Here is a 57671-nt window from a genome sequence, read left to right on the forward strand (position 1 = left end):
AGCGGTTATATTTCCTGAAGGAGTGCTGAACATGACTCAGTTGACTTTGGTGCTGCCTGCACCAACGGTGGAAAACGAAACCAATGGGCACCTGGACCCTGCGGCTATTCCCAATACGGGTGTGAAGATCACGACACCGGTGTATGGGGGGATCGAAGCGGGCCAATGGGTAGGGTTGGAATGGACGGCGGTGGATCCAGCAGGGTCCCTGGTGTTGCCCGCTCGGCGACTGACGACAGCGCAGCCCCTGGAGTTCACGGTGCCCAAGGCGGTGGCGGAGCTGAGCCAGGACAAGGCTGTGTCAGTGGCGTACACGGTTGCACGCGTCGAGAATGGGCTTGTGAAAACGTCCGAGGCTGTGCCGTTTGAGTTGGCAAAAATCAAGGCGGTCACTCCGCCAGGGACTGAAGGGTTTGATAACGTTCCAGTAGGTCCTATTGCATGGCCGTTGCGGTTAAGTAAATTCCATATGGATGTTGAGATACAGATGCAGGCAGAAATCGTTCAGGATCCACCTGTAGCCCTTGAACCTTTCATTTCAGGCAATGCTTTGAAATATACTATTCTACGGGATACGGCTACATTCATAAGGATAGATTTAACGCCTTTTTGTACCGCTCTACAGTTCGGCCTAAGTCTAGGCGGTGCTAGTGGTGCTGATCGTCCTCTCATTGTTGAGTATGAGGGAGGGCAGATACGGACTATGGTTGTTAATTCAGGGTGGGTGAGGATAGACGTGAAAGACAATCCTACAAGGCGGATTTCGGTGTTGTATATTTACGCAATACCTAACGTAAACTGCTATATAGATAATTTTTCCTTCGAGTACGATCCGATACTTTAGCCGTTATTCGAATAGTTAGATAGTTGATACGGGTCGTCGCAATTTAGAGTGGGTCGCGTTAGTAAAAAAACAGAGCCAGTAGGTTGCCCTGTTTGAGCTAAAATATAGGCGGAGCCTGTAGTCGGCCTGAAATATCTACGTTGTTGCAGCTAGTATTTCGAAACAAAGGCAGAGTTTGGTTTCAACTATCAAAATTGTGCGTTGGTAATACATGCTTCTTAAAAGCCGAAATCTTCTCGCTGCACATGCAGTCATGACGAACTGCTTGGCCTCACCCGGTCGCTGGATGTTCAGCGACCGATTTTTTCATCCAACACGGAAATCTTGGCCCCCATAGCGCTTTGACTAGAATTTCCGGACCTTCATTATTGCCTGGGGGGATCCAACGCTCGCTGCGCCTCAATCACTGCTAGCGCTTGCCGTTTCAATCATACGTGTTTGACCTTTCCTAAGGAAAAACCAGAGATCTTCGATTTTTGTCTGTGACTGAACGGATCGCTCGCCACAGCACCACCGCCACAGGGGTGTTGGTTGAGCCATCGCTTATTACGCTATAATCCCCGCCTTTCGCCGCCCGCCGTGCCCGATCACCGCGCGCGCACCCATTCCGCTCAAAGAGGCTAGACCCTTGGCATTGACGATTCTTGGCCTGTCCGGCGCCCTTAGCCATGACCCTTCCGCGGCGCTGTACATCGACGGCAAGCTGGTTGCCGCCGCCGAAGAAGAGCGCTTCGTGCGCGACAAACATGCAAAGAACCGCATGCCCTATGAATCGGCCAAGTTCTGCCTGGAGCAAGCTGGCATTAAGCCGTCGGACGTTGACGTGGTGGCGATTCCGTTCGCGCCCATCAGTCTGTTCGGCAGGGCCCGTTGGCACTACGCCAAGCGCTACTGGTATGCCCCGGACCGCGCCCTCGATGCGCTGCTGATGGGCAACCGTCGCTACAAGCGCTACCGCAACAAGATCGTCTTCTGCCTGGAACAGTTGGGCTTCGACGCGAAGAAGATCAAGATCGAACCGGTCGAGCATCACCTGGCGCATGCCTCAAGTGCCTACCACTGCTCGGGCTTCCAGGAAAAAACCGCGATCCTCGGCATCGACGGCAAGGGTGAGTACGCCACTACGTTTTTCGGCTACGGCGAGAACGGCAAGATCCACAAGATCAAGGAGTTCTTCGACCCGGATTCGCTGGGCGGCCTGTATGGCGCGATCACCGAATTCCTCGGTTTCGAAATGCTCGACGGCGAGTTCAAGGTCATGGGCATGGCGCCCTATGGCGACGCCAGCAAGTACGACTTCTCGCGCCTGGCTTCGTTCGAGAACGGCGAACTGGTGATCAACACCGACTACGCCAACGTCATCGGCCTGCGCCGCTATAAAGAGAAGGGCAAGGGTTTCTACTTCTCGCCCAAGCTGATCGAATGGTTGGGCCCCAAGCGCGAAGGCGACATCGCCGACGAGCCGTACATCCACTACGCGGCCAGCATGCAGGCGTTGTTCGAAAAACTCGCCCTGCAGATGATCGACCACTACCTGGGCGACGTGCTCAAGCAGACCGGCAAGCTGGCCTTCGCCGGTGGCTGCGCGCTGAACGTCAAGCTGAACCAGAAGATCATCGCCCGCCCGGACGTAAAGGAGCTGTTCGTGCAGCCGGCTTCCGGCGACGCCGGTACCGCGGTCGGGGCGGCGGCCTACGTGTCCCATGCCCGCGGCGTGCCGGTGGAGAAGATGGAGCACGTGTACCTGGGCCCGTCCTACACCAACGAAGACGTGATCGCTGCCTGCGCGCGTCATCCGAACAAGCCCAAGGGGCGCATGCTGGGCAACATGCCCAAGCAGATCGCGCAGATCATGGTCGACGGCAACCCGGTGGCCTGGTTCCAGGGACGCATGGAGTTCGGCCCGCGGGCGCTGGGTGGTCGGTCGATCATCGGTTGCCCGAGCGTGCCGGGCGTGGCCGACCGCATCAACCACCAGATCAAGTTCCGCGAGCGCTGGAGGCCTTTCTGCCCATCGATGCTCGACACCGTCGCGCCGCAGATGATCAAGATCGACCACCCGGCGCCGTTCATGACGTTCACCTTCGAGGTGGCCGAGGAATGGAAGACCCGCGTGCCGGAAGTGGTCCACGAAGACGGCACCTCGCGCGCCCAGGTGCTCAAGCGCAAGTACAACCCGCGCTACTACGACATGATGAAGGCCCTCGAAGAGCTGACCGGCAATGGCGTGTCGCTGAACACCTCGCTCAACCGCCGTGGCGAGCCGATGATCTGCTCGCCCACCGATGCGTTGAACATGTTCTACGGCTCGGACCTCGAGTACCTGGTCATGGAAGACATTCTGGTGGTCAAAGAGGGTGCTCAAGCCTATGACGCGCTCGACTGAGCGTCATGTGCTGCAGTTCTGCCACGGCTATGACGGGCCGTTCCTCGACTGTGCCCGTCAGTACGCCAGCCTGTTCGTGGGCCGTGGCTACCGGGTGACCACCGTGTTCCTGACCGGCGCGGCCGATGCTCAGGTGGCCGCTGGCTGCGAGAGCGACGAAGTGCTGTTCATGGAGTTCAGTTCCAAGGATATCCGTGGCTTGAAGCTGGGTGCCATTCGCGAGCTGCGCAAGATCACTGCTGCGCGCACATTCGCCTTCTGCATCGCGCACCGGTTCAAGCCTATCTATGTTGCCCTGCTAGGCACTTCGCTGCCGGTGATCGGCGTGCACCATGCGTTCGGTGACTATCAGCGTCGTTCGCGCCGGGTGTTTGCGCAGTTGTTCCGCAAACGCTTGAGCCTGCTGGGCGTGTCCGATGCGGTGCGCGACGACATGCGCCGCTGCCTGCCCGGTTGGGCGCCCGAGCGCATCGCCACGCTGTACAACCGTTTGAACACCTTTACCTTGCAGCAACAATTGCTGCCTGCGGCCGAAGCCCGCCAGGCGTTGGGGTTGGCGCCCGATGCCTGGATCGTCGGCAACGTCGGTCGCCTGCACCCGGATAAGGACCAGGCCACCTTGCTGCGCGGCTTTGCTTTGGCCTGGGCAAAACTGCCTCAGGAAGCGCTGCTGGTGATCATCGGTTCTGGGCGCCTGGAACAGAATCTCAAGGACCTGGCCGTGGAGCTGGGCATTGCCGAGCGGGTGCGGTTTCTTGGCCAGGTGGCCCAGGCGCGGCTGTATTTCAAGGCGTTCGACGTGTTCGCCCTGAGCTCCGACCATGAGCCGTTCGGCATGGTCCTGCTTGAAGCGATGGCGGCCAATGTGCCGCTGCTGGCCACGGCCTGCGGTGGCGCACCGGAGATCGTCGAGGGCGTCGGTATCCTGTTTCCGCTGGGTGACGCCGAGCGCCTGGCACAGGGCCTGGAACACATGGCCGGGATGGATCGCTACCAGCGCGCGCAGTGCGAAGCGCACATGGCCGAACGCCTCGAGACGCGCTTCTGCGACCGCGCGGTGCGCAAGGCTTTCTGGCAACTGCCGATGGTCACCGCACTGACGGCGGCCACATGATGCTCAACCGATTGCAGAGCGTGCGCGAACGGGGCTGGCAAACTGTGGACGCGGCCACCTATGCCCAGGCCTGGACGCAGTTCGGCGGCAGTGTGGCGACGCACCCGCTGGTGGTCGAGCGGTTGGCTGCGCTGGCCGGCATTCCGGTGCGCTACCTGGGGTGGGAGCAGGCGGGCAAACTGGTCGCAGTGATACCCACCTGGGGGCGCTACCTGGCGCTGTCCAAGGACGTGCTCAAGCAGGCCGGCAAGAAGGGCCTGTACGATCTGGGCAACGCCGAGTTGATTTTGCCGGCGGCTGCTGATGCCCAGGCACCGCTGCGCCACCATGGGCGTTATCTGTCGGAGCTGAACCAGGGGCGTTTCAGCGGCTTGAAAGCGCAGGCCGAGAGCCTGGCCATGGCCCGCACGCCCGAAGACCTGTCGAAGAAATTTCGCTACAACCAGCGCCGCGAACTGCGTCTGCTGGAAGAAGCCGGCGGCGTGGCCAAGCCCGTCAGTGAATTCACCAGCGCCGAGCTGGCAGCGATCTACTGTGACCTGTTCCAGCGCCGCTGGGGCTTTCCCGCGACCGGCGCCGAGCGCATGGCCGAGGTCATCGAGCTGCTGCGCGAGCTGATGATCGGCTCGGTGCTGCTGCTGGGCGATGCGCCCGTTGCCATTCAACTGGTGTACCGCGTCGAGGCGCCAGACTGGGTCAGCGTGGAATACATCAATGGCGGCGTGGATCCGGAGAACCGCGCGTTCAGCCCCGGCAGCGTGCTCAGTTTTCTCAATACCCAGAGCGCCTGGGAGCAGGCCCGCGCGGTGAACAAACCCCTGCGCTTCTCGTTCGGCCGCGCCGACCGCGAGTACAAGGACCGCTGGTGCAACCCCGTTCCGGTGTTTCAGGCATGAGCCGCAAACAGGCGTTGCTCGCCCGGCACCGGCGCAACAAGCGTCGCGTGCTGCTGGCCGGGCTGGTGGTGATGCTGCTGGCGGGTGTGCTGGTTGCCTGGTGGTTGCCGCTGCCCCTGTTGTTGCTGGCCTGGGTGGCCCATGAGGCGTGGTTTGCCGACCATCTGTTCTATTCGCCGGGCGATGATTACGCCTACAGCTTCGACAGCGAAGCGGAGCTGGCCAAGGTCAGCCTGAACGGCGAGGTGCTGCAGGTTGCAGAGCGCGTCGAGGCGGCGGATACCTTGATCCTGGCGCTGGATGTGAAGGCGTCCTGGCTGGGGCGACTGTTCGATCCGTATGTGCAGTTGCTCGGAAGTGAGCTGAGCGACCGGCAGACGTTCGAGCGCGGTGTCGATGGCCTGCGCTACCTGAATCTGAGTGGCTTTGCCGATGAGCTCAATCACGGGCGCCTGCGCTTGCGCGGGCGGTTCTGCCGCATCGTTGGCGAGCCGCGCTTGTGGCGCTTTCAGCATCCGGATTTCACCCGGCACACGGTCATGGTCATTGCGCCCCATGCCGACGATGCCGAGCTGGCGGCCTATGGTTTGTACAGCCGGGCGGCGAGCAGTTGGATCGTGACCTTGACGGCAGGCGAGATCGAAGCCGAGCACTATCAGGCGATGGGCCTGGCGCCGGCCGACGCCGCTCGCTTGAAGGGGCGCCTGCGGGCCTGGGACAGCCTGGCCGTACCGCGCTGGGCCGGGGTGCCGGCCGAGCAGTGCGTGCAGTTGGGGTATTTCTGCCTGCAACTGCCAGCGATGCAGGCGGCACCCGAGCAGCCGTGTGGCTCGCGCGAGGCGGACATGACTGACATCCGCCCGTTCCGTCAGCTCAACCCCTTCGCCTTGCCGGCCGATGCCGATGGCGCGCCGACCTGGAACAATCTGCTCGCCGACCTGCGCGAACTGCTGCAACGGGCGCAGCCGGATGTGCTGGTGATGCCCCACGCGAGCATCGACCCTCACCCGGACCACATCTGCGCGCAGGCAGCGGTGCTGCAGGCGTTGCAAGGGGTGGCGCACCAGCCACGCTACCTGCTGGGCTATGCCAACCATTTGCATGACAACGACCGTTGGCCTATGGGCCGTGCTGGCGAAGGCGTGGCCCTGCCACCGTTTTTCGATGCCCGTGAACGGCTGCTGCCGTGCAGCCTGCCGGTGGGTGCGGCTGTGCAGATGGACAAGGCCATGGCGCTAGGCATGATGCACGACCTGCAACCGCCGGCGCCGTTCAAGCGTCGCGTGCGGCGTTGGCTGCAATGGTTGCTGGCCGGTCGACGTTGGCCGGCGACGGGTGAAAACGAATTTTTCCGCAAGGCGGTGCGCCGCCACGAACTGTTCTGGCGCAAAGACTTATAAGGTGCCGTTAGCACAATGATGAAAGTACTGTTTCTGGTGCAGAAAGAGCAGCGCGCCATTCTCGATCGTCTCTATGAGGGGATCGCCGCGCATTGCGAGTGTGATCTGCGCTGGTTGGACAGTGCGCAGCAGCGCGATCTGAAAGGGTATTTCAAGCGGGAAGTGGACGTCGCCCGGTACGACCGCATTCTGTTCTTCCTGCGTTTCAAGCAGGAGGTTCGCCAGGTGGCGTTCATTCGTTCGGTGCCCAATCTGGTCATCCTGGAACATGACGCCTACCAGAACTACATCGCGTGCAAGTACACCGGCAAGTTCAGCGCGCACTACCAGCAGTTGCCGTGGGTGCGGGTGATCAGTTCGGGGTTCATGGTCAGCGAACGCTTGCGCGCCGAGGGCTTCGATGCCCATTTCGTGCCCAAGGGCTATGACCAGGCCCTGCTGACGCCGCAGACCCGCGAGCGCGATATCGAGCTGGCTTTCGTGGGCAGCACCAAGAGCGTGGCCTACAGTGGCCGCAAGCAGATGCTCGATGCGATCGGCCAGGTGGAGCCGTTGCTGGTGACGCGGACCAACAGCGGCCAGGAGTATGGCGATACGCTGAACCGCATCCGTTTTTTCGTCAGTGCCGATGTGGGCATGGGCGAGTACATGATCAAGAATTTCGAAGCCATGGCGTGTGGGTGTGTGCTGTTCACCTTCGATCAGGGCGAGGCGGAAAACCGCGCGCTGGGGTTCCAGGACATGCGCACGGTGGTGTTGTACGACAGCGTGGCGAGCTTGCAGGCCAAGCTGGCGCAGCTGCGCCGCGAGCCGGCGCTGGCCGAGCGCATCGCTGCGGCGGGGCAGGCGCTGGTGCTGGGGGAATACGGTTTCGACCGGATCGGTGAGCGTATCGTGCAAGCGATGCAGCCGGCACTTCGCCCGCATCCGCCGTTGACGGTGTGGCAACGCCTGCGGTTGGCCTTGTCCTAGTAACCGCGCCGCGCCCTTCGCGGCCACTGGCCGCTCCTACAGGGGATTGCGCTGTACTTGTGGGAGCGGGCTCTGCCCGCGAAACAGGCGCTGCGGTGTGTCAAGCCGAACCGCGGTGCGGCTTTCGCGGCCACTGGCCGCTCCTACAGGGGATTGCGGTGTACCCGTAGGAGCGGTCATCGGCCGCGAAACAGGCGCTGCGGTGTGTCAGGCCGAACCGCGGTGCACCCTTCGCGGCCACTGGCCGCTCCTACGGGGGATTGTGGTGTACCCGTAGGAGCGGTCATCGGCCGCGAAACAGGCGCTGCGGTGTGTCAGGCCGAACCGCGGTGCGGCTTTCGCGGCCACTGGCCGCTCCTACAGGGGACGGGCCATGGTGCTACTTGAGCAGGGCTTTGTTGAGCTCGGCCAAGGGGAAGCAGGCGGTCAACTGTTCACGCTCCAGATACCGGGAGAAATGCTCGAGGTTGCGCTTGATCAAGCGCTTCGACAAAGGCCCGCGGGTGAAGCTCATGTCGGCCATGTCGATCAGGCCCAGCTCTCCTTCGGGCGTGACGATCACATTGCCCAGGTGCAGCGAGCGGAAATACACCCCTGAGCGATGCAACCGGCGAATCATGGCGATCAGCGGCTCCAGGCTGTGTTGCCAGGTGAAGTCGGCGGTGTCCATCAACTGACGCAGGTTCCTGCCTGGCAGGGGCTCGTACAGCACGGCGGTCATGCCAGGCTTGTCCAGACGATAGTGCTGCAGCACCTTCAAGGTCGGCACGCCCAGTTGCTGCAGGCGTTGGGCGTTGGCGATGAAACGCGCCGAATACGGGCGCAGCAGGGCTGAGGAAAACAGCCGTTTGCGGCGGAAAAGTTTCAGGATCTTGCCGTCTGCGAGCAGGTACACTTTCGCGCCATGGCTGTCGGCTTCCAACACCTTGGCGCCGGTGATCAGCGTGTCAAAAGCGGCCAGAGGAAGGCGGGTGCATTGCATCGTGATAAGGCCTTGATTGAAGAGGGCGGGTGGCATGATGCCCAAAAGCGCCAGCATGTTCTACCGCCAGGCCGAACTGCGGCGCGGCTTTCGCGGCCACGGACCGCTCCTACGGGGGATTGCTTTGCCCGCGAAGGGCGCGACTCGGTCTGGCTGCAGCACCGCGATCCCCGATCGGCCCCCTGTGATAAAATTCCCGTTCTACGCCAACAGTGAGTTAGACGATGAGTGATTCACCGCGCCCAGCGGAACAGGATTCAAGCCTGAAAATCTATTTGCGACTGCTCAGCTACGTTCGCCCCTACGTGGGCATGTTCCTGATCAGTATCATAGGTTTCGTGATCTTCGCCTCGACCCAGCCCATGCTGGCCGGCATCCTCAAGTATTTCGTCGACGGCCTGAGCAATCCCGAAGCGGTACTGTTCCCCAATGTGCCCTACCTGCGCGACCTGCAACTGCTGCAGGCGGTACCCATACTGATCGTGCTGATCGCCGCCTGGCAGGGCCTGGGCTCCTACCTGGGCAATTACTTCCTGGCCAAGGTATCGCTGGGCCTGGTCCACGACCTGCGCGTGGAGCTGTTCAACAAGCTGCTGGTACTGCCCAACCGCTACTTCGACACGCACAACTCCGGCCACCTGATTTCGCGCATCACCTTCAACGTGACCATGGTGACCGGCGCTGCGACCGATGCCATCAAGGTGGTGATCCGCGAAGGCCTGACGGTGGTATTCCTGTTCATCTATCTGATCTGGATGAACTGGCAACTGACCCTGGTCATGCTGGCCATTCTGCCGCTGATCGCCGTCATGGTCGGCAGCACCAGCAAGAAATTCCGCAAGCAGAGCAAGAAGATTCAGGTTGCCATGGGCGATGTGACCCACGTGGCATCCGAGACCATCCAGGGCTATCGGGTGGTGCGCAGCTTCGGCGGTGAAGGCTACGAGCAGAACCGCTTTGCCAAAGCCAGCCAGGGCAACACCGACAAGCAACTGCGCATGACCAAGACCGGCGCGATCTACACGCCGATGTTGCAGCTGGTGATCTACACCGCCATGGCTGTGCTGATGTTCCTGGTGCTGTACATGCGTGGCGATGCCACGGCCGGTGATCTGGTGGCCTACATCACCGCAGCCGGTTTGCTGCCCAAGCCGATCCGCCAGCTGTCGGAAGTCAGCTCCACGGTGCAGAAGGGCGTGGCCGGTGCCGAAAGCATCTTCGAGCAGCTGGACGTCCCTCCCGAGCTGGACACCGGCACAGTGGAGCGCGAGCGCGTTGGCGGTTCGCTGGAAGTGCGCAACCTGAACTTCACCTACCCCGGCACCGATCGCCAAGTGCTCAGTGACATCAACTTCACCGCCAAGCCGGGGCAGATGATTGCGCTGGTGGGGCGTTCGGGCAGTGGCAAGTCGACCCTGGCCGGGTTGATCCCGCGCTTCTATCACCACAATCAAGGTGAAGTGTTGCTCGATGGCGTGGAGATTGCCGACTACCAGCTGCGCAACCTGCGCCGGCATATCGCGCTGGTGACCCAGAGCGTGACACTGTTCAACGACAGCGTGGCCAACAACATTGCCTACGGTGACCTCGCCGGTGCGCCGCGCGAAGATGTGGTGGCGGCGGCGGCCGATGCCTATGCCAAGGAATTCATCGACCGTCTGCCCGAGGGTTTCGACACGCAGGTGGGCGAGAACGGTGTGCTGTTGTCCGGTGGCCAGCGCCAGCGCCTGGCGATTGCCCGGGCGTTGCTCAAGAATGCCCCCGTGCTGATTCTGGATGAAGCGACCTCGGCGCTGGATACCGAATCGGAGCGACATATCCAGGCTGCGCTGGACCATGTGATGAAAGGGCGGACCACCTTGGTGATCGCTCACCGACTGTCGACTATCGAAAAGGCCGACCAGATTCTGGTGATGGACCAGGGCCGCATCGTCGAGCGCGGCACGCACGCGCAGTTGCTGGCGCAGAACGGCTATTACGCCAGGTTACACGCCATGGGCCTGGACGAACCTGCGAAAACCGACATCACCTGAGCCCTACAGGACTGCGATTTCCCTATGGCATTACGCTATTGCGCGTGATTGCGGTCCCCTTGCAGGAGCGGTCATCGGCCGCGAATCGGACGGCTCGGTGTGTCAGGTGATACGCGGCGTTCCCTTCGCGGCCACTGGCCGCTCCTACGGGGATCACTGCTCGCACATGGTAATCCGCGGCGTGCCCTTCGCGGCCACTGGCCGCTCCTACGGGGATTACCGCTCCCGAGGTGGGGTGGGGGCCTATCGGGTGCTTGCGTGTTAATATCGCCGCCCTGTTCATTTTGTATGTGGGTTGCCCATGAAGTTATCCATGCCGCGATTCGAGTCGGCCCCTGTATTGGTGGTCGGCGATGTCATGCTCGACCGTTACTGGCATGGCGGTACTTCGCGCATCTCCCCGGAAGCACCGGTGCCGGTGGTCAAGGTCGAACAGATCGAGGATCGGCCTGGTGGTGCCGCCAACGTTGCGTTGAACATCGCCGCACTGGGTGCGCCGGCTTCCCTGGTGGGTGTGACCGGTACCGACGAGGCCGCCGACAGCCTGGGCAACAGCTTGAAGGCTGCCGGCGTCACAGCGGTGTTCCAGCGCATTGCCCACCAGCCGACCATCGTCAAGTTGCGGGTCATGAGCCGCCATCAACAACTGTTGCGCATCGACTTCGAAGAAGCGTTTGCCACTGACCCGGTAGCGCTGGGCAACGAAGTCGAAGCGTTGCTCGAAGGCGTCAAGGTGCTGGTGCTGTCGGACTATGGCAAGGGCGCGCTGAAAAACCATCAGGCGCTGATTCAGGCGGCGCGCGCGCGCAACATTCCCGTGCTGGCCGACCCCAAGGGCAAGGATTTCTCGATCTATCGAGGCGCCAGCCTGATCACGCCCAACCTCAGCGAATTCGAAACCATCGTCGGCGGTTGCGCCGATGAGGCAGAACTGGTGGCCAAAGGCGCCGCGCTGATGAGCGAGCTGGATCTGGGCGCACTGCTGGTGACCCGTGGCGAGCACGGCATGACCCTGTTGCGCCCTGATCATCCGGCCCTGCACTTACCCGCGCGGGCCCGTGAAGTGTTCGACGTGACTGGTGCCGGCGATACCGTAATCTCCACCCTGGCAGCGGCCATCGCCGCAGGCGAAGAGTTGCCCCATGCGGTGGCCCTGGCCAATCTGGCGGCGGGCATCGTGGTCGGCAAGCTGGGTACGGCGGCGATCAGCGCACCTGAACTGCGCCGTGCCATCCAGCGCGAGGAAGGTTCGGAACGCGGCGTGTTGAGCCTCGAGCAGTTGCTGCTGGCGATCGACGATGCGCGGGCGCACAACGAGCGCATCGTGTTCACCAATGGCTGCTTCGATATCCTCCATGCGGGCCACGTGACGTATCTGGAACAGGCCCGCGCTCAGGGTGACCGGCTGATCGTGGCGGTCAACGATGACGCTTCGGTAAGCCGTCTGAAAGGGCCGGGTCGGCCGATCAACAGCGTCGACCGGCGCATGGCGGTGTTGGCCGGGCTCGGGGCGGTGGACTGGGTGATCAGTTTTGCCGAAGGTACACCGGAAAACCTGCTGACCCATGTACGCCCGGATGTGCTGGTGAAGGGAGGGGATTATTCGATGGAGCAAGTGGTAGGTGCCGATATCGTGGCCGCCTATGGCGGCACGGTAAAGGTACTGGGGCTGGTGGAAAACAGCTCGACCACCGCCATCGTCGAGAAAATCCGCAGCCGTTGAAGCGTCAGGTTCTACCACGTTCCCGCAAATGCACCGTGTCCACCGCCGACGCGGCTTGCGCCGCTGCTACAGGGACCGCGTCCACCGCCGACGCGGCTTGCGCCGACGCGGCTTGCGCCGCTGCTACAGGGACTGCGTCCACCGCCCCCCCCCCCCTGTAGCAGCGGCGCAAGCCGCGTCCGGCCGCACCGCGGTGTTCCAGGCACACCGCATGACGGTATTCGGTAGGGGCAATGGGGTTACTTGTGCAGACCGCTGCGCACCTTGCGCACCAATACCCGCGCCTTGACCTTGAATTTTTGCAGGCTGGTACGCGGCTTCTTCGGGATGGCCAGGCCTTTTTCCGCCACCCAGTCGCGCCAGCGCACACGTTCGTCGCGGACCAACCAACCTTCTTGCGCAGCGAAACTCTCGGCCAGGTAAACGCCCCGTGTGCCTGCGGCGTGCAGCTTGTCCTTCTTCAAGGTGTACAGCTCGGCGACCGGCTGACCGTCCTTCAGCGGTATCAGGTACAGGTCGGGCCTGCTCCGGCTCAGGCGGGTGATCAGCTCACCTTTTTCCAGGCGCTCCTCCACATGGAACAGGCTGAGCCCCTTGGCCTGGGGCGGCACCTCCAGGCGCAGGTCGTAGACCAATTGCAACGAAGCCGTCGGCACGTGCACGTAGGCCCGGGGCCGCTCGATCAGGTTCAGGCTGCCACAGCGGACCGGGCGCGCCGCGCCGGAACGGGTGCTCAAGCGAAAGGGCAGGGGCTCGTGATAGCGCAGCACCTGGTCATACGGCGTCGGCAGCCAGGTGTCGTTGAAACGCCCGCCCAGCCAGCCTTCCGAAGTCTCCAGCAGACACTCCTCGGCGATTTCCTGAATGGCCGTGTGCAGCGGCAGGTTCACCTCATGGGCCGGCACATAGCCGGAGATCAGCTTGAGCACCACATCGCCGCGGTCTTCGCGGCGTTGACGCACCAGCACCCAGTAGTCGCGGCCACGCCAGTTCAAGGTCAGCCGGACCGACACGCCGAGGTTGGCCAGCTCCACGCGAAAGCGTTCGCTGTCACTCACCTCGACCGGTTTGCGCCGTTCCAGGGTCTGAGCGAAATTCAGGGGCATGCCCACGGCTTCGTAACTCAGGGCTTCGGGCGTGGCTTCGACGGCAAGGGGCAGGGTCTTGAAATTGCCAGGGTTCTTTCGTGTCAGGGTACGCGGCATTACGGCTCCTTCTTGCGTCGGGGTCGGCCGCGTCGGCGGCGTCAATTCCTGAGTAGCACGGCAGCGGCTGTCGCTACGTTGTGGGACAGGTGCAGCGGATTTATCGTTCCGACAATAGCACTGGCGACCCCAGGGTGGGCGAACAGCAGCTCGAAGCTGGCGCGCACCGGATCGACCCCCGGTGCCAGGCAGGCATGACCGCTGGCCAAGGCCTTTTTCACCAGGATGGCCTTGCCGTGGGCAGCTGCGTAGTCGAGCACCGGGCGCTCGGACTGCTCGCTCAGGTTGTAGGTGACCATGGCGCAGTCCCCGGTTTCCAAGGCTTTCAGCCCGCCCTGAACGGTCTTGCCGGAAAAGCCGAAGCCACGAATCTTGCCTTCGGCTTTCAGCGCCGCCAACGTCTGGTACACCTCACTGCCCTCGAGAATCTCCAGATCGTTGCCGTCCGAATGCACCAGCAACAGATCAATGAAGTCTGTTTCCAGGCGTTTCAGGCTGCGCTCCACCGAGAACCGCGTGTGCTCGGCGCTGAAATCGAAGCGTGACTGGCCGGCCTCGAACTCTTCACCGACCTTGCTGACGATAACCCACTCCTGACGCTGGCCACGCAGCAATGGGCCTAGGCGCTCTTCGCTGATGCCATAGGCCGGCGCGGTGTCGATCAGGTTGATGCCCAGCTGGCGCGCCTGGTCGAGCAACATGCGCGCCACACTGTCGTCGGGAATGGTGAAGCCGCTGGGGTATTTCACCCCTTGGTCGCGGCCCAGCTTCACCGTGCCCAGGCCCAGGGGGGAGACCCGCAGGCCGGTGTCACCCAGCGGGCGGTGCAGATCGTGCAGGGTCGGCAGGCTCATGGCAGCAGTTCATCCCAGACAGGTGTGGCCAGGGCCGGCTTGGGCAGTTCGGGCAGGGGCGCATGCGCGAGGGGCGAAATGCCGTCGCGCTGCAAGGCGCCGATGACCCGGTCGGCGAAGTCGGGCGCCAGCGCCAGCTTGGTCGGCCAGCCCACCAGCAAACCGGGCTGATCGGCCAGAAAGGCGTTGTCCGGGCGCACCAGCCCCGACTGCGCAGGCTCGGCGCGATTGACCCTCAAGGTGGCCCAGCGCATCTGGCTTTGATCGACCCACGGCAACAGGTGCGCGATTTCCTTCTGCGCGGCGGCGATCTGCTGCGCCGGTTCGCGGGCCACGCCGTCGGCCTCGGCGATCTCTCCACCCAGGTACCAGACCCATTGGCCGTCGGCCCCCGGGTGGGTGGTGACGGTGATGCGCGGCTTCGGCCCACCGCCCAGGCAATGGGCATACAACGGTTTCAGGTTGGCGCCCTTGGCCAGCACCATGTGCAGTGGCCGACGCTGCATGGTGGGTTGTTCGACGCCCAGCGCGGTCAACAGGGCCTGGGTGCCTTCGCCGGCACTGAGCACCACGCGCTGGGCACGAATCACCCGGCCATCGACGATCAGCCCAGCCAGCCGGCCCTGGTCATACAAAGGCTCGATGCGCTCGCCGGCCAGCAGCCCATCACCGGCCAGCTCGGCCAGCCGTGCGACCAGGCTGGGCACGTCGACCACCAGCTCGGCCAGGCGGTAGACCTTGCCCTTGAAGGCGCGGTCCTGCAACGCCGGTGGCAACTGCTCGCCCTTGACTTGATCGACCCGACCGCGCACGGCCTTGCTGGCGAAAAAGCTGGTGAGGTTGCCCGCCAGGGTGCCCGGCGACCACAGGTAGTGCGCCTCGGACAGCAGCCGCACACCGGAAAGATCGAGTTCGCCATCACCGGCCAGCGCCTCACGCCAGCGCCGCGGCATGTCGGCAATCGCTTCGGACGCCCCGGTCAGCGCGCCGTGCAGGGCGTATTTGGCGCCGCCGTGAATGATCCCCTGGGCCTTGAACGTCTGCCCGCCGCCCAGGCGCGCGTTCTCCACCAGCACCGTCGAATAGCCCAGGGCGCGCAGCCGCGCGTTGAGCCAGAGCCCGGCGACACCGGCGCCGACGATGACGATATCAGTGGACAGTTCAGACGGCATTGCAGACCTCGCAGGCTTGGACAGGCGGGGGAGTATACAGCCTCAGTGCCCGGTGGTTTTCGAGAACAGCTGGATCACCACCACGCCCAGCACGATCAGCGCCATGCCGAGCATGGCCGGCAGGTCGAGCTTCTGCCCGTAGATGAACAGCGCGGCGACGCTGACCAGCACGATGCCCATGCCGGCCCAGATGGCGTAGGCGATGCCCACCGGCACGGTGCGCACTACCAGGGTCAGCATCCAGAAGGCGATGCCATAGCCGACCACCACCAGGATCAGCGGCAGTGGCGTGCTCAGGCCCTTGACTGCCTTCATGGACACGGTGGCGATCACTTCGGCGCAGATGGCGATGGCAAGAAAAACATAGGCGTTCATGGTGGAGCTCCTTTTCGATGCAGGCATTCTAGGCGATGCACGGCCACTGGGGGCTGGTCCCTTTCGAACCGTCAGCGGGCAATCGGTTCGTGCGGTGTCTGCCGGTGCTTGGTCAAGCACGGCGACCTGAGTAAACTTCGCCGCCATGAACAGAACTCTCTACACCTTGCTGTTTCACCTGGGGCTGCCGTTGCTGGCCGTGCGTCTATGGCTGCGCGCGCGCAAGGCACCGGCCTACGGGCAGCGCCTCGGCGAGCGTTTCGCCTACCGGCTGCCGGCGATGCAGCCGGGCGGCATCTGGGTGCACGCGGTGTCGGTGGGCGAGAGCATTGCCGCAGCGCCGATGATCCGCCAGTTGCTGCTGCGCCACCCCGAGCTGCCGATCACCGTCACCTGCATGACCCCGACCGGGTCGGAGCGCATCCAGGCACTGTTCGCCGGCGAGCCCCGCATCCAGCACTGCTACCTGCCGTACGATCTGCCCTGGGCGTCCGGCCGCTTTCTCGACCACGTGCGGCCGCGCCTGGCAGTGATCATGGAAACCGAACTGTGGCCCAATCATATTCACCAGTGCGCCCGCCGCGGCATCCCGGTGGCGTTGGCCAATGGGCGGCTTTCCGCGCGTTCGGCCAAGGGCTATGCCCGCTTCAAAGGCCTGACCGCGCCGATGCTGGCCGAGATGAGTTTGCTGGCGGTGCAGACCGCAACCGAGGCGCAACGCTTTCTGGACTTGGGCGCACGCCCGGAATGCGTGCAGGTGACGGGCTCGATCAAGTTCGACCTCAGCGTCGACCCGGCCGTGCCCGTGCGCGCAGCCCGGTTGCGCGAGCAGTGGCAGGCACAGGAACGTCCGGTCTGGATCGCTGCCAGCACCCACGAAGGTGAGGATGCGGTGATATTGGCCGCCCACCGGCAACTGCTGGCCAGCCATGCCGATGCCTTGCTGATTCTGGTTCCGCGGCACCAGGAGCGTTTCGCTTCGGTCCACGGGCTGTGCCAGGCGCAAGGGTTCAGTACGGTGCAGCGTTCGCTCGAGCAAGCAGTTACGGCGACCACCCAGGTGTTGCTGGGCGATACCATGGGCGAGCTGCTGTTCCTCTATGCACTGGCAGACGTTGCCTTCGTTGGCGGCAGCCTGGTGGAGAACGGTGGGCACAACCCGCTGGAACCGGCAGCACTGGCCAAGCCGGTGTTGAGTGGGCCGCACATGTTCAACTTTCTCGAAATAGGCGCGATGCTGCGCGAGGCCGGGGCGCTGGTCGAAGTCGACGACGCGCAAGGCTTGGCAACGGCGCTGCGGCGGTGGCTGGAGCTGCCCCGCGAAGCGGTGCGCAGCGGGCAGGCTGGGCTGGACGTGATGCGAGCCAACCAGGGTGCATTGAAGCGGCTGCTCGATGGTCTCGACGCCCAGCTCTAGGGCTTGGGTGATACAGCCGCGTGCGGAACGCCGGGGATTGCCCGAGGTCTGTTATGCATCGACCTCAAGGAGCTGCGCCATGGACATCATTCGTATCATTTTCGCCATTCTTCTGCCGCCAGTCGGCGTGTTCATGCAAGTCGGATTCGCCGGCGCGTTCTGGCTGAACATCCTGCTGACCCTGCTGGGCTACATTCCTGGCATCATCCACGCGGTGTACATCATCGCCAGCAGAAGGTGATGCCGCTGCCGGTGCGCTCGTCTGCCTGACGACCGCACCGGTACCCGTTCAAAGCAGATCGGACAGCCCGCGGTCGTCCTCGCGCATGACCTTCAGGTAGAAGCGCCATTCATGCTCCAGGGCATGAGCCAGGTTGGCTGCATTGCGAAAGCCGTGCCGTTCCTCGTCATAGTAGTGCGCTTCCACCGGCACACCTCCCGCCTGCAACGCGGCGACCATGTCACGAGTCTGCTGCGGCACCACCACTACATCCAACTCTCCCTGAAAGAAAATCACCGGGGCCGTGATTCGATCGGCGTGCAGGAGCGGTGTGCGCTCTTCGTAGCGCTGTCGGTCGCTGTCCGGGTCGCCGATCAGCCAGTCCAGGTAGTCGTTTTCGAACTTGTGGGTGACGCGCCCCAACGCGGCCGGATCGCTCACGCCGTACAGGCTGGCACCGGCCCTGAACACCTTGGCGAATGCCAGTGCACACAACACCGTATAGCCGCCCGCGCTGCCACCGCGTACGAACGCGCGCTGCGCATCGATGCGGCCTTGCGTGGCCAGGTAGTCGACCACAGCGCAGGCGTCCTGCACGTCGGTTTCGCCCCAGCGCAGGTGCAGGGCATGGCGGTAGGCGCGACCATGGTTGCTGCTGCCGCGATAGTTGAGGTCGGCCACGGCGAAACCGCGCTGGGTCCAGTATTGGATGCGCGGGTCGAAGACCGGGTAGCACGCCGACGTCGGCCCGCCGTGGATGAATACCACCAGTGGCGGATGGCGCTCGTCACCCTGCGCGGCATAGAAGAAGCCGTGAGCCTGCTCACCGCCGCTGGGGTAGCTCAGCGGCTGCGGCAGGCTGACCTGCTCGGCCGGCAGCGGCGAATACCCGCCCGCCAGGATGCGCAGGCTGTGATCACGCCGGTCGACGGCAATCACCGCCGAAGGCTGCAACGGTGAACCGGCGATGGCATAGAGGTGGTCGGCATCCATGGCCAACGCGCGAAACCGCGTGAAATCGCCACTGTAGTCCAGGCAATGGCCCTGCCCATCGCACAGCCCCAGGCGGCCGAAACCGTCGTCGAACCAACTCGCCAGATAGCCCTGATCGGCAGCCGGGAGCCAGGTGCAAGCACCTAGTTGCCAAGGCGCTGCGGCATGGTCGGCCGACGCCGCGGGCAGAGGCGCCCATTTGCCGTCGACTTCTGCCCACGGTTGCCAGAAGCCGTTCGCATCGGACAGGCAATACAACCGCCCTTGTTCATCGAAGCGCGGCTGCTGCAGGCTGAAACCGCTGGCCACGCATTCCGCCACGGCCGCCAGTTCGCTGCACATCAGCCGCGTCTGGGTCCATGGCTGGTGCGGGCGGTCCCACTCGATCCAGGCCAGACGGGTGCCGTCCGGGCTCAACACCGGCGAGGCGTAGAAGTCGGCACCTTCGGCCAGCACGCGGTGACGCTCGCTGGCCAGGTCGATGGCCACCAGGCGATGAATGTCGCCGTCTTCCTCCACCGCCAGCACTTGGCCTGCGGCATATTCCAGCCCCCCGTAGCGCTTCTGGCCGAAGCTCAACGGTTGCGGCAGGCCGCCGGTCACCGGCTGACGGTAGAGCTGCTGGTCGGCCTCGTTGACGAACACCAGTTCGTCGTTCGCCAGGCAGAACGACCCACCGCCGTATTCGTAGACCCGGCTGCGCGCGCTGTAACCGTCGGGCGTCAGGCAAACCGCCACACCGTCCTGCTCGGTCCACAGGCGGCAGGCGCCATCCTGGGGACGGAACTCGTTCCAGAACACGCCAGCAGGGCCGACCCGAAGTTCGGCGAAATCGGTCCCGGCAGCTACGGCCTGGGAAGCGCTGAAGCGGTCATGCTTTGGCGATGAGGCGTGAGTTTCGGTCATTGCGAAAGGCCAATTGTTCGATCGTCTGGGTAGCGTGTTCCGCTTCTTCACGAGCCCGCAGGATCACGCCATGGTGGGGCGACTTGCTGCACACCGGATCGGCATTGGCAGCATCGCCGGTCAGCATGAAAGCCTGGCAGCGACAGCCACCGAAGTCCTTCTCTTTCTCGTCGCACGAGCGGCACGGCTCGGGCATCCAGGCATAGCCGCGGAAGCGATTGAAGCCAAAAGAGTCGTACCAGATGTGTTGCAGGCTGTGATCGCGCACGTTGGGAAACTCCACCGGCAGCTGACGCGCGCCGTGGCACGGCAGCGCGGTGCCATCGGGCGTTACGGTGAGGAAAATGCTGCCCCAGCCGTTCATGCAGCCCTTGGGGCGTTCTTCGTAGTAGTCGGGCGTGACGAAAATCAGCTTGCAGGCGCTGCCGGCCGCTTCCAGCTTGGCGCGGTATTCATTGGTAACGCGTTCGGCACGCACCAGTTGTTCACGGGTGGGCAATAGGCCGGCACGGTTGAGCTCGGCCCAGCCGTAGAACTGGCACGTGGCGAGTTCGACGAAGTCAGCCTCGAGCGCCACGCACAGCTCGATGATGCGGTCGATCTTGTCGATGTTATGCCGGTGGGTAACGAAGTTCAGCACCATCGGATAGCCGTGGGCCTTCACCGCTCGGGCCATTTCCAGCTTCTGCGCGAAGGCTTTTTTCGAGCCGGCCAGCAGGTTGTTGACCTGCTCGTCGCTGGCTTGAAAGCTGATCTGGATATGATCCAGGCCGGCGATCTTGAAGTCGGCGATCTTCTGTTCGGTCAGGCCGATGCCCGAGGTGATCAGGTTGGTGTAGAACCCCAGGCGCCGGGCCTCGCCGATCAGCTGCGCGAGGTCCTGGCGCACCAGCGGCTCGCCACCGGAGAAACCGATCTGCGCGGCGCCCATTTCGCGGGCTTCGGCCATCACCTTGAACCACTGCTCGGTGCTCAGTTCCTTGCCTTGGGCGGCGAAGTCCAGGGGGTTGGAGCAGTACGGGCATTGCAGCGGGCAGCGGTAGGTCAGTTCCGCAAGCAGCCACAGCGGCAGTCCGACTTCAGGCGTGGGTGGCAGGCTGGGCAAGTTCGATCCAGTGCTGTGCACGGGCGACCTCCATGAATTGCTCGATATCGATGGCCAACTCGGGCACACCGGGGAACTGCGCGTCGAGCTCGGCGATGATCGCGGCCACGCTGCGCTGGCCATCGATCAGGCCGCCAATGGCACTGGCACTTTCGTTGAGCTTGATCATGCCCTCGGGGTACAGCAGCACGTGGCCTTTCTGCGCCGGCTCGTACTGGAACCGGTAGCCCTGGCGCCAGCGCGGGGTTTGTAGACGATCGAAGCTCATAGGGCGATCCCCTTGTGCCAGACACGCTGGTCGGTAACGCTGTGATAGGGCGGACGGTTCAGCTCGTAGGCCATGCTCATGGCGTCGAGCATGCTCCACAGGATGTCGAGCTTGAACTGCAGGATTTCCAGCATACGCTGCTGGCCCGCAACCGTGGTGTAGTGCTGCAGGGTGATATGCAGCCCATGTTCCACGTCGCGCCGGGCCTGGCCCAGGCGGGTGCGGAAGTATTCGTAGCCGGCCGGGTCGATCCACGGGTAGTGGGCTGGCCAGCTGTCGAGGCGCGACTGATGGATCTGCGGCGCGAACAGCTCGGTCAGCGAACTGCTCGCCGCTTCCTGCCAGTTGGCCCGGCGGGCGAAATTGACGTAGGCGTCTACCGCAAAACGTACGCCGGGCAACACCAGCTCCTGAGAGCGCAACTGGTCGGGATCCAGGCCCACGGCCTGGCCCAGGCGCAGCCAGGCTTCGATGCCGCCGTCTTCGCCGGGAGCACCGTCGTGGTCGAGCAGGCGCTGGATCCACTCGCGACGGATCTCGCGGTCCGGGCAGTTGGCCAGGATGGCGGCATCCTTGAGCGGGATGTTGACCTGGTAGTAGAAGCGGTTGGCCACCCAGCCCTGGATCTGCTCGCGGCTGGCGCGGCCTTCGTACATGGCCACATGATAGGGGTGGTGGATGTGGTAATACGCACCCTTGGCACGCAAGGCCTGCTCGAATTCGGCGGGGGTCATGGGGGTGTCGGACATTGCGGTTCTCCTGGGGAATGGGGCGCCACTACAACTCGATGCTCATCCCATCGAACGCCACTTCGACACCGCGCTTGGCCAGTTCGGCGCGCTGTGGCGAGTCTTCGTCCAGGATCGGGTTGGTGTTGTTGATGTGGATCAGCACCTTGCGCTGGCGCGGCAGGCCTTCCAGCACTTCCAGCATGCCGCCGGGGCCGCTCTGCGCCAGGTGACCCATCTCACGTCCGGTCCGGGTGCCAACGCCACGTCGCTGCATTTCATCGTCGTCCCACAGGGTGCCGTCTACCAACAGACAATCCGCGCCGGCCATGCGTTCGAGCAACGCGTCGTCGACCTGGCCCAGGCCCGGCGCATAGAACAGCGTGCCACCGGTACGCGTGTCTTCCACGATCAAGCCCAGGTTGTCGCCCGGATGCGGGTCGAAGCGGTGGGGCGAGTAGGGCGGGGCGGCACTGCGCAGCGGCAGCGGGGTGAAACGCAGGTGCGGGCACGCCGGAATCACGAAGCTGCCTTCAAGCTCGATGCGCTGCCAGTCCAGCCCGCCATTCCAGTGGCTGAGCATGTTGAACAACGGAAAGCCGGTGCTCAGGTCCTGATGCACCATGTCGGTACACCAGACTTGATGCGGGCAGCCTTCGCGCAGGCTGAGCAGCCCGGTGGTGTGGTCGATCTGGCTGTCGAGCAGCACGATGGCCTGGATCCCGGTATCGCGCAGGGCTCGGCCTGGCTGCATCGGCGCAAAACCTTGCAGTTGTGCGCGAATGTCCGGCGAGGCATTGCACAGCACCCAGTTGACCCCATCGTCGGACAGGGCAATGGACGACTGCGTGCGCGCATGGGCGCGCAGGCTGCCGTCGCGAAAGCCACTGCAATTGGCGCAATTGCAGTTCCACTGGGGAAAGCCACCGCCGGCGGCGGAGCCAAGAATCTGGATATACATGGAGAACTCGCAGCATCAAGCCTGGAAATGAAAACGCCCCGGTCAGTGACTGGCCGAGGCGTTGCGTTGCAACTGAAGCTTAGCGGCTTGCGAAGTACATGGTGACTTCGAAGCCGATGCGCAGATCAGTGTAAGCAGGTTTGGTCCACATAAGAGATCTCCTTCTAGGTTGATGGGCTTGTAGCATTAGTCCGCCCCGACCGTAGGACGTTCAATGCTCCTTGGGCGACTATGTTACTAAATAAGATAGGCGCCTACGGTTAATTATTCGATAAAGTCCGTTACCTGCCTGGTAACGATCGCTGCGCCGGCAGCCACGCAGGCTCCACCGCAGGGCCTGTGGCCAGGCACAGCCAGCCACCGGTGCCGCTGGCCAGTTGCTGCGCCGCCTGTTGCAGGTCGCTTGTGCGCAGCTCGCGCACCGCCCGCTGCAGGGCAGCCAGATAGTCGGCGCCATGGCCGGCCTGGCAAGCCTGCCAGAGCAGATCGGCCAGGGGCAGCAGGTCCATTTGCGAGCGCTCGTGACGATTGGCCAGTTCTTCGCGCTGGGTGTCCAGCGCCGCAGGCTTGCAGGCCTCGACCAGCGTCGGCAGGGTTTCGATGAAGGTCTGCACATGGCCGAGAATATCGGCCAGCGGTGCATGAGGCGACTGAACGCCGAACACCAGACCCGTGCGCCCCGCCACCTGGCGCAGGCCGCTGAACACGGCGTAGCCCAGTTGCAGTTCGCCCCTCAGGCGCTGGTAGAACGGCGTCTGGCACAGCTGCGCGAGCAGGCGCCAGGCCGCTTCGTCGGCAATGCTCTGGCTGGGTACCGGGCAGAACAGCAGCAATGCATGTTCGCTCGATTGGCACGGCACGTGGCTCCAGCTGCGCCCCGAATGGGCCGGATGCGGTTGCGCAAGATGCGGGCTGGCAGTGCCTGGCATCTTGCGCAACGCATTGTTCAGCGCACTGCGTTCGCCGTCGTCCATGCCGACCGCCAGGCCATCCCAGCGCGCCGCGCCCCACAGCTTCTGCAGCGCCAGGGGACGCAGGTCTTCATCGGAGGTACGGCTGTGGAAATAACCCAGGCTGTGGTCGGGCAGGCGCTTGAGCAGTTCCTTGATGGGGGTCAGGGTTGCGCTCGGCGGTTCCTGCCCGGCCTGATGCCAGACCTCCGGAGCGGGGATGGCGAGCAGCTCCAGGGCCTGTTCGAGCAGCGCCGGAATCGGCGCCTGCACACCACTGAGCTTGAGCTGCCAGTCGTCGCCCAGGCTGCTGAAGACCATTTGCACACCGGCCTGGCGGGCTTCTTCGGCGAGTTTGCGCAAGCTGTCCTGCAGGGTGCGGAACAACCCCTGGTGGCGCGAGGCATTGACCCGCCAGCGCAGGTGCAGCGCCGCTTCGTGGCTGTGCGCCGAAGCGCCGTGCCAGTACGCCAGGCCTTGTGGGTCGGCCACGGGGTGATCCGGGCGTCGGCTCGGACGCAGAAAGCGGTTGCGTGGCGGCAGCCGCCAGCGGCCGGCGAGGTCGCGCTCCGGACCGGCTTCCATCGGGTGCAGCAGGTGTTCCGGGCGCAGTTGCTCAAGCACCTCGCGCAGCGCCTGCACGGCTTGTCGGCTCAACTCGCACGGGGTTTCGTCACTGTGGTGGCGGGCCAGCTCCAACGCACTGGCAACCTGCAGACGGCGCTCGTTGAGCAGGCGGAATTCTTCGCGAAGGCCCTGCCAGTCGTCGTGAGCCTGGAAGAACTCCAGCCAGTCGAAGCACAGCTGGCTGATCAGCGCCGTGGCCGTTTCGCCCGCCGGGGTGAGCTTGAATTCGATATTGATCAATGCCTGGTCGGCGAAGCTGTAGAAGGTGCTCAGCTCCAGGCTTTGCACCAGTTGCCGACGGCGCAGCTCGGCCAGCAACCCGCCGTGCTGACTGGCGCCCAGCCAGGTGCCGAGGAACTCCAGCGCCTGGGTGGCACCACGGGGCAGGTTTTCGCAGGCGAACAGCAGGTTGAAACGGCTGCTGTCCGCACGTTCGACTGCCTCTCCCGGCGTCCCTACCAGCGGCGGCGGGGCGATCTGTTCGGCGGTATCGCCGGGGCGCAGCGCACCGGCCACTTTTTCGGCCATGGCGCGCAGCTGTTCCAGCGGTTGCGGGCCCACCAGGCACAAGGTCATCTGCCCGGTCTGGTAGAAGCGCCGGTAGAAGCTGCGCAGGTCCTGCTGGAACGAGTCGCGCGGCACCGGCAGGCTGTAGCGGTTGCCGGCGTGGAACGCGCGCAACGGATGCTCGGCGTCCAGCGCACTGGTCAGCCATTGCTGGTGGCGTGCCTCGGGGTCGCGCGACCAGGCGACGAACTCGGCATGCAGCACTTCGCGCTCGCGCAATTGCTCGGCCTGGGTCATGCGCGGATGGCCGAGCATGTCGCACAGGCGCTCCAGCGCGCCGGCGAAGGCGCTCACCGGCACCTCGAAGAAATAGTCGGTGCAGCGCTCGCGCGTGCTGGCGTTGATCTGCCCGCCGTGGTTCTGCACGAAGGCCATCAGGCCATGGTCGCCACTGTGGCGTTCGGTGCCGAGAAAGAACAGGTGTTCGAGGAAATGTGCCAGGCCCGGCCAGGCGGCAGGTACGTCATGGCTGCCCGCAGCGACGCGCATGAAGGCGGCGGCACGCTTGAGACGCGGCTCATGATGCAGGCGCACGTGCAGGCCGTTGTCGAGCACCACGTGTTCTGCGGCCGGCAGTGAAGGATGAGGCATGTCAATTCCCTTTGAGCGGTAAGGCTGTAGGGAATCATCGTAGCGGATTTGCGGGTAGGCGGGGAGCCGTTCGCATGGGGATTGCCCAGGCAGAACAGGCTTTTGCGCGGATTGCGGAGAAATTCGCATCTTGGCAAGCGATCTGGCGGTCACCGACGTGGGTCAGCGCCGCCAGAGGCCGTCTTCAGCTCAGGTCGGCGCCTGGTTCAGGCCTTGTCGTCCTGCTCGTCCTGCTGCTCGTCATCGTGCTTGAGCGCCGGCTTCATGCCTGGCTGTGGCGCGTGTTCGGCGTTGGGTGCGATCTCTTCGCCGTTGTTCTTCTTTTCCTGCTGGACTTTCTTGTCGTGGGCAACGTTGCGTGGGTCAGTCATGGGAATTCCTGAAGTGGGCAGATGATGCGAAAGCCCATCGGCGCGAAACGCTTACGCTGAGCGCCTGGGCAAGACTTGGAGTCAAGCGCTTGCCAAAGCGTTCAGTGGCGCTTCTGTGGTCCGATCACTGACCCAGTGCATTACCGGTAGCAACCACGGTGGCCGACGGCAGCAACTGGCTGATGAAGCGGTTCCAGCGGGTGATGTCCGAAGGACCGACGAAGACCACGTCCGAGGCCTGCAGGTCGAACTGGCGGGCGAGCAGGAAGGCGGTCGGCTTCTTGGCGTTGAGGTAGAACACCGTGGCCGGTTGCTTGGAGCGGTCCTGGGCGCCACGGATCACGTAGATGGCCTCGGCGTTGGCGGTTTCCTGGGACAGGCCACCGGCATTGCCCAGCGCTTCGAGCAGGGTGAAGGTGCTGGTGCCGTAGGTCATCACCTGGGGCGAATTGACTTCGCCGAGCACGTAGACCTTGTTTGCCCGGTTGTTGCCCAGGTGCAGCTGGTCGCCGTTCTTCAGGTAGATGCCGTTGAGCTTGGAGTCCTTGCGGTTCAGGGTGTCGATGTCCAGCAGGTACTCGTGCCCATCACGCTTGAGGATCAGCCCGGCCAGGTTGCCGCTGCCATCGTCGCCACCGGCGCGGCTGACCGCTTCGATCAGCGACAGCGGCACGTTGTTCAGAACCTGCGGGCCGGCGTTCTTGAACGAACCGGAAAACACCACGCGCTGGCTGGCGTAGTTCTGCACGTTGACGTCCACCTGGGTGTCGGTCAGGAAGCGCGACAAGGCGCGCTGCAGGTCATTGCGCAGTTCGCTGACCGTCTTGCCCTCGGCCTGGATGGAGTTGATGAACGGGTAGTACACGGTACCGTCGTTGCGCACGATCTGCGTGCCCTGGGCGCGTGGCTCCTGGTTGGTCGGCGAATTCAGCTCGACGTGATCCCAGACCGTGATCTGCAGACCGTCGCCGGCGCCGATGCGGTAGTCGCCCGGCTTGTAGCCATACAGCGCCGCAGGTACCGGTTCGGGCCGGTACAGGCTCTGATGCTGCGCGACCGTCTGCGCGTTGATCGGCAGGACCGTTACCGGTCCGGTTTCGCCGATGTCGTCGGCGGCATCCTCAGGCGTCATGTGCTGGCCTGGGGAAAACACACATCCTTGCAGCAGCACGGCGAACAACGCGACTACGAATACAGTTCGTTTCATTGCAATCTTCCTTGGAGAATCAGACTTCTCGCACGGTATTTGGGAGGTTCAGAACAGCGGTGTTGCGGTGAAATCCTTGCGTGCGCGGCCTAGAGCTTCTGGGCCGCGGCGAGCAGCAGGCCGGTGTCGGCCAGGCCCAATACCGGGTTGCAGTCGAAGGCGTCACCCAGACGCGCTTCGTTCCAGCGTTTCTCGACGAACTGGCGCATTTCCCGTTCGAAACGCTTTTCCGCGAACTGCAGGGCATTTTCCCGGCAGGTGCGCGCATTGAAGCGCGACGCCTGGCTTTCGAACGTTTCGATGGCGGCCGTCAAGGCAGCCACTGTCTGCTGGTAATAGAACACACCGGTGGGGTTGTCGTCGTTGAGCCCGCGTACGGTTTCGAGGGTGCCGCCACGGCCGAAGGCAATCACCGGCGTACCGCAGGCCTGGGCCTCGACCGGGCTGATGCCGAAATCCTCTTCGGCGGCAAAGACGAAGCCTCGGGCGTTCTGCATGTGCTCGCGCAATACCTCGAACGACTGATAGCCCATCAGCGTGACGTTGGGGCCGCACACGGCGCGGCACTTTTCCATTTCCGGGCCGTCGCCGATGACGATCAGGCGTTTGTCGGGCATGGCGCTGAACGCCTCCACCATCATTGGCACCTTCTTGTACGGCACCATGCGCTGGGCGGTCAGGTAGAAATCCTGCTTCTCGGTCTGCAGGTTGAAACCGGTGGTGTCCACCGGTGGGTAGATCACCGTCGAGGGGCGGCGATAGGCCTTGTCGATGCGTCGACCAATGAACTGCGAGTTGCTGATGAACTCGTCGACACCGGCGGCGGTGCGTTGGTCCCACATGCGCATGTAGTGCAGGATCATCCGCGCCACTTTGCTCTTAAGGCCGGCCAGCAGATTGGCTTCGCGCAGGTACTGGTGCTGCAGGTCCCAGGCGTAGCGAATGGGCGAATGCACGTAGCTGATGTGCAACTGGTTGGGCCCGGTGAGCACACCCTTGGCCACCGCGTGGCTGCTCGACAGGATCAGGTCGTAGCCGGACAGGTCCAGTTGCTCGATCGCCATGGGCATCAGCGGCAGGTATTTCTGATAGCGCGTGCGGGCCTTGGGCAGGCGCTGGATGAAGGTCGTGGTGGCGCGCTTGCCGCCCAGGTGCTTGCGGTCTTCGTCACTGAGAAAGTCGATGACCGAGAACAGGTCCGCGTCGGGCCAGATCTTGAGCATCGAAGCCAGCACCTTTTCGGCACCGGCGTAGGTGACGAGCCAATCATGGACGATTGCTATTTTCATAGGGCACCTGCAGTTCGGGAATGAGGGGCGCGCTCGGACGAGCACGGGCGTTGAGTCGTTTGCTCAACTTGATGAAAGGCAGTTCGACGAAGCGATAGCTCACGTGCGCAGCCAACAGCGACAGCGCGGTGGCAAGCAATGTCACCGACAACGAACGACCGGGAACGCCCAGCAGGTAACGGCACAACAGCTCCATGCTCGGATGCAGCAGGTACAGCGAGTAACTGATGGTGCCCAGCCACAGCAACAACGGTTGATGCAAGCGGATGCGCTGGGTCAGCAACATGAAGCTGCTGATGGCCAACAGATAGGTGAAGCAGTAGCGGAACCAGTACTCGCCATTGCCGGCATCGAAGCCGTAGGCGGCGAAGAAAGTCGGCGGCAGGGCCACGGCGTAGGCCAGCAGCAGGCCCTTCACGCAGCGGCGCACCTGGGCATCGGCCTGGCCCAGCAGGCAGTCGCGCCAGATCGAACCGAACAGCATCAGCGACAGCCCCAACGGCAACGCCACCGGCAGCTTGCGTTCGAGCAGCATGCGCATCAGGCCCATGCCCACTGCGGCGGCCAGCAGGGCCAGCGAGCAGGCGGCGCGGAAGCCGGTGCTGCGCAGTCGGCCGATCAGCATCAGGCCCAGGCACAGGGCGTAGAACAGCCACTCGATGAACAGCGTCCAGTACAGCCCCATCACGTCTTCGACGCCCATGGCGGCCTGCAACATGGTCAGGTTGGCGACCACCTGCTGCCAGCTCGGCAGGGTTTCGCCGGTCAGCGCCAGCATGCTGATGTACAGCGCCAGCGACAGCCAGTAGGCCGGGTACAGGCGCAGCACCCGCGAGACGATGAAGCGCCGTGCGCCGCCCGGCCCCGGTTGCAGGCTGAACGGAATCACCACGCCGCTGAGCAGGAAGAACCAGATGACGCCCAGCTTGCCGATGTCCAGCCAGAAGTACGGCAGCGCACCGGGGCCCAGCAATGGCTGCCACAGGTGACAGACCACCACCAGCAAGGCGGCGATACCGCGCAAGGCATCCAGATATCCCAGGCGAGTCATGAGTGCTCCTTGCCGCTGGACGGCTGGTTCAGGGTGGCACCGCGTGGACGCCGTACCTGGACACTGTCGATGCGATCGCTGATCAGCCGTGCCGAAGCATCCCAGCTGAACCGCGCCACGTTCTGCAGACCCAGGGTGCGTAAATGCTGGCGAATGGTCAGGCTGTTCAACGCCAGGGCCATGGCCCGGCTGATGTGCTCGACATCCAGCGGGTCGAAGTACAAGGCACTGGACTGCAGCACCTCGGGGATCGAGGCGGCATTGGCCGCCAGCACCGGGCAGCCACAGGCCTGCGCTTCGAGTGGCGGAATGCCGAAGCCTTCATACAGCGAAGGAAACACGAAGGCCGCTGCGCCCTGGTACTGCTCGATCAACTCGGCGTCGCTCAAGCGCCCGAGAAAGCGCACCCGAGCATCGCGCTTGGCCAAGGCTTCCAGATCGGGGTCGGAGAACACTGCACCGCCGCCGCCGACGATGCGCAACTCCACCTGGTCGAAACCCTTGAGCTGCAGGAACGCCTGGATCATGCGGCTGAAATTCTTGTGCGCGCTGGGCGAAGACACCGCCAACAGATAACGCGGGCCGCCGGCTTGCAGCGGTTCGCCGGGCTGAAACTCTTCACCCACGGCATTCGGCACCACGAGAATCTTCTGCGCCGCAAAGTTGTAGAACTCGCCGATCTCGCGCTTGGAAAACTGGCTAACCGTGATCAAGGTCTTCAAGCGCTTGAGCAGCAGGGGCGTCATCAGGCGATAGGCCGTGCGGAATTGCCAGGTGTAGCTTTGTGGGTGACGCACGTAGGTGATGTCGTGGTGCGTGGCGATCTGGTTGCCATAGAACAGCGGCGCCGTGGCGCACAGCGACAGCAGCAATGGATTGCCCTGGCTGCGCAGGTAGCGCGGCAGGTCGAGTTGTTCCCACAGGTGACCGGTACGAGTGCCCACGACCTGAGCATCCAGCAGCCGAGCGGTTTCGTGCATGCGCACGCCCGGCGGGGTAACGAACACCAGGTCGTCACGTTGACGCTTGAGCGCCAGGCAGGTCTGCTCGGCGAACCGTTGCACCCCGCGTAGCTCCTGGGTCAGAAAACGTGCATTGATGACAATCATCGGAACATCCTTGGCTCACGCGCTTGCTAGAGGTAGTGCCGCGTCCAACAGGCGCGGTCGATGGCGGCGCACGATGCGCTGCGGTTGAGGCCCGCTGCGGCGGGCATCGTTTTCTACTGCGTGAACAACCAATTGGCCTTGCCCAGGCTGATGATCTTGGGAAACTCGGAGGCGGTTATCACGGTGGTGCAGTAGTGCTCACCGCAATCCCACGGGTTCTCGCTTTCGCGCATGCCCACGCCGGCCTGGCGGGTGTCGACCAGGCGCGCACCGCCCTTGAGCAATGCACTCGACTCGATCCTGACCTGCCGCGACTGGCCCACGGCCCAGATCACCAGCACCTGCTCGTCGCCCTTGGCAAAGCGCAACTGGTACAGGGAGTCGCTGATCACGCTGTGCCTGGGGTCGTAGCTGTATTGCGACAGGTACGGTGCAATGGCCTTGAGCGTGGTGTACGCCGGCTTGGGGTTGAGATCGTTGTCCAGCAGGCCGAAATTGTGCTCGCGCTCCTTGGGGTCGCGCCCGTCGTTGTACAGGTCGTACCACCACATGCCCTGGATGGCCGGATGGATGCGGGCCAGGAAGAAACCGCGTGCCAGGTACGCCGCCTGGGTGGTTTCACTGACCCCGCACGGTTCGTCGGCGCTGGGCCAGCTCATTTCCGTGAGGTACAGCGGCACCGGGCGCCGGGCCAGGGCGTCGAGCCGAGTGGAGATGTCGCTGAGCCATTTGATCCAGCTTTCCGGCGTGTTGCCGCCGTGGTCCTTGCGGCAGTGCACGTACGGATGCAGCGACAAACCATCCAGATCATCCATGACCCCGGCCTGCACCAGGCGGTCGGCGAATCCTTCCTGCAAGCCCTGGGTAGTGACTGCACCGGCTATCAGGCGCACGTTCGGATCGTTGCTGCGCAACAGTTCGCTGGTCTCCTTGATCAGCGCGGCATAGTCGCGGCTGAAGGCGTCGCTGGTCGGGTCTTCCAGGTCCCATTCGTTCCAGATCTCGTAGAAGTCCACCTGGCCGCGCAAACGTCGGCTGACGAAGTTCACGTAGTTGGCGAAGGCATCGCGCACGAACGGGCTGCGTGGCTTGGCGTCGCGTTCATACCATTGGTTGCCGTAGCCCAGGATCAGCATGTTGCCGATCTGGCGGTCACGCAGGGCCTGCAGATAACGCTGCCAGCCCAGTGGGAAGTTCAAACGCTTGGGCTCCAGCTCTACCGTGGACCAGAACAGGTCATCGCGTGCCGATACGATGCCGGCTTCCTTCATGAGCAAGGTCGGCCGGGCCACCGGCCCGGTCGAGTGGAGCAGGTGAGTACCCACACCCACGATGAAATTGTCGGCGGCCTTGGCATGCCCGTGGGTGAACAGCCCCAGCAGTATCCAAACCAAACGTTGCAGCAATCTGGGCATAGAGAGGTTCATGTCAGTTGGAGGCCATCGGGGTAATCATCACGGTTGCTGCGACGTCGTTCGGTAATCAGCCAATGGCTGGGCATGGCTTTGCGGCGCATGGCATGGGCCACGGCCATGCCCAGGAAAAGTCCGCAGACCGGCACTTCGAGGACATCGGTCGTCCAGCCCACCACCACCACGCACAAGGAAATGCTCAGCAGCCCGCGGCCCATCCAGCTGTTCTTGCTGCGCAGCGTCATCAGCAGCGGCAGCAGCAGCGCATACAGCACCGGGCCCATGAGGCCGAAACAGGCCCACAGGTACATGAACAGGCTGTCGGCGACGGCCGGGTACTTGACGTTGTCCACCGGGAACATGTTCACCGCACTGCCGACCATGCCGAAGCCGCCGCCGGTCCAGTTCCAGTCGCGGCGCAACACTTCATCGGCCAGGCGCGGCCAGGTGTTGATCATCCGGTCGTACAGCGACACCAGGCTGCCTTCGGCGCCGCTGGCGGCCAGGCTCGGGTCCAGCGGTGTCCACAGACCGATCAGCGGCAGCGCGGCGCCGACACCGACCAGCACCGCGAACAACACGCGGCAGAGCAGGCGCTGGTTGTACAGCGGCATCACCAGCAGGGTCACCAGGAACGCCGCGGCGGTCGACTTGTTGGTGGTCACCAGAATGGTCGCGAAGGCCAGCGCGAGCAGGCCCAGCATCAACATCTTGGAACGCATGAAAGCGCTCAGGTACAGGGTGAAGATCGCGGTCAGCGTTGCCGCAGTGGTCGACATCCGGGCGAAGCCGGCAGGCCGGTCGACGCCGTCCGCCGCCCAGGTCATGTTGCCGGTCAGCTCCTGGTCGCCCAGGTTGTAGCTGTAGCCCTTCCACGGCACCGAGAACATGCTGTCCACGTACACACCGGTGATGGTCGCTGCCAGGCACAGGCCGACCGCCCAGCCCAGCAACACGCGGCGCTGCTCCAGATGCTCGCCGCAGACCAGGCCGAACAGCAGCGGGATGTACACGAAGATGCTGAACAGCGGGTTGGCCAACGCTGCGCCGTGCAGCAGGCCAAGGCCGGCCGACAGCACCAGCCCCAGCAGCATTATCCAAAACAGGCGGTGCGCCTTGAAGCTGGTCAGTTCCAGCGCGAACAGCACCACACACAGCACTTTGGGCAAGTACAGCAGGGCCGAGATGCCGGCCTGGTCGAAGTAATAGCGCAAGGCGCCGGAAAACGTTTCGGCCAGCAGCAGGCCGATCGCGGTCCAGACCACCAGCGTCGACTTGTTCACTGCAAGTCGCGCTGCCGGCGCCTCAAAGTGACTGAGTGACAGGGCTGATTTCATGATGGACATTTCTTCTTTGCAGAACATCGAGGAACAGCTGTTGGTAACTGTCGAGCATCCGTTCCTGGTCGAGCAGATGCTCGACGCTGTCACGCGCCTGGGCGGCCAGGCGTTCACGCAGTTCGGGGTCGCGGTACAGCTGCAGCATCGCCAAGCCCAGGGTCTGCGGCTCGTCGGGGTTGCACAGCAGGCCGTTGACGCCGTCCTGGATGATCTCCGGCAAGCCGCCGCGGGCACTGGCGATCACCGGCACCGAGTGGGCGCAGGCTTCTACCGCCACCAGGCCGAACGGCTCGTTCCAGATCGACGGCACGATGGCCACATCGATCTGCCGATAGAAGGTTTCCGGCGACTGGTAGCCGACGAAGTGGATGTTCTCGCCGCCGGCCTCTTGCTTGAGCAACTGCTCGTAGTCCAGTTGCCCGCGCCCGGCGATCTGCAAGGTGGCGTTGAACGGCAACCGCTTGAACTGGTCGATCAGCCAGCGCAGGCCCTTGGGTTCGGACAGCGTGCCCAGGTAGCCGAAACGCAGCGGCTCGGCCTGATCAAGACGGGCGAAACGCGATGGCGCATGGTCGATTTTCGGGCTAGCGTTGTGGATCACCTGTTGCGAAGCATTGCGGAAGAAACGCGCGTCGGCGAGCTTGCCCAGCAGGTGCTGGCTGACCCCAACCACCGCGTCGACCTGGGCCGAACGTTCGGCATGGCCCTGACGGAAATGCTTGCACAGGGTGCAGGGCGTCTTGCAGGCGGCGTTCTTCTTGAACATGTTGCTGCTCGGGCACATCAGGTACATGTCGTGCAGCACCTGCACCAGCGGCACGCCGGATGCGGAGATCTCATCCCACGCCGACACCGACCAGCCACTGAGGTTGTGGCACACCACCAGGTCGACTTTTTCGGCCGCCAGCACGTCGCGCAGGTAGGTGCGCATGCCCATGTTGTACTTGTCGCGTAGATGCCAGCCCAGCCGGGCCAGCGCGCCGGGGCGCTGTTCGCTGAAGTGCCAGTAGGTGTTGAGCAGCCCGGCGCGATAGACCTTCACGCCTTTCACGTATTCATGCTTGAGGCCCGCGTCGGGACCGGTGCTCAGCACGCACACTTCGTGGCCACGCTGGTGCATGCCCTCGACCGTGCGCTGCAGGACGATTTCAGCACCGCCGCCGATGTGCGGCGAGTACAGGCTGCTCAGGAACAGTATCTTCATAGTGGGTAGGATTCGTGAATGCCCAGACGACCCGATTCCCCGTCACGCATAGCTTGCTGGAGCAAGCCCAGGCGTCGGTCCGAACCGCTCCTTTTTGCGAAATAGCGCAGCAACAGCAGAAACACCGAGCGATTGAGCCGGTACAGCAGGGTCGAGCCGGCCCACACGTGCTTGTCGAACCAGGCCTGGTTGCGCGCGGTGTAGTAGGCGCGCAGGTCCGAGTTGCCGAGCAGGAAACTCTCGAAGATGTTGTTGGTACGCGCCTTGGCGTTCCACGATTCTTCCAGGTCGTCGAGCAGCGCTTCGGTCACCAGAAAGATCTGCCCGCCACTGGCGGTGATGCGCCAGGTGTACTCGGTGTCGTCGGCATACAGCAGCAGGTCTTCGAGCGGCAGGCCGATCTTCTGGAACACGCTGCGGTGTGCCAGCAGGCCGCCGTAGGTGGTGAATGGCAATTGCACCAGCGGCTTGCTGGTTGCCTTGCGCCCGGCGGGCTTGCCCCAGGGCGTACGGCGCCAGAGCTTGTAGGGCAGTTGCGCGACATGGAAACCGAAGCAGCTGGAGCGCAACTGGATCGCGTAGCGATGCGGCACGCCGGAGGCGATGTCGGCCTGGTGGTTGGGGCGGAAGCCGATCACGGCCGCCTTGTCCACGCCCACGAGGCGCTCGCACTCGTGCAGCCGCTGGTGCAGGGTCTCGACCGCGCCCAGGGTGGGGGCATTGTCGTCGTCCATCAGCCAGAGGTATTCGGCGCCCAGTTGCAGCGCCGCTTCGATACCGACCTTGTAGCCATTGGCCGAACCGGTGTTGCTGGGCAACTCGATCACGGTGATCTGGGTTGGCCACTGCGTGCGCAGCGAGTTCAGGTCGGCGCGCGACGCGTTGCTCACCACCACCACCCGTTCGATGTGTGCAGAGGCCAGCGAACGCTCGATCAGCGCTTCCAGGTAACACAAGCGATCGCCGTACGTCAGTGTCACCAGCGTGGTCTTGGCATTCATCGAACAGCTCTCCTAAAGCATCGTATGTCTGTGCGCCGCTCAGCAGGCGTGCGCGGTAAGCCGCTGCAGGCTGCTGCGGGGCAGGCTGATACGCTGTTCGCGCTGCAGCATGTTGAGCAGGATCACGGCGCGTTCATCGCCGTCCTCGCAGAGGAAAATGGCCTGTACGTCACTGTCGCCGTTGCGCACACGCACCGCTTCGCCTTCGGTGAAACGCACCGCGTTCGCCGAACTGGCCTGCGCGCGCTGGCGGATGCTGGCGATCAGGCTGTCCGGCACCGGGCACGGCATGCCGCCGAAGGCAACGATGCGGCACACCCCACGGGTCGAGCGGATCGGGTACCAGTTGTCGTTGCAGTCCAGGCGAATGAACAGGTAGCCGGGGAACAAGTCCTCGTCGGCCACACGGCGGCTGCGGGTCAGCACCGGGGCTGCGCGCAACGGGCGAAAGCAGTCGTATTGCTGACGCAGCAGATGTTCTTCGGCACGGGCTTCCTGCCGCGGCTTGGTCTGGATCAGGTACCAGTTGGCGTTGCTGTCGAAGTCGTTCATGAGCGCATCTCGATGGCGTGGGCGGAAGGGCTGGTGACCACTTTGACGGTGTCCTGCGCAGCGCTCGGCTTGAGCGTGCTGTAGCAGGGCAGCCATTGGCGGATCCGTGATACCGGGTTGAACATCAGCACGTCGATGATCGACAGGTTGGCCACGAACGGGTCCTTGAACTGCGTGTAGCAAAGCTCGTCCATGCGGTGGAAACGCAGCTCCAGGTCGTGACGAGCGAAGTACTCCTCCTCGTACAGGGCCGTGCCGCCGATGGGGTTGAGGTAGCGCTGCGCATCGAAGTGCCGGGCCAGCTTGACCACACGGTCCTGCTTGTCCTGCACCTGGCGCTGGTCCACCGGCAGGGTCGACATGACGTGGATCGGCGTGTCGATCTGCAGGTATTCGCAGACCTTGCGCAGCGAGTACTCCAGGTACAGCGCCAGGTTGCGTTCCGGGTAGGTCAGCAGCGGCTTGAGCAACGCCAGCACCTCGTCGCGGTAAGGCGCGCGGGAGTAACTCATGGCGATGCTCTTGAGCAGCTTGTCCAGCACCTGCGGAGCGTTGTCACTGAGCTCGCGCTGATTGATCGCCAGGTCCGAATGGTCCTTCTTCAACGGCAAGGTGAACAGCGTTGCAGCGCCCGAGCTGAGCAGCCGGTTGCGGTTGACCCAACCGGGGTGTACGTACTGCAGGCTGTCGCCGAGCACAAAGGCATCGGCGCCGGCGATCAGCTGGAAATAGCCGAAATAGGGAAACCAGTAAGGCTGCATCATTGCTACGGTTCTGGACATCGTGAGACTCCTGCCTTGCTAGGCGATTACTTCTTGCTCGGCGAATAGTCGTAGCCGTAGGCGGCGCAGTCGTACTCGGCGGTGGACGCCTTGCGGATCACGCCGTTGAATATCGCGCCCTTGACCAGCACGCCGTTCTGCGCAAGGCGTCGTTTGCTGACCTCGATTTCCTTGACCGAACTCTGGCCAAAGCGGGCCACCAGCAAGGTGGTCCCGGCCTGGCGGCCAATCAGGCTGGCATCGGTCACGGCGATCACCGGCGGGGTGTCGATGATCACTAGGTCGTAGTGCGGCGACAGCTCGCGCAGCAGCTTGCTGAAGTTGTCATGCATCAACAGTTCGGAAGGGTTGGGCGCGGCGAAACCGCAGGCGATCAGGTGCAGGTTGTCCACTTCGGTGGCGTTGATCACCTCGGTGTTGCCCAGGCGTGCAGCCAGGGCATCGGACAGGCCGTGCTTGGGTTGCAGGCCGAACACGCGGTGCAGATAGCCCTTGCGCATGTCGCCGTCGATCAGCAATACGCGCTTGCCGGCCTGGGCAATGATCACCGCCAGGTTGGCGCTGACGAACGACTTGCCCACGCCCGGCATGGGGCTGGTGATCATCAGCACGTTGTTGCGCGCTTCCATCATCGCGAAGTGCAGGCTGGTGCGCAGGCTGCGCAGCGACTCGATGGCCAGCTCGCTGGGGGCGGCCACGCTGAGCAGACGCGATTCGCGATTGGTCACACCCTTGTCGCGTTTTTTCTGCAGGCGTTCCTGCTGGCGCGACAGCGGCAGCGAGGCGTACACCGGCATGCCCAGGTTCTCGATCACTTCCGGGTTTTCCACGCCGCGGTAGAACGCCTGGCGGATGAAGATGATCGCCACGGCGACCAGGGCACCCAGCAGCATCGCCACCAGCACGATGACGGCGCGCATGGGCTTGACCGGTTCTTCGATGTTGCTGTCGGCCTTGTCGATGATCCGTACGTTACCGATGTTGCCGGCGCGGATGATGTCCTGCTCCTGGCTCTTGTTCAGTACCAGGGTGTAGGTCTGGGTGGTGACCTGCATGTCACGGGTCAGGCGCAGCAGCTCCTGCTGGGTCTCGGGCAAGCCCTTGATCTGTGCCTGCAGGGAGGTCTTCTGCGACTCGATCTGGCTGATCTGCTGGCTCAGTGCGGCCGAGGCAGGGTGCTGACGGGTATACAGGCGATCCAGGTCGGTGCGCTTGAGGCGCAGCTCGGACAGTTGCGCATCGTAGGCCACCATCTGGTCGAGCAGTGCCTTGGTCTCCAGGGTGATGTCCACCGACTTGGTGCGCATCTGGAAGGCGTGCAGGGCTTCTTCGGATTTTTCCAGTTCCTTGCGCACCACCGGCAATTGCGAGCGCAGGAAGTCCAGGCGCTGGGCCGCTTCGGCCGAACTGCGTTCCACGTTCTGGCGTACGTACAGGCGGCTCACTTCATCCAGCACGCGGTTGGCCTGTACCGGGTCGGTGTCGTTGATGCTCAGGTAGACGATGCCCGAGTCCTTGCCCGATTCGGCCACGCGCAGACGCTGCTGGTAGTCCAGCGAAGTGTTGAGCAGGCGATTCTTCACCAGGCGGAATTCGGTGCCGGGGCGGGCGGTCAGTTCAGCCAATTGCAGGGTGATGCCGTTGCCCTGGCTGATCTCGCCGACACGACCGCTGAGCAGCGGCGCACCAGCGGCGTCCACCAGTCGATAAGTCGCATTGGGCCCGGCGACCAATGTCATGCGCTCGCCCAGCAGGTTGGCCGGCACGTCCAGGTTGAACACGTCGATCTTCTCGCCGCCCCAGGCGAACGTATCCAGACCGAACAGCGGAGCGGCCAGTTTCTGGCTGCCGGTGGGGGTGAATTCACGGGCCATGTAGCGGCCGATCGCCGGGAAGTAGCGCGGCGTGGCGACCACGTCCAGCTTGAGGTCGCTGACCACCTGGCCGAGCACGGTGCGCGACTTGATCAGTTCGATCTCGGTCACCGCTTCCGATACCGAAGCCGGCTTGGTATTGAGCTGCGGGGTGGCATCCAGACCGACCTTCTTCGGCTCGATCTGGATCATGGCGTTGGCCTGGTACACCGGCGTGGCGATCACGGCGTAGAAACCGCCGAGCAGGGTGAACAGGGCCACCACCACGACAATCAGTTTCTTGTGATCGAACAAGGTCCGTAGAATCGTCGCGAGATCGATCTGGGTGTCCTTGTAATACTCCAGGTTTGTACGGTTCATCGCGGTCATCTTTGTCGATCCTCAGATCTCAGGTAGGGCAACCAGCCTTCGATACACCGAGTCAATTCGGTGTAGGTCCGTTGAAAGGCGGCAATGGGGCGGCGATAGGGATCGTCGATTTCGAAGTCGTCGCGCCACTTGCCGATCAGGAACGTCTTGCCTCGCGTGTGCGGGGCCTTGCTGGTGATGCTGCGCAACTGGCGCTGGTCCATGACCAGAATCAGATCGGCCCAGCGCACCAGCTCGTCGGTGAGCTGGGTGGCAGCGTGCGCTGGCTGTGGCACCTGGTTATCGGCCAATACCTGCGCGGTGAGACTGTCCATGTCGTTGCCCACGCATGCGGCCAATCCGGCCGACTCGACCTGCAGGTGCGGCGCGTGCTTGCGCAACAGCGCCACTGCCATGGGGCTGCGGCAGATGTTGCCGATGCAGATCACCAGAACCTTGTTGATCATGTTGTCTTCAGCCCCTCGCCGCGGCGGGCGTCAGGCGCCTCAGCAGGTTGCGGCTGACGTTGCCCGACACGTGCAGTACGGCCTTGAGCTTCTGTACCGGTCTGATAGCGGCGATGCACATGCCCGACACCTGGACCAGAAAGTGCTCGTAGAGCACCCGGTCGCCCTGACGGAAGTAGTAGTTGGCCAGGCACGCATAGGTGTGCAGGGTCATCTGCAATTTGCTCTGGTTCGGGCGCTGGGAAAAGATCCCACCAGGGTGCAGGCGGTAGCGCGCCGGTGCGATGTCGGCCAGGTACTTGCCCTTGCCGTGGGCACCGAGCATCGACCACCAGCACAGGTCCAGCACGGGTGCCTGTTCCAGCTCCCGGGGCAGCTCGTGCAGCACGTTGCGAAAGCAGGTGGTGAGCGTCGAGATCGGCCGGGTCTTGAGCAGGTCCATGGCGGTGGCATCGGCCTGGTACTTGCCGGTCAGCTGGATACCCTTGTCGCCCCCGCTGTCGAAGGCCATGGCGTCGTGGTAGGTCAGCACGTAGTCGCGGTTGGCTTCGAGGAAATTCACCTGCTTCTGCAGCTTGAGCGGATCGATCCAGTAGTCGTCGCCCTCGCAGTAGGCGATGTACTTGCCCTGCGCCCGGTTGAACAGGGCCGGGAAGCACCAGCGGCCCAGTTGGTACTGGTTGTGCTCGTGGAACACCGGCTTGATGATGTTCGGGTACTGCTCGGCGTAGCGGCTGATCACCTGCGTGGTGCCATCGGTGGAAGCGTCGTCGTTGATCAGAATCTCGAAGGCGAACGTGGTGCGTTGCGCCAGGAAACTGTTCAAGGTCTGCTCGATGTACTCGACCTGGTTGTAGGCCGGGCACGTGATCGACAGCAGCGGTTCCTGGCCCTCGGGCCAGGTGTGCATGATCTGTTGTTCGGTCCGGTTCATCGTTCGACGCTCGCTCTGCTCAACTTCAGGAAAACCCGCTGGGCCAGTGGTTTGTAGGTCGCTGCCACCAGGGTCAGCGTCAACACGCCGCACAAAGCCAGGGCGGCTAAGATCACCAAGCGGTTGTTGGACCCGCCGGCAATTGCCGTGAACAGCGGATGGGTCAGCAGCACGCCGAGCACGGTGCTCAGGCTGATGCGCAGGATGTCGTGCAGCCAGGGCCGGTGCAGGCCAGGGGCCAGGCGCCGATGCACCACTTGCGGCCACAGTGCGAACGACACCAGGCGCAGCAGGAACCAGGTCACGGCCGCGCCCAGGGCGCCCCAGCCGTACACCGCGATGATCATCGCCGGCACACTGATCGCGGCCGAAATCACGCTGTACCAGATGTGCAGGCGCATTTCGCCGTAGGCGTATTGCAGGTGGTACTGGAATGCGCTGACCGCCAGGATGGCGCTGCCCAGGGCGTACCAGAACAGGATCGGTGCGCCCCACTGGGCAGCCTGTGTGTCACCGCTCCAGGCGAACAGCAAGGGTTCGGCATAGAACGCGATGATCGCCGCCAGGGGAAACAGAAAGGTGCTGACGAAGCGGCTGGCACCCAGGTACAGGGCATGCATGTCGCTTTCACGGCCTTCGGCGACCTGTACCGTCATGCGTGGCAGTAGGGTCTGCACCAGCGGGTTGATCATCATCATGATGCCGGTGGTCAGCAACGCGACCAGCGAGAAATACCCGTATTCGGCCAGCGGCAGTACCTTGGACAACAGCACCTTGTCCAGCTGCGTCAGAACGATCCACACCACCGCGGTCAGCGACACACTGGCAGCGAACGGCAGGATCGGTTTCACCAGCGCCCAGTTGAACCCGCTCAAGGGGGTCGGTGCGGGCAGATGGCGGTAGGCCTTGGCGGCGAAGATCAACGTCTCCACCAGCGCCACGAACAGTTGGAATTCGAAGAACACCTGCGCGTCCTGCGACACCCAGGTCACCAGCACCAGGCCGCCGAAGTAGCGCAGGGTGGCGATCACCACGTTGGCGTTGTTCAACCAGGCGTGCATCTCCAGGCCTTGCAGGCCGCTCTTGTACAGCGTGGCGAACAGGCGCAGGCCCACCATCACACCCATCAGGATCACGCAGTTGACGATGGTGCGCGGGTCCAGCGCCTGGGCCTGCAGCCAGTGCGTGGCCATCCAGTCACTGGCCAGGTAGACGGCCAGCGCACACACCACTGCCATGGGCAGGAACACCAGCTCGAAGGAACGCATCAACCAGCCGCCGATGCGCTTGGCTGCGGCGCTGTCGCTGCTGCCCTGGTGATGAGCGATCTGGCGCACCAGCGACGGCGAAACGCCGGCGTCGAGCAGCAGCAGCCACGCCTGCATCACCGCGTAGAAACCGATCAGGCCGTACGCCTCGGCGCCCAGATGGCTGAGGTAGAACGGCATGATCAAGATGCCGATCACCAGCGCATAGGCCTGGCCCAGGTAGCTGAGGGCGGTGTTGTGGATGACCGAAAGCTTCTTCATCGACGATTGCCCTGGTTGCACGCTTTCAGGCTTTGGTTACGGCGGTTCATACGGCGGCGGCCCATGCAACGGGTTGTGGATAATGCAGCTCGTGGCCGCGCAGCAGGGTATCGATGACCTGATCCTGAGTGGCGCGTGCCAGCCCGGGGTAGATGGGCAGGCACAGCACACGGTCGCTCAAGCTGCGCGACTGGTACTGGACCGCTTGTGGCTGCAGATAGTCCAGGGTATCGAGCGAGGGGTAAAAATAACGTCGCGGGTTGATACCGCCAGCCTGCAGCGCGGTGCGCATGGCCAGCACCTGGGCTTCGTTCTGCAACGCCACCGGAAAGTAGCTGTAGTTGATCTGGCTGTCGTCGGCCTGACGTTGCAGGTCCAGGTAGTCACCCAGACGCTGGGTGTAGTAATGACCGATCTCGGCGCGGCGCTCGAGGATGTTGTCGATGTCGTCGAGCACGCTCAGGCCCATGGCGGCGCAGAACTCGTTGAGCTTGGCGTTGGTGCCCAGGCCTTCGATCTTGTCGACGTCGGTGATGCCGAAGTTGCACAGCTTGCGCACACGGGCAGCCACATCGTCGTCGTTGGTGACGATTGCGCCACCCTCGATGGTATGGAACAGCTTGGTTGCATGAAAGCTCAGGGTGCTGGCATCGCCCCAGTTGAAGACCGACTGGCCGGCCTGTTTCACGGCGAAAGCGTGCGCGCCGTCGTACACCACCTTGAGGCGGTACTGGCGGGCAATCGCTTCGATGCGCTCCACCGCGCAAGGGTTGCCGAACACATGGGTGGCAACGATGGCACTGGTGTCGGGCTGCAGGCTGGCTGGAATCTGCTCGGGGTCGATGTTCCAGGTGTGCGGGTCGATGTCGGCGAATACCGGGCGAATGCCTTCCCAGTGCAGCGAGCTGCTGGTAGCCACGAAGCTGAACGGGGTGGTCACGGCGCTGCCGGACAGGCCCAGGGCGCGGTAGGCGACTTGCAGTGCCAGGGTGCCGTTGTTGGTCAGGATCAGGTGGCGCACGCCCAGGTAATCCTTGAGGCGCTCCTCCAGCTCGCAGCACAGCGGACCGTGGTTGGTCAGCCAGTGGGACTCGTAGATACGGTCCACATAGGCCTTGAACTTGTCGATGTCGCCCAGATAGGACTTGGTTACGTTGATCATTTGCTGCTCCCTGGCTGCTCGCCATTCCCCGAAGTGTCCAACACGGTGTTGTCCGCTCAGGACGCCTGACTTTTGCTGCGAGCGACTGCGCGGCGAGCGCGGTGCTGGTTGAGCCGCAGAATCATCCGCGTGGTCAGACTGCCGGCATGCGGATCGCCATAGTGGAACAGCGCGGTGGCACGACGGTGCGCCGGATCGCATGGCTGGTTGGCATGCAGCGAGCGATAGCCCCAGAAGAAATACACATTGCCAGGCTTCATGCGCAGCAATAGCGGCTTGAGCCAGCCACGCTCGATGCACCAGCCCATCAGGCGGCGGCACAGCGGGTTCTGATACACGACCTTCTCGACTGCGTTGAACAGCACGCTGCCACGCACGCGGCGCAGGTTGGGAAACAGCACCAGATCGCCGCGGTCCTTGCCTTGGTCTGGAATGAAGATCGGCACCAACATGGTCAGCAGAGTGGCATCGAAGTGAAACGCGTTGGATTCTTTCAAGCCACTGTGGCCCTGCACGCAACGCAGCACCGGGAACACCTGGTCGCTGGGGGCGGCATGGCCCTGGCCCTGCTCGTGCAGGCGCGCCAGGTGCTGGCGGAATTCGCTCGACACCGCCGTGGCAGCCAATCGGCTGCCCACGAGTGGCGCATTGCCATGATACGCGAAATATTGGTTGTTATGGCGCGCAGCCTGGTCATCCACATAGGCACGAAGTTCTTCCAGCACGTAGGGCGCCAAAGCGTTTTCCAGTACGGCATAGCCCTGTTCGTTCATATCGGCCGCCAGGCGGCGCGACGTGCTTTCATCCAGGTTGAACAAATGTGGCATGAGGAAGAACCCTCCTTGGACACGCGATTGATTGAACGCCATAACTAACGTTCTATATGTTTGGGCAAAGCTACCGCCCGGTTCGTACTCGACGATCCCTTGAACTTGCGACTTCCAACTTCGTTTGCACGCAACGACCGCGTACTGCAATGAACCTGGCTGACTGCACACGCCAGAACACACAGCGCGGACCGGTATTCAAAGTCAGCGACTGCAAGGCAATACGGGGTAGTGGGTCGAATGTGCGTGGCGCTCTTTGGCACCACTGCAACTGCTGTGTTGGCGGCAGATGGGTGATATATCGGCTTTGGCGGGGGGACTGTCAATCGCTTTCGTCAAAAATAGTGCACTGGCTAGGATGGTCGCGTAGAAATAGCATAACTATATGATCTATATAATAATTTATTTCTGGCGCTGGCATATTGCTGCTTAATTGTGGGTTTCTGACGTTTTCCTCTCGCCAATCCGCTGCACGGCTCGCAAACCCGCACAGCGTCTGGGCTCAGCCGTTCTGCAAGCGCGGTGGAACCTCGAAATCCCTACAGAAGCCGACTATTTAACGTCGTCAAAAAAAAACCACCATGGAGGTAGGAGCACCCCTATGATGGTTTATTGACATCACTGGCCAAGCGCCATTTCTCCTACACAGACCACCAGATCTCCGTAGGAGCGGCCAGTGGCCGCGAAAAAAACGCCGCGGTGTATCAGGTACGCTTCACTATGCCTTTCGCGGCCAACGACCGCTCCCCCAGGCTGCTTCAGTAAAGCTCCGGCCGCCTGTCGTTCAAATAGCTGAAGGCAGTGCGCGCCGATGCCAGCGAGGCTTTGTCCAAGGTACCCACGATCAACGCTTCGTCACGGCTGGCCTTGGCAATCTGCTGCCCATCCGCCCCGGCAATGCTGCTCAAACCGCAGTACTCGAATGCCGCCTCCTTGCCGCAGTAGTTGGCATACGCCACGTAGCACTGATTCTCGAAAGCCCGACTGCGCACAGTTACCTCGGCAATGAACCCGTAGGGCACCATGTTGGCTGTGGGCACCACAATCAGTTCGGCACCGGCGGCCGCCAGCCGGCGGGCATTCTCCGGAAATTCCAGGTCGTAGCAGATCAACAGCCCCAACTTCCAGCCATTGAACTCGAGCAGCTCGGGCGCCTGTTCGCCTGCGCTGAACATGGCGCGATCGGCGTCGCCGAACAGGTGCGTCTTGCGGTAGTTGCCCAGGCGCGCACCGGTGCGGTCAATCAACTGCACCGCGTTGTACACGTTGCCCTGTTCATCCCGTTCCGGGTAGCCGTACACAATGGCCAGGCCGAATTGCCGGGCGATCTGCGCGACCCGCTCGGCGTTGGCGCCGTCACTGGCCTGCGCCAGGTCGCGCGCCGCCTCGGCGCCGATGTTGTAGCCACTCAGGAACATTTCCGGCAGTACCAGCAGTTCGACTTCCCACTGAGCGGCCTCACGGGCACGCGCCTGCAAACGGGCAAGGTTGCCCTCGACGTCGAGCGGTTGGGACTGGCATTGGTACAAGGCTATGCGCATGCGGGCTCCTGTTGTGATCAAGTCTGTTGATCAAGTGTGGCGATCAGGGACACGGTCAATCCGACAGGGCAATGGGCCCCAGTTCGTCGAAAACATCCCCCGGCCCAGGGTTCTCGGGGTGAGTGTAGCCATCGAAGTGGGTCATGATGCCCCACACCGCATTCAGTGACGTCTGAACCGCACCTTCGACCCAGGCAGGCGTCCACGACACGTCGTCACCGGCGATGAAGATACCGCGTTGTGCATCTGGCAGCGCGCTTTGCATAAAGTGCGCATACATACGCTGGTTGTAACGATAGTGACCCGGCAGCGCGCCCTTGAACGCGCCGAGGAAGTAAGGGTCCGCTTCCCACGACACGGTGATCGGATCGCCGATGATGCGCGCGGCGATATCCACTTTCGGATAGATCTTCTTCAAGGCATCCAGGGCCAGCTTGACGCGCTTCTCCACGGGGTGGGGCAGCATCTTCAAGGCATCGCTCATCCACGCATACGACAGGCAGATAACCCCGGGCTTGTCGTCACCATGGTCGAACAGGTAGGTGCCGCGGGTCAGCCGGTCGGTGAGGGTCATGCTCATCAAGTCGCGGCCGGTCTCCGGGTCCTTGTCCTTCCAGAAGGGCCGGTCGACCATGACGAAGGTTTTCGAAGACTGCATGTAGCGGGTACGGTCCAGCGCCATCCACATCTTCTGCGAAAACAGCGTTTCCTCGCATTCGATCTGGGTGGTCAGCAGCCAGCTCTGGCAGGTGGTCAGCACGGCGGCGTAGTGGCGGGTGTCGTCCCAGTGATCGGTCACCGCAAAGCGACCATCGGCGGCGCGGGCTATCTTCTTCACCCCGCCGCGCGGCGCGCCGCGGTGCAATGACGCCAGGCTGGTGCCGGTCGGCCAGTGAGCACAGCGTTCGGGCGCATGCTTCCACAAGCCCAGCGGCACCTGCTCCACGCCGCCGATCACCAGATGCTGGTGATCGTCACAATTGGTCATCACCACACGGAAGATTTCCAGCATCGAATTGGGGAAGTCCGAATCCCAGCCGCCGGTGCCGAAACCGACCTGGCCAAACACCTCGCGGTGGTGGAATGACAACTGCGCAAAGGCCTTGGACGTGGCCACGAAGTCATAGAAGGTGCGGTCGTCCCACAGCGGCACCAGGGTGTTCCACAGCTCCTTGAGGCGCGGCACGTCGCGATCACGTATCGCCTGCTGGATATCACCGAAGCGTGCGCCTTCCTCCAGCGCATCGGCCCAGGCGTCGGCGACTTCCTGAAACAGCGCCGGCAGGTCGGCCAAACTCTGGGCGTAGTAGGTCTCGCCCTCCAGATCGATCACGGTACTGCCCGAAGCCGGCGTCAGCGGGTTGGGAAAGGGCTTGGTTTTCAACCCGAGCTTGTCGACGTAGTGGTAGAACGCCGTGGACGAAACCGGAAAGCGCATCCCACCCAGCTCGGCAACGATCTCCTCGGTGCCCTCGAACTTCTGCGAGCGCAGGCGCCCGCCCATTTTCGAGGCTTCATAGACCACCGGCCGCAGGCCCAGCTTCATCAGCTCGTAGGCCGCCACCAGCCCGGCGATACCGGCGCCGACAATGGCCACCTCGGCCCCATGGTGATGCTCGGGAATCACCCCCAGCCCGGCCGGATGCTCGATCCAGTCGTCGAAAGCGAAGGGAAAGTCCGGGCCGAAAACGGTGACGGGCTTCTTGCCGTCGGCGGGGTGACGCGAAGTTGGGCTCATGGGGGGACCTTGGCTGAGGCTGAACGAAGAAAAGGCGCGTTCATTCTAGGCAAGGACGATGCGGTAAATAAGGCACAAAGTGTCGTCGATATGACGTTTTATCGGTCGATTGGATGCGTCGTTGTTGCATTGTGCCTACTTGCACTCAACCCCGGCGGTCCACCTTGTTGCTGAGGATGATCGAGGTCGTGGTTTTCTCCACCCCGTCGACGCTGCCGATCTGGTCCAGCAACTCATCCAGTTGTTCCGGCGAATCGGTGCGCAGCCAGGCCACGTAATCGAACTCGCCACTGACGGCGCACAGTTGCTGCACCTGCGCCATGCCACTCAGGCGCCGTACCACGTCCTTGCCGGAACGCGGCTGCACGGTGATGCCGACGTAAGCCTGCAAGCCGCCATCCAGTGCGTGCCGGCCCAGCCGTACCCCGTAGCCGCTGATGACCCCGCAGCTTTCCAGCCGCGCCAGCCGAGCGGTGACCGTGGTACGTGCGATGCCCAGGCCGCGTGCGAGCATCGCCACGCTTTCGCGGGCATTGATCTGCAGGGCGGCGATCAGTTGGCGGTCTAGGGCATCCAGGGCAAACGAGTGGCGGTCGGACAAAACAGGCTCCATCAGCGAGTGGGCAGGCGTCGATTAGGCCATTGATCGGCGCCGTGCTCAAAGCAATGTTGCCAAGGACGCTTTTTCAGATCATTCAGAGCCTTTTGTTCCGCACTCTGCAGTTGAACGGAAAGTTTGACGCGACTTGTCGAAAGTGCACGCAAACTTGTTGTTTCTGGCGTCAGGCGAACGGCAGGCGGAGTGCGGTGGATTGATTAAATTGAAGTGGAAAAACTATCAATCCCTCTATAGTTCGCCACGCGATAGTTCACCTACCGATGCTGTTTCCATTCAGACCTTTACTGAACAACCCGCTGCTCGCGGTCCCTACAGAGCAAGGAACAGGAGAACAAGGAACATGAGTTCAACCCGTCGCACGCACCTGCCGACCGTCGTGGCCGGCTTGATGCTGGCGTGCGCCGTGATCGCCAGCTTCCTGGCCGCCAGCGGTCCGGTGCAATGGATGGACAACGGCCTGATGCTGGCCGACGCCGCCCAGGGCCCGTTCTTCAGCTCCTCCCTGGGGCCGGTCAGCCATCCGTTCTACGCGCTCATCGCTCGTGTCATTCATGCGCTGCTGGGCATGCACCTGCTCAGCCTGCTCAACGCCATCCTCTTGCTGCCACTGGCCATGGTCGTCCACGGCCTGGCGGTCAGTGTCGGCACCCCACGTCACCTGGCGCTGCTGGCGGCAACCGCCACAGTGCTGGCCCACGCCGTGTTCTGGGCCTCCACCAAGGCCGAACCCTACGTGCTGCATGCCCTGCTGATCATCGGCGCCTACTGGCTGTGCTTCGCCACACCGGCCCGACTGGGTGTCACCGGCCGCTTGCTGGCCATTGGCGCGCTCAGCGGCCTGGCCCTGGCGATTCACCCCCTGACACTGGTGGTGCTGCTGCCGTTGTATGTGCAGCTGGCCGTACAACACAGGCTGCGCCTGCTACTGGTGCTGCCCGGCATCGCCCTGGGTTTTGCGCCGGCCTGGCCTGCCGTGATCAGCGATCTGGGCACTGGCATGAGCCTGTTCGACATCACCCGCCGTTACCTGGCAGGCCCCGACCAACTGGCGATCATCGCCGGCGGCCGCAACGACACGCTCTGGCGATTCGACGACCTGTGGCACGAGAAAAACGCCGTGGTGCTGCTGGCGTTATCGCTGATCGGCCCGCAAATGCTCGGCCTCACTCTGTGGCCGAAAACCCGCGCGCTGCAGGTGCTCTGGGCAGCGCTGCTGCTCAACTTCCTGTTCGCCGTGTCCTACGGCGTATTCGACCGCTTTACCCTGTTCCTGCCGGGCATCGCCCTGGCCAGCATCCTCGGCGTGGTCCACCTGGCCAGATACCTGCCTGGCGGCCGAATCGGCACTGCCGTCGTCTACCTGTCGGTATTGGCGGGGCCGGTGGCCATGCTGTCGATGTGGGGGCTGTACGCCAACGGCTGGGTCAAGCTGCCGACCCACACCGAAGCCCTGCCGTTTCGCAACGACATCCGCTACTACCTGGTGCCCTACCTGCAAGACCGCTCCGCGCACCAGTTCGCCCGCACCTACGAAACCCTGGTGCCGCCCGGCGCCCTGGTCGTCGCCGACACCACCCCACTGGGCGCCCTGCGCTCCGCCCAAGCCAACGGCGCACTGCGCGGCCGCATCCTGCAAGGCTGCGAACAGAGCACCAACATCCCGCCCTACCTGAACGGCGCCGGCGCCTTTCTGCCGCGTACCAGCTTTTGCGGGAACATTGGGGAGCAGTACCGGTTGCAGGAAAATTTGCTGGGGTTTCGTTTGCAGGCGAAGTGAGGGTTTCCAGAGAGGAGCCTAAAGGCTGCACTTTGTGTCAGCCGACGCTTTATTTTCGTTAGGGTTGGGTATACGTTACATTGACCTCACTTTGTCACGTATACAGAACATGGATTACGAGCTTATTGCCATCCGTCTGGGCGCGCAAATCCGGCAACGCCGCCTCAATCGTGGCATGACTCAAGCCCGGCTTGCCGCATTGGCTTTTGTCACACGGCAGAAGGTCATCGCGATCGAGAAGGGCGATCTCTCGGTCGGCATGACCGCCTATGCACGCGTGCTCGCTGCGCTGAATTGCGAACTCACGGTCATACCTGCCGTGCTGCCCACGCTGGATGAAATTCACGGGATATTTGACTGATGCCGACCCTACTGCAGGTTTCAACCCCGGAAGGAGAGAGCGGAAGAGTGATGCGCAGCGAAGATGACTACATCTTCCGCTATCGCGATGACGCTAGTGCCCACAGGGCGATCAGTTTGCTCATGCCCCCGCGAATGGATGAATATCGCCATCGCGAACTTCATCCCATCTTCCAGATGAATCTGCCTGAGGGTTACGTGCTGGAGCAGCTGCGTAATCGCCTGGCCAAGCTGACAAACGTCGATCCAATGCTACTCCTGGCACTTTCAGGCAGCAGTTCGCCCATCGGGCGAGTCGCAGTCAACTCGCCGGAAGTCGATGCGCTGTTGCAACGCCAACAGTTCCCCGGAGAAAGGCTGGATGAGATCCTCGCCTGGGATGGTGCCGAGGACATCTTCGCCAGCCTGGTCGATCGCTACATCCTGCGTGCCGGCATCTCAGGGGTGCAACCCAAGGTGCTGGTACCTGAGCATCAAAACCACGCGCCGCAGCGATTCACCTCGAAAACGTCCGAACTGATCATCAAGAGCGGCCGAGATGAATTTCCTGGCCTGGCGATCAACGAGTTTCTCTGCATGTCCGTGGCCAAGGCTTCTGGAATCGTAGTGCCGGAATTCTACCTGTCCGATAACACCAAACTATTCGTCATGCGCCGCTTCGATCGGGACGAGCAGCTCAACCCCATTGGCTTCGAGGACATGACAGCCCTCATGGGCCTGGCTGCCGAACAGAAGTACAGCAAGAGCTACTCGTCCATTGCCAGAGCCATCCGTATGTTCTGCGCCCCGGACCGGATAGAGCATTCACTGTCTCAGCTATTCGCCATCGTGAGTCTCAGCTGCATCGTCGGCAACGGCGATGCTCATCTGAAAAACTTCGGACTGCTCTACGCCAATCCCGCCCAAGGCGATGCACGGCTTGCACCCGCCTACGACATCGTCAACACCACGGCCTATATCCCTGACGACGTACTTGCCCTGGACCTGATCGGTAACAAATCAATGTTCGCCTCGCGACAGGGCTTGCTGGATTTCGCCCAGCTCTGTGCTGTAGAGCAGCCACAAGAAGTGATCCGCAGGCAATTGCAGGCGTTGGAGCAGGTGCTGGCGAGCTCGGGTGAGGTGACGGAGCAAGCGCAGCACGTGGTCGCCGCAATACAGAAAAGTGCCGATCCGTTCAGGCAAACATTTGGGTAGTTTGCCTTCAATCAACAGCCTGATGGAGCGCAGCACCTTAGAGACTTTGCATGACTCTACACTTGGGAAAAGCCGAACATCCCCAAAACTGCTGCCCGGCATTGGCTCCCGTTTTCCGCGTGCGAATGACCAGCGCACTGCCGCACTTCGGGCAACAACGTTCAGCGCTTGGATCACTGCGACGCTTGAGGTGTTGCACGTGTTCGCGATGAGTCGCAATGCTCGGTGCCAGACGCCCGGCCTTCAGTGCTTGCAACATGTCATCGACTTCCGCCTCGCTGAACACCACCTGCCGAAACGACTTGATATAGCGGATGAACCCGATGCCCCGAGTCACATTGGCCGGCATCTCGGTCTTGAACGTACTGCCCCCGACGAACGTGATCACCGAATGCAAGTGGGCAGGGCTCACCCCCAAAGTGGCTTCCAGCGCCTTCAGATGTTTGTAGTTCTGCCGAAGAGGGTTCTGGAATTTGAAGCTGCGCCTGGGAAACTTCTGCGTCCACTGCGCCTGTTGTTCAGTGCCGAAAATCCAGCCGCTCATGTTCTTCGTTTCCAGCACGAAAATGCCATGGACCGAGAGAAACACGTGATCGATCTGCGTCGTGCCGTCAGGCGTATTCAGGGTGACGTTGTGCAGGCGGCGATAGGTGTGTTGGTCCAGTTGCCAGCGTGCAAACAGGCGTATCAGCAGCTCACCGATATGACCCTTGGCCCACGGCGACTTGAACAACGTGATGAGCAACAGGAGCGGAAGCGCCCAACTCAGCATGCCCCAAAGCTGGGCGATGACAGGTGTGAAGTCCATTTCTCAACCTTGATGACAGTACTGACGCCAGCATAGCTGGATTATTTCTGCGTTCGCGCACCACCGGCCGTGGCTGACGCCTCGGAACCGGTTGCCGTCTTGAAGTACGCCACATGATAGGCCAGCCCAACGAAGACCGCGCCTCCCACGGCATTACCCAAGAATACCGGAACGAAGTTATCGCCAAACTGCGCCCAGCTCAAAGCCCCGGCAAAGATGGCCGCCGGTATGACGAACATATTGGCGACCACGTGCTGGAAGCCGATCGCGACAAAGGCCTTTCCAAAACAAAAAAAGCCGCGCAAAGCGCGGCTCTCGAATCTTGGTGGGCCCAGTAGGACTCGAACCTACGACCAAGGGATTATGAGTCCCCTGCTCTAACCAACTGAGCTATAGGCCCCAGAAGGCCGCCGATTATAGCGATGGATTGAAGGGAGTGCTATCCGAAAAATCCGAAAGGCGCATACGAAGAAAGGTCGCGGCGAAGCGCTCGGGGGGCAGGGGCAGGCTGACCAGGTAGCCTTGGATCTGCTCGCAGCCTTCGCGGGCGAGGAATGCCTGCTGTGCGGGGGTTTCCACGCCTTCGGCGATGACGGTCAGTTGCATGCTGCGGCCCAGGGCGATGATCGCCCGTACGATGGCGGCATCGTGGGGGTCGTCGGGCAGGCCGCGGACGAACGACTGGTCGATCTTGAGGATGTCCAGCGGCAGGCGCTTGAGGTAGCTCAGCGAGGAGTAGCCAGTGCCGAAGTCGTCGATGGCCAGCTGTACGCCCAGGCGCTTGAGTTGATGCAGCACCACCAGGGCTTCTTCGGCCTGGCTCATGATGAAGTTTTCGGTGATCTCCAGTTGCAGCGATTGCGGGCGCAGGCCGCTGTCAGCCAGCAGGCCTTCGATGCGCTTGAGCAGGTTGGGTTGGCGCAGCTGGGCGCCGGCGAGGTTGACCGACAGCGGGCCGAACTCGTGGTACAGCCGTTTCCACTCGCACATCTGTCGGCAGGCCTGTTCCAGCACCCAATCGCCGAGCTGCAGGATCATCCCGTTCTCTTCGGCCAGCGAAATGAATTGCTCGGGCGGCACGTCGCCGAAGTTGGGGTGCTTCCAGCGGATCAGCGCTTCGGCGCCCACCAGGCTGTGGGTGTCGATGCTGAACTTGGGCTGATAGCTCAGGCTCAGCTCGTCGCGCTCGATGGCGCGGCGCAGCTCGTGCTCCAGCGCGATGCGGGTGGTGGCCTGGGTGGTGAGGTCGCGGGTGTAGCTCTCCACCCGGTTGCGACCCTTGGCCTTGGAGCGGTACATGGCGGCATCGGCGTTCTTGACCAGGGTGGCGACGTCGCTGCCGTCCTGCGGATACAGGCTGGTGCCGATGCTGGCGCTGGTGAAGAACTCGTGGTCGCCGGCCTGGAACGGCGCAGTAAAGCAGGCCAGGACCTTGGCGGCGATATGCTCGGCATCGCTGGCGTGGGCCAGGCCCGGCAGCAGGATGATGAACTCGTCGCCGCCCAGGCGCGCCACGGTGTCGATGTCGCGCACCTGCTCCTTGAGGCGCTGGGCGATGCCCTTGAGCAGCAGGTCGCCCACCGGGTGGCCGAGGCTGTCGTTGATGTGTTTGAAACGGTCGAGATCGAGGAACAGCACCGCGCCCTGGCCGCCGGCTTCGGTCTGGCTGGCCAGGGCGGCGGCAAGCCGGCTTTCGAACAAGGTGCGGTTGGGCAGGCCGGTCAGGGGGTCGTGATGGGCCTGATAGTCCAGCCGCGCCTGGGCGTGTTTGAGGCTGGAAATGTCGGCGAACACGGCTACGAAATGGGTGATCGCTTCGTCGCCGTTGCGCACCGAGCTGATGGTCAGCCAGCTGGGGTACAGCTCGCCGTTCTTGCGCCGGTTGCAGATCTCGCCCTGCCAATGCCCCTCGGCCGCCAGCCGATGCCACATGGCGATGTAGAACGCGCTGTCGTGCTGGCCCGAGGCGAGCAGGCGAGGGGTCTGGCCCAGCACCTCCTGTTCGCTGAAGCCGGTGATCTCGGTGAACGCGCGGTTGACCATGCTGATGCGCTGCTGGGTATCGGTGATCAGCACGCCCTCGGCGGTGCTCTCGAACACGGTCGCCGCCAGCGCCAGCTTGTGCTGCATCTGGTGGCGCTCGGTGATGTCGCGGGCAATCGTCAGCATGCAGGCGTCGCCACCGATCGGCAGCGGGCGCACCGACACCTCACAGAGTCGCACCTGGCCATCGATGCGCCGAATGCGGCAGGCGAAGTCGCGAACGAAGCCTTGCCGCTGCAGTTTCTCCAATAGCCGCTTGCGCTCGTTGGGGTCGGCCCAGATGCCCAGCTCCAGGGTCGAGCGATCCAGCGAGGTCTTGCTCTTGTGCCCGGTCATGATGCTGAAGCCTTCATTGACCTCGATCAGCAGCCCATCACTTTGCCGGGTCAGCAGCATGCCGTCGGGCGAGGCATGGAACGCCTTGGCGAACTTCTCTTCGGAAATCTGCAGGCGTTGCTGGGTCTGTTTCAGCTCACTGATGTCGCGCACCACCACGACCAGGGCAGCGGTGGTTTCCAGTTCGAACGGCTCGGCCGAAAGCAGGCCAGTGAAGCGCTGGCCGTTGTCGCGGCGAAAGGTCATCTCCAGGTTGCGCACGCTGCCGCCCTGCAGGCGCTTGAGCAAGCGCGGTGCCACGCCGTCCACACCCCAGATATCCAGCTCGGCGGCGCGGCGTCCGACCACCTGCGGCGCCTTGAGGCCGATCTGCTCTTCGAAAGCCTCGTTGACCTCCAGCAGGCAGCCGTCGCTGAGCCGCGCGATGACCAGGATGTCGGGGCACTGGCGGAACACCGAGGCGAATTTCTGCTCGGACAGGCGCTGGGCCTCCTCGATCTTCTTGGTTTCGCTGATGTCGATCATCAGGCCGCGCATCACCGGGCGCAGGTCATGCTTGATCAGGCTGACGATGTCGCGTACCCACAGGCTGCGTCCGTCGGCGGTGATCACCCGGTATTCAAGGGCATGTCCGACGCCTGCGGCGGTCTGTTCCGAGCAGTAGGCGCGCGCTCGGCGGGCGTCCTCGGGGTGCAGGATGCGCTGCCAGAAGCCCGGCTCCAGCCAGCTCTGCAGAGGGTAGCCCAGCAGGGCCTCGGCATGGGGCGAGACGTAACTGTAGGTGTAGTCGGAGGTGTCGGCTTCCCAGGCGATGGCCGAAAGGCTCTCGACCAAGCCGCGGTAATGGTATTCGCTGCTGCGCAGCTCATGCTCCAGGGCAATGCGCTGGCTGATCTCCGAGGTCAGGCGACGGTTGATGCGGATCACCACGCCCAGGGCAATCACCAACATGACCAGCCCTGGTAGACCGTAGATCAGGGTGTTGTACCAGTCGCGCGCGGGCGCGGCATCGGCCACAGTCTCCTCGTCCAGCGACGGCGCGCGGTCGCTTGCCAGTGCTGCGAACACAGGGCGCGCGCTTGCGCCGTCGGTGTGCAACGACGCACGTTCAAGTTGCCCTGGCGGGTAGCCAGCGGGAGGAGGGGTGTCGGCGATGGCTGGCCCGGCGAGCGAAGTCAGCAGCACAAGTGCCGGCAGTCGATGCATGGCAGCCTCGTTGGACCAGCGCAGAAAAGGCCAGTGTAGTCGGGCGCGGCGGCCAGCGGGAAGAGGGGGTGATAACAAACTTGAAGGCCATCGGTCCATGATGCAAAACCCCCGACAGGGCCGGGGGTTCTGGTGGTGCTCGTCGCAGAAGCTTATTCGTCGAGGAACGAGCGCAGGTGCTCGCTTCTGGTCGGGTGACGCAGCTTGCGCAGCGCCTTGGCTTCGATCTGGCGGATACGCTCGCGGGTAACATCGAACTGCTTGCCGACTTCCTCGAGGGTGTGGTCGGTGTTCATGTCGATGCCGAAACGCATGCGCAGCACCTTGGCTTCCCGTGCCGTAAGGCCGCCCAGCACTTCGCGCGTGGCTTCCTTGAGGCTCTCCACGGTGGCCACGTCGATCGGCGACTGCATGGTGGAGTCTTCGATGAAGTCACCCAGATGGGAGTCTTCGTCGTCACCAATCGGCGTCTCCATGGAGATAGGCTCCTTGGCGATCTTCAAGACCTTGCGGATCTTGTCCTCGGGCATCTCCATGCGCTCGCCCAGCTCTTCAGGCGTAGGCTCGCGACCCATCTCCTGCAGCATCTGCCGCGAAATGCGGTTGAGCTTGTTGATGGTCTCGATCATGTGCACCGGAATACGGATGGTGCGTGCCTGGTCGGCGATCGAGCGAGTGATGGCCTGACGAATCCACCAGGTGGCGTACGTCGAGAACTTGTAGCCGCGACGGTATTCGAACTTGTCCACCGCCTTCATCAAGCCGATGTTGCCTTCCTGGATCAGGTCGAGGAATTGCAGGCCACGGTTGGTGTACTTCTTGGCAATCGAGATCACCAGACGCAGGTTGGCCTCGACCATCTCTTTCTTCGCCCGACGCGCCTTGGCTTCGCCAATCGACATGCGACGGTTGATGTCCTTGATCTCGGCGATGGTCAGGCCGGTTTCCGCTTCCAACGCGCTCAGCTTCTGCTGGCAGCGCTGGATGTCGGCCTGCAGGCGACCGATGGCTTCGGCGTACTTCGCCTTGCCGTTGGCCAGGGCATCGCTCCAGGTCTGGTCGACTTCGTTGCCGGGGAACTGGCGCAGGAAGTCGGCACGCGGCATGCGTGCATCACGCACGCACAGCTGCATGATGGCGCGTTCCTGCTGACGCAGACGCTCCAGAGCACCACGAACACGCTCCACCAGGCCTTCGAACTGCTTTGGCACCAGCTTGATCGGCATGAACAGCTCGGCCAGCAGCAGCATCTCGGCAATGCCTTGCTTACTGTGACGGCCATGCTTCTTCAAGGCCTTCAAGGTGACGGCGAGCTGATCGGATACGGCGCCGAAGCGCTGCTGGGCGATGACGGGATCCGGACCGCTTTCGACTTCGTCCTCGTCGTCGCTGTTGGCTTCGTCGTCGTCGTCATCCTTGCCATCGGCCTTGTCGGCCGATTTCTCGACCGGCGGCGGTACCTCGGCCGGCGGCGCAATGCCTTCGTCCGGGTCGATGTAGCCGCTGAGCACGTCGGACAGGCGGCCGCCCTCGGTGGTCACACGATCGTATTCGCTGAGGATGTGCTCGACCGTGCCGGGGAAGTGCGCAATTGCGCCCATCACTTCACGGATGCCCTCTTCGATACGTTTGGCGATTTCGATTTCGCCTTCACGCGTGAGCAGCTCGACCGTACCCATTTCGCGCATGTACATGCGCACCGGGTCGGTCGTGCGACCGATGTCGGTCTCGACCGCTGCCAACGCGGCAGCGGCCTCTTCGGCCGCCGCTTCGTCGGTATCGGCTTCGGCCAACAAAAGGGCATCCGCATCCGGAGCACTCTCGAATACGTTGATCCCCATGTCGTTGATCATGCGGATGATGTCTTCCACCTGCTCCGGATCTGAAATATCCTCGGGCAGGTGATCGTTGACCTCGGCGTAAGTCAGGTAACCCTGCTCACGACCACGGGTGATCAACTCTTTGATACGAGACTGCTGTTGCGCTTTTCCGGACATAACACCCTATCCACTGAAGGTCTTGGCGGGCAAAAAACAAGCCGAGGATTATACCCGAGCTAGGACCTCACGCGCCAGTTGAGGTCGGGGTTTGTGCGTGAACATTGCGGCTGAGTAGCTCGCGCAGTTGATTCTTTTCCTCTGCGCTCAGTTCACTCTGTCTTGATTTTCTGAGCAAATGCTCGAGACAACGCTCGCGTTGGCGAGCGGACAAGCTAGTTATAGTGTCGAAAAACTGTTGTTCAAGGTTATCGGCATCGATCAGCCATTCTTTCTCGGCCAGTGCTCGCAGCAGCTTGCC

Annotated in this window: 49 protein-coding genes, 1 tRNA gene and 1 pseudogene (1 of these 51 running past the window's edge); 13 read left to right on the forward strand and 38 right to left on the reverse strand. The window is 63.0% G+C overall.

From position 1 onward, the window contains the following. From IFT44_RS18825 to IFT44_RS18850, 6 genes are all read left to right on the forward strand, one after another. Positions 1–844, forward strand: an 844-nt coding sequence (locus IFT44_RS18825; RefSeq protein ID WP_207106117.1) for a hypothetical protein, incomplete at its 5' end; no start/stop codon positions are given. A gap of 628 nt (positions 845–1472) precedes the next feature. Next, positions 1473–3230, forward strand: coding sequence for a carbamoyltransferase family protein (locus IFT44_RS18830; protein WP_192176404.1), 1758 nt, complete (start codon positions 1473–1475; stop codon positions 3228–3230). Beyond that, entirely contained in the window at positions 3214–4344 is a 1131-nt protein-coding gene (locus tag IFT44_RS18835) for a glycosyltransferase (RefSeq protein ID WP_192176405.1), read from the forward strand. Before IFT44_RS18830 ends, IFT44_RS18835 begins: the two co-directional genes overlap by 17 nt. Then, the gene (locus IFT44_RS18840) at positions 4344–5240 is read left to right on the forward strand and encodes an antimicrobial resistance protein Mig-14 (RefSeq protein WP_192176438.1); all 897 of its coding nucleotides are present in this window, start codon (positions 4344–4346) and stop codon (positions 5238–5240) included. The genes IFT44_RS18835 and IFT44_RS18840 overlap by 1 nt, the downstream gene beginning before the upstream one ends. Beyond that, positions 5237–6640, forward strand: coding sequence for a PIG-L family deacetylase (locus IFT44_RS18845; protein WP_192176406.1), 1404 nt, complete (start codon positions 5237–5239; stop codon positions 6638–6640). The genes IFT44_RS18840 and IFT44_RS18845 overlap by 4 nt, the downstream gene beginning before the upstream one ends. 18 nt (positions 6641–6658) lie before the next feature. Then, entirely contained in the window at positions 6659–7612 is a 954-nt protein-coding gene (locus IFT44_RS18850; RefSeq protein ID WP_192176439.1) for a glycosyltransferase, read from the forward strand. Between the two features lie 379 nt (positions 7613–7991). Here IFT44_RS18850 and IFT44_RS18855 read toward each other — a convergent pair whose 3' ends face one another. Beyond that, the gene (locus IFT44_RS18855) at positions 7992–8594 is read right to left on the reverse strand and encodes a lipopolysaccharide kinase InaA family protein (protein WP_185795362.1); all 603 of its coding nucleotides are present in this window, start codon (positions 8592–8594) and stop codon (positions 7992–7994) included. Positions 8595–8818: 224 nt separating this feature from the next. On the opposite strand from IFT44_RS18855, the gene msbA reads away from it, so the two are divergent. Both msbA and hldE read left to right on the forward strand, forming a co-directional pair. Then, positions 8819–10627: a lipid A export permease/ATP-binding protein MsbA gene (gene msbA, locus IFT44_RS18860; RefSeq protein ID WP_122477070.1), complete on the forward strand. Its 1809-nt coding sequence runs from the start codon at positions 8819–8821 to the stop codon at positions 10625–10627. A 301-nt stretch (positions 10628–10928) separates the two neighbouring features. After that, positions 10929–12350, forward strand: a complete 1422-nt coding sequence (gene hldE, locus IFT44_RS18865; RefSeq protein ID WP_122477071.1) for a bifunctional D-glycero-beta-D-manno-heptose-7-phosphate kinase/D-glycero-beta-D-manno-heptose 1-phosphate adenylyltransferase HldE — start codon at positions 10929–10931, stop codon at positions 12348–12350. A 239-nt stretch (positions 12351–12589) separates the two neighbouring features. Here the strand turns inward: hldE and IFT44_RS18870 are convergent, their stop codons facing one another. Genes IFT44_RS18870 through IFT44_RS18885 form a run of 4 tightly spaced genes read right to left on the reverse strand, consistent with a single transcriptional unit; the run spans position 12590 to position 15956 of the window. Beyond that, entirely contained in the window at positions 12590–13555 is a 966-nt protein-coding gene (locus IFT44_RS18870; RefSeq protein ID WP_185795359.1) for a metal ABC transporter ATPase, read from the reverse strand. 41 nt (positions 13556–13596) lie between these two features. Further along, positions 13597–14409, reverse strand: a complete 813-nt coding sequence (locus tag IFT44_RS18875) for an aldo/keto reductase (protein ID WP_192060096.1) — start codon at positions 14407–14409, stop codon at positions 13597–13599. Further along, positions 14406–15581: an NAD(P)/FAD-dependent oxidoreductase gene (locus IFT44_RS18880; RefSeq protein ID WP_192176407.1), complete on the reverse strand. Its 1176-nt coding sequence runs from the start codon at positions 15579–15581 to the stop codon at positions 14406–14408. The genes IFT44_RS18875 and IFT44_RS18880 overlap by 4 nt, the downstream gene beginning before the upstream one ends. Positions 15582–15623: 42 nt before the next feature. Beyond that, positions 15624–15956, reverse strand: a complete 333-nt coding sequence (locus IFT44_RS18885) for a DMT family transporter (RefSeq protein ID WP_122477078.1) — start codon at positions 15954–15956, stop codon at positions 15624–15626. Between the two features lie 145 nt (positions 15957–16101). On the opposite strand from IFT44_RS18885, the gene waaA reads away from it, so the two are divergent. Then, positions 16102–17373, forward strand: a complete 1272-nt coding sequence (gene waaA / locus IFT44_RS18890; protein WP_192176408.1) for a lipid IV(A) 3-deoxy-D-manno-octulosonic acid transferase — start codon at positions 16102–16104, stop codon at positions 17371–17373. Positions 17374–17452: 79 nt separating this feature from the next. Then, positions 17453–17614 (forward strand): YqaE/Pmp3 family membrane protein, encoded by a 162-nt coding sequence (locus IFT44_RS18895; protein WP_122477081.1) that lies wholly within the window; start codon positions 17453–17455, stop codon positions 17612–17614. A gap of 48 nt (positions 17615–17662) precedes the next feature. On the opposite strand, the gene IFT44_RS18900 is transcribed toward IFT44_RS18895, so the two are convergent. The 27 genes from IFT44_RS18900 to IFT44_RS19030 all read right to left on the reverse strand — a co-directional run bounded on the left by IFT44_RS18900 (position 17663) and on the right by IFT44_RS19030 (position 47640). Continuing rightward, positions 17663–19492, reverse strand: coding sequence for a S9 family peptidase (locus tag IFT44_RS18900; RefSeq protein ID WP_192176409.1), 1830 nt, complete (start codon positions 19490–19492; stop codon positions 17663–17665). After that, complete coding sequence (gene pqqE / locus IFT44_RS18905; protein WP_122477084.1) at positions 19458–20618, reverse strand: pyrroloquinoline quinone biosynthesis protein PqqE; 1161 nt, start codon at positions 20616–20618, stop codon at positions 19458–19460. Before pqqE ends, IFT44_RS18900 begins: the two co-directional genes overlap by 35 nt. Continuing rightward, positions 20572–20865, reverse strand: a complete 294-nt coding sequence (gene pqqD, locus IFT44_RS18910) for a pyrroloquinoline quinone biosynthesis peptide chaperone PqqD (protein ID WP_122477086.1) — start codon at positions 20863–20865, stop codon at positions 20572–20574. Before pqqD ends, pqqE begins: the two co-directional genes overlap by 47 nt. Then, positions 20862–21614 carry a pyrroloquinoline-quinone synthase PqqC gene (pqqC, locus tag IFT44_RS18915; protein WP_122477088.1) on the reverse strand — a complete coding sequence of 251 codons (753 nt, stop codon included), beginning with the start codon at positions 21612–21614 and terminating at the stop codon, positions 20862–20864. The genes pqqD and pqqC overlap by 4 nt, the downstream gene beginning before the upstream one ends. A 28-nt stretch (positions 21615–21642) precedes the next feature. Then, complete coding sequence (gene pqqB, locus IFT44_RS18920) at positions 21643–22554, reverse strand: pyrroloquinoline quinone biosynthesis protein PqqB (protein WP_192176410.1); 912 nt, start codon at positions 22552–22554, stop codon at positions 21643–21645. A gap of 79 nt (positions 22555–22633) precedes the next feature. Continuing rightward, on the reverse strand, positions 22634–22705 hold the full coding sequence (gene pqqA, locus IFT44_RS18925) for a pyrroloquinoline quinone precursor peptide PqqA (RefSeq protein WP_008365141.1): 72 nt from the start codon (positions 22703–22705) through the stop codon (positions 22634–22636). 130 nt (positions 22706–22835) lie between these two features. After that, positions 22836–25289, reverse strand: a complete 2454-nt coding sequence (pqqF, locus tag IFT44_RS18930) for a pyrroloquinoline quinone biosynthesis protein PqqF (protein WP_192176411.1) — start codon at positions 25287–25289, stop codon at positions 22836–22838. A gap of 206 nt (positions 25290–25495) precedes the next feature. Continuing rightward, the gene (locus IFT44_RS18935; RefSeq protein ID WP_122477093.1) at positions 25496–25660 is read right to left on the reverse strand and encodes a hypothetical protein; all 165 of its coding nucleotides are present in this window, start codon (positions 25658–25660) and stop codon (positions 25496–25498) included. Positions 25661–25784: 124 nt separating this feature from the next. Further along, on the reverse strand, positions 25785–26867 hold the full coding sequence (locus IFT44_RS18940; protein ID WP_192176412.1) for a polysaccharide biosynthesis/export family protein: 1083 nt from the start codon (positions 26865–26867) through the stop codon (positions 25785–25787). 89 nt (positions 26868–26956) lie between these two features. After that, positions 26957–28156 (reverse strand): glycosyltransferase family 4 protein, encoded by a 1200-nt coding sequence (locus IFT44_RS18945; protein WP_122795579.1) that lies wholly within the window; start codon positions 28154–28156, stop codon positions 26957–26959. Beyond that, positions 28134–29207 carry an acyltransferase family protein gene (locus tag IFT44_RS18950; protein ID WP_122477098.1) on the reverse strand — a complete coding sequence of 358 codons (1074 nt, stop codon included), beginning with the start codon at positions 29205–29207 and terminating at the stop codon, positions 28134–28136. Before IFT44_RS18950 ends, IFT44_RS18945 begins: the two co-directional genes overlap by 23 nt. Beyond that, positions 29204–30316, reverse strand: a complete 1113-nt coding sequence (locus IFT44_RS18955) for a glycosyltransferase family 4 protein (protein ID WP_185795352.1) — start codon at positions 30314–30316, stop codon at positions 29204–29206. Before IFT44_RS18955 ends, IFT44_RS18950 begins: the two co-directional genes overlap by 4 nt. Before the next feature lie 113 nt (positions 30317–30429). Further along, on the reverse strand, positions 30430–31731 hold the full coding sequence (locus IFT44_RS18960; RefSeq protein WP_192176413.1) for a hypothetical protein: 1302 nt from the start codon (positions 31729–31731) through the stop codon (positions 30430–30432). 8 nt (positions 31732–31739) lie between these two features. Further along, the gene (locus IFT44_RS18965) at positions 31740–33065 is read right to left on the reverse strand and encodes a hypothetical protein (protein WP_192060078.1); all 1326 of its coding nucleotides are present in this window, start codon (positions 33063–33065) and stop codon (positions 31740–31742) included. Next, positions 33034–34272, reverse strand: a complete 1239-nt coding sequence (locus IFT44_RS18970) for a glycosyltransferase family 4 protein (protein WP_192176414.1) — start codon at positions 34270–34272, stop codon at positions 33034–33036. The genes IFT44_RS18965 and IFT44_RS18970 overlap by 32 nt, the downstream gene beginning before the upstream one ends. Next, complete coding sequence (locus tag IFT44_RS18975; protein WP_122477106.1) at positions 34269–35273, reverse strand: glycosyltransferase; 1005 nt, start codon at positions 35271–35273, stop codon at positions 34269–34271. Before IFT44_RS18975 ends, IFT44_RS18970 begins: the two co-directional genes overlap by 4 nt. Positions 35274–35312: 39 nt before the next feature. Further along, on the reverse strand, positions 35313–35825 hold the full coding sequence (rfaH, locus tag IFT44_RS18980) for a transcription/translation regulatory transformer protein RfaH (RefSeq protein ID WP_122714912.1): 513 nt from the start codon (positions 35823–35825) through the stop codon (positions 35313–35315). Continuing rightward, complete coding sequence (locus tag IFT44_RS18985; RefSeq protein WP_192176415.1) at positions 35822–36607, reverse strand: WbqC family protein; 786 nt, start codon at positions 36605–36607, stop codon at positions 35822–35824. The genes rfaH and IFT44_RS18985 overlap by 4 nt, the downstream gene beginning before the upstream one ends. 26 nt (positions 36608–36633) lie before the next feature. After that, on the reverse strand, positions 36634–38850 hold the full coding sequence (locus IFT44_RS18990) for a polysaccharide biosynthesis tyrosine autokinase (protein WP_185795346.1): 2217 nt from the start codon (positions 38848–38850) through the stop codon (positions 36634–36636). Next, positions 38847–39296: a low molecular weight protein-tyrosine-phosphatase gene (locus tag IFT44_RS18995; RefSeq protein WP_185795345.1), complete on the reverse strand. Its 450-nt coding sequence runs from the start codon at positions 39294–39296 to the stop codon at positions 38847–38849. The genes IFT44_RS18990 and IFT44_RS18995 overlap by 4 nt, the downstream gene beginning before the upstream one ends. Before the next feature lie 7 nt (positions 39297–39303). Beyond that, positions 39304–40230 (reverse strand): glycosyltransferase family 2 protein, encoded by a 927-nt coding sequence (locus tag IFT44_RS19000; RefSeq protein WP_192176416.1) that lies wholly within the window; start codon positions 40228–40230, stop codon positions 39304–39306. Beyond that, a complete protein-coding gene (locus IFT44_RS19005; RefSeq protein ID WP_192176417.1) occupies positions 40227–41759 on the reverse strand; it encodes a lipopolysaccharide biosynthesis protein in 1533 nt (510 codons plus the stop codon). The genes IFT44_RS19000 and IFT44_RS19005 overlap by 4 nt, the downstream gene beginning before the upstream one ends. A gap of 46 nt (positions 41760–41805) precedes the next feature. Further along, on the reverse strand, positions 41806–42921 hold the full coding sequence (locus tag IFT44_RS19010) for a DegT/DnrJ/EryC1/StrS family aminotransferase (protein WP_192176418.1): 1116 nt from the start codon (positions 42919–42921) through the stop codon (positions 41806–41808). A 56-nt stretch (positions 42922–42977) separates the two neighbouring features. Further along, positions 42978–43748 carry a hypothetical protein gene (locus tag IFT44_RS19015; protein ID WP_122477118.1) on the reverse strand — a complete coding sequence of 257 codons (771 nt, stop codon included), beginning with the start codon at positions 43746–43748 and terminating at the stop codon, positions 42978–42980. A gap of 758 nt (positions 43749–44506) precedes the next feature. Continuing rightward, the gene (locus IFT44_RS19020; RefSeq protein ID WP_192176419.1) at positions 44507–45289 is read right to left on the reverse strand and encodes a carbon-nitrogen hydrolase family protein; all 783 of its coding nucleotides are present in this window, start codon (positions 45287–45289) and stop codon (positions 44507–44509) included. A 55-nt stretch (positions 45290–45344) separates the two neighbouring features. Further along, positions 45345–47027: a flavin monoamine oxidase family protein gene (locus IFT44_RS19025; protein ID WP_192176420.1), complete on the reverse strand. Its 1683-nt coding sequence runs from the start codon at positions 47025–47027 to the stop codon at positions 45345–45347. Positions 47028–47172: 145 nt separating this feature from the next. Then, on the reverse strand, positions 47173–47640 hold the full coding sequence (locus tag IFT44_RS19030) for an Lrp/AsnC family transcriptional regulator (protein ID WP_192176421.1): 468 nt from the start codon (positions 47638–47640) through the stop codon (positions 47173–47175). Positions 47641–47986: 346 nt separating this feature from the next. On the opposite strand from IFT44_RS19030, the gene IFT44_RS19035 reads away from it, so the two are divergent. The 3 genes from IFT44_RS19035 (at position 47987) to IFT44_RS19045 (ending at position 50980) form a co-directional block, all read left to right on the forward strand. Next, positions 47987–49423, forward strand: coding sequence for a DUF2723 domain-containing protein (locus IFT44_RS19035; RefSeq protein ID WP_192176422.1), 1437 nt, complete (start codon positions 47987–47989; stop codon positions 49421–49423). Positions 49424–49532: 109 nt separating this feature from the next. Next, complete coding sequence (locus IFT44_RS19040; protein WP_192104480.1) at positions 49533–49784, forward strand: helix-turn-helix transcriptional regulator; 252 nt, start codon at positions 49533–49535, stop codon at positions 49782–49784. Continuing rightward, on the forward strand, positions 49784–50980 hold the full coding sequence (locus IFT44_RS19045) for a type II toxin-antitoxin system HipA family toxin (protein WP_192176423.1): 1197 nt from the start codon (positions 49784–49786) through the stop codon (positions 50978–50980). Before IFT44_RS19040 ends, IFT44_RS19045 begins: the two co-directional genes overlap by 1 nt. Before the next feature lie 37 nt (positions 50981–51017). Here IFT44_RS19045 and IFT44_RS19050 read toward each other — a convergent pair whose 3' ends face one another. The 6 genes and pseudogenes from IFT44_RS19050 to dnaG all read right to left on the reverse strand — a co-directional run. Next, complete coding sequence (locus tag IFT44_RS19050) at positions 51018–51788, reverse strand: nuclease-related domain-containing protein (protein ID WP_192176424.1); 771 nt, start codon at positions 51786–51788, stop codon at positions 51018–51020. A gap of 41 nt (positions 51789–51829) precedes the next feature. Then, a pseudogene (locus tag IFT44_RS19055) lies at positions 51830–52066 on the reverse strand (formate/nitrite transporter family protein); the annotation flags it as partial. Positions 52067–52111: 45 nt separating this feature from the next. Beyond that, positions 52112–52188: transfer RNA gene (locus IFT44_RS19060), tRNA-Ile, on the reverse strand. 14 nt (positions 52189–52202) lie between these two features. Continuing rightward, entirely contained in the window at positions 52203–55373 is a 3171-nt protein-coding gene (locus IFT44_RS19065; protein ID WP_244652191.1) for a bifunctional diguanylate cyclase/phosphodiesterase, read from the reverse strand. 152 nt (positions 55374–55525) lie between these two features. Next, positions 55526–57370 (reverse strand): RNA polymerase sigma factor RpoD, encoded by a 1845-nt coding sequence (gene rpoD / locus IFT44_RS19070; RefSeq protein ID WP_122477129.1) that lies wholly within the window; start codon positions 57368–57370, stop codon positions 55526–55528. A gap of 67 nt (positions 57371–57437) precedes the next feature. Continuing rightward, positions 57438–57671, reverse strand: partial view of a DNA primase gene (gene dnaG / locus IFT44_RS19075; protein WP_192138210.1) — the final stretch only. Its footprint extends 1725 nt past the window's final position; 234 of the gene's 1959 nt are visible here — the last part of the coding sequence; its start codon lies beyond the right edge, outside the window; it ends in the stop codon at positions 57438–57440.

The organism is Pseudomonas sp. CFBP 13710 (genome assembly GCF_014842235.1).
GTDB classification, from domain to species: Bacteria; Pseudomonadota; Gammaproteobacteria; order Pseudomonadales; family Pseudomonadaceae; genus Aquipseudomonas; species Aquipseudomonas baltica.

Coding starts and splice junctions, on each gene's coding strand:
- IFT44_RS18835 (WP_192176405.1), top strand. CDS start 3,214: ATGACGCGCTCGACTGAGCGTCATGTGCTGCAGTTCTGCCACGGCTAT.
- IFT44_RS18840 (WP_192176438.1), top strand. CDS start 4,344: ATGCTCAACCGATTGCAGAGCGTGCGCGAACGGGGCTGGCAAACTGTG.
- IFT44_RS18845 (WP_192176406.1), top strand. CDS start 5,237: ATGAGCCGCAAACAGGCGTTGCTCGCCCGGCACCGGCGCAACAAGCGT.
- IFT44_RS18850 (WP_192176439.1), top strand. CDS start 6,659: ATGAAAGTACTGTTTCTGGTGCAGAAAGAGCAGCGCGCCATTCTCGAT.
- IFT44_RS18855 (WP_185795362.1), bottom strand. CDS start 8,594: ATGCAATGCACCCGCCTTCCTCTGGCCGCTTTTGACACGCTGATCACC.
- msbA (WP_122477070.1), top strand. CDS start 8,819: ATGAGTGATTCACCGCGCCCAGCGGAACAGGATTCAAGCCTGAAAATC.
- hldE (WP_122477071.1), top strand. CDS start 10,929: ATGAAGTTATCCATGCCGCGATTCGAGTCGGCCCCTGTATTGGTGGTC.
- IFT44_RS18870 (WP_185795359.1), bottom strand. CDS start 13,555: ATGCCGCGTACCCTGACACGAAAGAACCCTGGCAATTTCAAGACCCTG.
- IFT44_RS18875 (WP_192060096.1), bottom strand. CDS start 14,409: ATGAGCCTGCCGACCCTGCACGATCTGCACCGCCCGCTGGGTGACACC.
- IFT44_RS18880 (WP_192176407.1), bottom strand. CDS start 15,581: ATGCCGTCTGAACTGTCCACTGATATCGTCATCGTCGGCGCCGGTGTC.
- IFT44_RS18885 (WP_122477078.1), bottom strand. CDS start 15,956: ATGAACGCCTATGTTTTTCTTGCCATCGCCATCTGCGCCGAAGTGATC.
- waaA (WP_192176408.1), top strand. CDS start 16,102: ATGAACAGAACTCTCTACACCTTGCTGTTTCACCTGGGGCTGCCGTTG.
- IFT44_RS18895 (WP_122477081.1), top strand. CDS start 17,453: ATGGACATCATTCGTATCATTTTCGCCATTCTTCTGCCGCCAGTCGGC.
- IFT44_RS18900 (WP_192176409.1), bottom strand. CDS start 19,492: ATGACCGAAACTCACGCCTCATCGCCAAAGCATGACCGCTTCAGCGCT.
- pqqD (WP_122477086.1), bottom strand. CDS start 20,865: ATGAGCTTCGATCGTCTACAAACCCCGCGCTGGCGCCAGGGCTACCGG.
- pqqC (WP_122477088.1), bottom strand. CDS start 21,614: ATGTCCGACACCCCCATGACCCCCGCCGAATTCGAGCAGGCCTTGCGT.
- pqqB (WP_192176410.1), bottom strand. CDS start 22,554: ATGTATATCCAGATTCTTGGCTCCGCCGCCGGCGGTGGCTTTCCCCAG.
- pqqF (WP_192176411.1), bottom strand. CDS start 25,289: ATGCCTCATCCTTCACTGCCGGCCGCAGAACACGTGGTGCTCGACAAC.
- IFT44_RS18935 (WP_122477093.1), bottom strand. CDS start 25,660: ATGACTGACCCACGCAACGTTGCCCACGACAAGAAAGTCCAGCAGGAA.
- IFT44_RS18940 (WP_192176412.1), bottom strand. CDS start 26,867: ATGAAACGAACTGTATTCGTAGTCGCGTTGTTCGCCGTGCTGCTGCAA.
- IFT44_RS18945 (WP_122795579.1), bottom strand. CDS start 28,156: ATGAAAATAGCAATCGTCCATGATTGGCTCGTCACCTACGCCGGTGCC.
- IFT44_RS18950 (WP_122477098.1), bottom strand. CDS start 29,207: ATGACTCGCCTGGGATATCTGGATGCCTTGCGCGGTATCGCCGCCTTG.
- IFT44_RS18955 (WP_185795352.1), bottom strand. CDS start 30,316: ATGATTGTCATCAATGCACGTTTTCTGACCCAGGAGCTACGCGGGGTG.
- IFT44_RS18960 (WP_192176413.1), bottom strand. CDS start 31,731: ATGCCCAGATTGCTGCAACGTTTGGTTTGGATACTGCTGGGGCTGTTC.
- IFT44_RS18965 (WP_192060078.1), bottom strand. CDS start 33,065: ATGAAATCAGCCCTGTCACTCAGTCACTTTGAGGCGCCGGCAGCGCGA.
- IFT44_RS18970 (WP_192176414.1), bottom strand. CDS start 34,272: ATGAAGATACTGTTCCTGAGCAGCCTGTACTCGCCGCACATCGGCGGC.
- IFT44_RS18975 (WP_122477106.1), bottom strand. CDS start 35,273: ATGAATGCCAAGACCACGCTGGTGACACTGACGTACGGCGATCGCTTG.
- rfaH (WP_122714912.1), bottom strand. CDS start 35,825: ATGAACGACTTCGACAGCAACGCCAACTGGTACCTGATCCAGACCAAG.
- IFT44_RS18985 (WP_192176415.1), bottom strand. CDS start 36,607: ATGTCCAGAACCGTAGCAATGATGCAGCCTTACTGGTTTCCCTATTTC.
- IFT44_RS18990 (WP_185795346.1), bottom strand. CDS start 38,850: ATGACCGCGATGAACCGTACAAACCTGGAGTATTACAAGGACACCCAG.
- IFT44_RS18995 (WP_185795345.1), bottom strand. CDS start 39,296: ATGATCAACAAGGTTCTGGTGATCTGCATCGGCAACATCTGCCGCAGC.
- IFT44_RS19000 (WP_192176416.1), bottom strand. CDS start 40,230: ATGAACCGGACCGAACAACAGATCATGCACACCTGGCCCGAGGGCCAG.
- IFT44_RS19005 (WP_192176417.1), bottom strand. CDS start 41,759: ATGAAGAAGCTTTCGGTCATCCACAACACCGCCCTCAGCTACCTGGGC.
- IFT44_RS19010 (WP_192176418.1), bottom strand. CDS start 42,921: ATGATCAACGTAACCAAGTCCTATCTGGGCGACATCGACAAGTTCAAG.
- IFT44_RS19015 (WP_122477118.1), bottom strand. CDS start 43,748: ATGCCACATTTGTTCAACCTGGATGAAAGCACGTCGCGCCGCCTGGCG.
- IFT44_RS19020 (WP_192176419.1), bottom strand. CDS start 45,289: ATGCGCATAGCCTTGTACCAATGCCAGTCCCAACCGCTCGACGTCGAG.
- IFT44_RS19025 (WP_192176420.1), bottom strand. CDS start 47,027: ATGAGCCCAACTTCGCGTCACCCCGCCGACGGCAAGAAGCCCGTCACC.
- IFT44_RS19030 (WP_192176421.1), bottom strand. CDS start 47,640: ATGGAGCCTGTTTTGTCCGACCGCCACTCGTTTGCCCTGGATGCCCTA.
- IFT44_RS19035 (WP_192176422.1), top strand. CDS start 47,987: ATGAGTTCAACCCGTCGCACGCACCTGCCGACCGTCGTGGCCGGCTTG.
- IFT44_RS19040 (WP_192104480.1), top strand. CDS start 49,533: ATGGATTACGAGCTTATTGCCATCCGTCTGGGCGCGCAAATCCGGCAA.
- IFT44_RS19045 (WP_192176423.1), top strand. CDS start 49,784: ATGCCGACCCTACTGCAGGTTTCAACCCCGGAAGGAGAGAGCGGAAGA.
- IFT44_RS19050 (WP_192176424.1), bottom strand. CDS start 51,788: ATGGACTTCACACCTGTCATCGCCCAGCTTTGGGGCATGCTGAGTTGG.
- IFT44_RS19065 (WP_244652191.1), bottom strand. CDS start 55,373: ATGCATCGACTGCCGGCACTTGTGCTGCTGACTTCGCTCGCCGGGCCA.
- rpoD (WP_122477129.1), bottom strand. CDS start 57,370: ATGTCCGGAAAAGCGCAACAGCAGTCTCGTATCAAAGAGTTGATCACC.